At 60.6% G+C, this 51,855-nt stretch carries 54 protein-coding genes (1 of these 54 only partly in view); 21 read left to right on the top strand and 33 right to left on the bottom strand.

From position 1 onward, the window contains the following. Positions 1 to 122 precede the first annotated feature (122 nt). Positions 123 to 1,052 (bottom strand): zinc ABC transporter substrate-binding protein, encoded by a 930-nt coding sequence (locus tag Q7C20_RS05060; RefSeq protein WP_375065956.1) that lies wholly within the window; start codon positions 1,050 to 1,052, stop codon positions 123 to 125. 58 nt (positions 1,053 to 1,110) lie between these two features. Here Q7C20_RS05060 and zur point away from each other — a divergent pair, with 58 nt between their 5' ends. From zur to Q7C20_RS05040, 4 genes are read left to right on the top strand one after another with little or no spacing between them, the layout of a single operon-like run. Continuing rightward, on the top strand, positions 1,111 to 1,593 hold the full coding sequence (zur, locus tag Q7C20_RS05055) for a zinc uptake transcriptional repressor Zur (protein WP_375065954.1): 483 nt from the start codon (positions 1,111 to 1,113) through the stop codon (positions 1,591 to 1,593). After that, positions 1,593 to 2,378, top strand: coding sequence for a zinc ABC transporter ATP-binding protein ZnuC (znuC, locus tag Q7C20_RS05050; RefSeq protein WP_375065952.1), 786 nt, complete (start codon positions 1,593 to 1,595; stop codon positions 2,376 to 2,378). The genes zur and znuC overlap by 1 nt, the downstream gene beginning before the upstream one ends. Continuing rightward, positions 2,371 to 3,159, top strand: a complete 789-nt coding sequence (gene znuB / locus Q7C20_RS05045; RefSeq protein WP_375065950.1) for a zinc ABC transporter permease subunit ZnuB — start codon at positions 2,371 to 2,373, stop codon at positions 3,157 to 3,159. Before znuC ends, znuB begins: the two co-directional genes overlap by 8 nt. A 37-nt stretch (positions 3,160 to 3,196) precedes the next feature. Next, entirely contained in the window at positions 3,197 to 3,916 is a 720-nt protein-coding gene (locus tag Q7C20_RS05040; RefSeq protein WP_348054686.1) for a PA5502 family lipoprotein, read from the top strand. Between the two features lie 103 nt (positions 3,917 to 4,019). Here the strand turns inward: Q7C20_RS05040 and katE are convergent, their stop codons facing one another. Continuing rightward, on the bottom strand, positions 4,020 to 6,161 hold the full coding sequence (gene katE / locus Q7C20_RS05035) for a catalase HPII (protein WP_375065948.1): 2,142 nt from the start codon (positions 6,159 to 6,161) through the stop codon (positions 4,020 to 4,022). 266 nt (positions 6,162 to 6,427) lie between these two features. Between katE and Q7C20_RS05030 the strand changes: the two genes are divergently transcribed. The 3 genes from Q7C20_RS05030 to Q7C20_RS05020 are packed head-to-tail and all read left to right on the top strand — an operon-like array spanning position 6,428 to position 8,929. Beyond that, complete coding sequence (locus tag Q7C20_RS05030) at positions 6,428 to 7,435, top strand: methionine ABC transporter ATP-binding protein (protein WP_375065946.1); 1,008 nt, start codon at positions 6,428 to 6,430, stop codon at positions 7,433 to 7,435. Further along, on the top strand, positions 7,435 to 8,109 hold the full coding sequence (locus tag Q7C20_RS05025; RefSeq protein ID WP_375065944.1) for a methionine ABC transporter permease: 675 nt from the start codon (positions 7,435 to 7,437) through the stop codon (positions 8,107 to 8,109). Before Q7C20_RS05030 ends, Q7C20_RS05025 begins: the two co-directional genes overlap by 1 nt. Positions 8,110 to 8,158: 49 nt before the next feature. Then, positions 8,159 to 8,929 carry a MetQ/NlpA family ABC transporter substrate-binding protein gene (locus tag Q7C20_RS05020; RefSeq protein ID WP_375065942.1) on the top strand — a complete coding sequence of 257 codons (771 nt, stop codon included), beginning with the start codon at positions 8,159 to 8,161 and terminating at the stop codon, positions 8,927 to 8,929. Positions 8,930 to 9,077: 148 nt separating this feature from the next. Here Q7C20_RS05020 and Q7C20_RS05015 read toward each other — a convergent pair whose 3' ends face one another. The 6 genes from Q7C20_RS05015 to Q7C20_RS04990 form a co-directional block, all read right to left on the bottom strand. Continuing rightward, positions 9,078 to 9,434: a Bro-N domain-containing protein gene (locus Q7C20_RS05015; protein ID WP_375065940.1), complete on the bottom strand. Its 357-nt coding sequence runs from the start codon at positions 9,432 to 9,434 to the stop codon at positions 9,078 to 9,080. A gap of 441 nt (positions 9,435 to 9,875) precedes the next feature. Then, complete coding sequence (locus Q7C20_RS05010; RefSeq protein WP_375065938.1) at positions 9,876 to 10,511, bottom strand: SCO family protein; 636 nt, start codon at positions 10,509 to 10,511, stop codon at positions 9,876 to 9,878. Further along, a complete protein-coding gene (cyoE, locus tag Q7C20_RS05005; RefSeq protein ID WP_375065936.1) occupies positions 10,508 to 11,407 on the bottom strand; it encodes a heme o synthase in 900 nt (299 codons plus the stop codon). The genes Q7C20_RS05010 and cyoE overlap by 4 nt, the downstream gene beginning before the upstream one ends. Next, positions 11,395 to 12,474 carry a heme A synthase gene (locus tag Q7C20_RS05000; protein WP_375065934.1) on the bottom strand — a complete coding sequence of 360 codons (1,080 nt, stop codon included), beginning with the start codon at positions 12,472 to 12,474 and terminating at the stop codon, positions 11,395 to 11,397. Before Q7C20_RS05000 ends, cyoE begins: the two co-directional genes overlap by 13 nt. A gap of 10 nt (positions 12,475 to 12,484) precedes the next feature. After that, the gene (locus Q7C20_RS04995) at positions 12,485 to 13,069 is read right to left on the bottom strand and encodes a hypothetical protein (protein ID WP_375065932.1); all 585 of its coding nucleotides are present in this window, start codon (positions 13,067 to 13,069) and stop codon (positions 12,485 to 12,487) included. Further along, on the bottom strand, positions 13,035 to 13,799 hold the full coding sequence (locus Q7C20_RS04990) for an SURF1 family protein (RefSeq protein WP_375065930.1): 765 nt from the start codon (positions 13,797 to 13,799) through the stop codon (positions 13,035 to 13,037). Before Q7C20_RS04990 ends, Q7C20_RS04995 begins: the two co-directional genes overlap by 35 nt. 44 nt (positions 13,800 to 13,843) lie before the next feature. Between Q7C20_RS04990 and Q7C20_RS04985 the strand changes: the two genes are divergently transcribed. Next, on the top strand, positions 13,844 to 14,044 hold the full coding sequence (locus tag Q7C20_RS04985; protein WP_375065928.1) for a twin transmembrane helix small protein: 201 nt from the start codon (positions 13,844 to 13,846) through the stop codon (positions 14,042 to 14,044). 9 nt (positions 14,045 to 14,053) lie between these two features. Here Q7C20_RS04985 and Q7C20_RS04980 read toward each other — a convergent pair whose 3' ends face one another. The 4 genes from Q7C20_RS04980 to coxB all read right to left on the bottom strand — a co-directional run bounded on the left by Q7C20_RS04980 (position 14,054) and on the right by coxB (position 18,445). Then, positions 14,054 to 14,941: a cytochrome c oxidase subunit 3 gene (locus Q7C20_RS04980; protein ID WP_375065926.1), complete on the bottom strand. Its 888-nt coding sequence runs from the start codon at positions 14,939 to 14,941 to the stop codon at positions 14,054 to 14,056. A gap of 35 nt (positions 14,942 to 14,976) precedes the next feature. Next, positions 14,977 to 15,528: a cytochrome c oxidase assembly protein gene (locus Q7C20_RS04975; protein WP_375065924.1), complete on the bottom strand. Its 552-nt coding sequence runs from the start codon at positions 15,526 to 15,528 to the stop codon at positions 14,977 to 14,979. Between the two features lie 144 nt (positions 15,529 to 15,672). Beyond that, positions 15,673 to 17,259: a cytochrome c oxidase subunit I gene (gene ctaD, locus Q7C20_RS04970; protein ID WP_348054698.1), complete on the bottom strand. Its 1,587-nt coding sequence runs from the start codon at positions 17,257 to 17,259 to the stop codon at positions 15,673 to 15,675. A 58-nt stretch (positions 17,260 to 17,317) separates the two neighbouring features. Further along, the gene (gene coxB, locus Q7C20_RS04965; protein WP_375065921.1) at positions 17,318 to 18,445 is read right to left on the bottom strand and encodes a cytochrome c oxidase subunit II; all 1,128 of its coding nucleotides are present in this window, start codon (positions 18,443 to 18,445) and stop codon (positions 17,318 to 17,320) included. A 369-nt stretch (positions 18,446 to 18,814) separates the two neighbouring features. Here coxB and Q7C20_RS04960 point away from each other — a divergent pair, with 369 nt between their 5' ends. Further along, the gene (locus tag Q7C20_RS04960) at positions 18,815 to 19,462 is read left to right on the top strand and encodes a hypothetical protein (protein ID WP_348054700.1); all 648 of its coding nucleotides are present in this window, start codon (positions 18,815 to 18,817) and stop codon (positions 19,460 to 19,462) included. Between the two features lie 130 nt (positions 19,463 to 19,592). Here the strand turns inward: Q7C20_RS04960 and Q7C20_RS04955 are convergent, their stop codons facing one another. The 6 genes from Q7C20_RS04955 to Q7C20_RS04930 all read right to left on the bottom strand — a co-directional run bounded on the left by Q7C20_RS04955 (position 19,593) and on the right by Q7C20_RS04930 (position 27,178). Next, positions 19,593 to 21,140 carry a SulP family inorganic anion transporter gene (locus Q7C20_RS04955; protein ID WP_375065918.1) on the bottom strand — a complete coding sequence of 516 codons (1,548 nt, stop codon included), beginning with the start codon at positions 21,138 to 21,140 and terminating at the stop codon, positions 19,593 to 19,595. A gap of 85 nt (positions 21,141 to 21,225) precedes the next feature. Then, entirely contained in the window at positions 21,226 to 21,957 is a 732-nt protein-coding gene (locus Q7C20_RS04950; RefSeq protein WP_348054702.1) for a carbonic anhydrase, read from the bottom strand. Between the two features lie 230 nt (positions 21,958 to 22,187). Continuing rightward, the gene (locus Q7C20_RS04945) at positions 22,188 to 23,246 is read right to left on the bottom strand and encodes a PA0069 family radical SAM protein (protein ID WP_375065916.1); all 1,059 of its coding nucleotides are present in this window, start codon (positions 23,244 to 23,246) and stop codon (positions 22,188 to 22,190) included. A gap of 81 nt (positions 23,247 to 23,327) precedes the next feature. Further along, positions 23,328 to 24,626 carry a c-type cytochrome gene (locus tag Q7C20_RS04940; protein WP_375065914.1) on the bottom strand — a complete coding sequence of 433 codons (1,299 nt, stop codon included), beginning with the start codon at positions 24,624 to 24,626 and terminating at the stop codon, positions 23,328 to 23,330. Positions 24,627 to 24,638: 12 nt separating this feature from the next. Next, positions 24,639 to 26,423 (bottom strand): GMC family oxidoreductase, encoded by a 1,785-nt coding sequence (locus tag Q7C20_RS04935; protein WP_348054705.1) that lies wholly within the window; start codon positions 26,421 to 26,423, stop codon positions 24,639 to 24,641. A 2-nt stretch (positions 26,424 to 26,425) separates the two neighbouring features. Then, on the bottom strand, positions 26,426 to 27,178 hold the full coding sequence (locus tag Q7C20_RS04930) for a gluconate 2-dehydrogenase subunit 3 family protein (protein ID WP_375065911.1): 753 nt from the start codon (positions 27,176 to 27,178) through the stop codon (positions 26,426 to 26,428). 271 nt (positions 27,179 to 27,449) lie between these two features. Here Q7C20_RS04930 and Q7C20_RS04925 point away from each other — a divergent pair, with 271 nt between their 5' ends. Beyond that, complete coding sequence (locus tag Q7C20_RS04925) at positions 27,450 to 28,118, top strand: dual specificity protein phosphatase family protein (protein WP_375065909.1); 669 nt, start codon at positions 27,450 to 27,452, stop codon at positions 28,116 to 28,118. Here the strand turns inward: Q7C20_RS04925 and Q7C20_RS04920 are convergent. From Q7C20_RS04920 to prlC, 3 genes are all read right to left on the bottom strand, one after another. Next, positions 28,105 to 30,102: a M3 family metallopeptidase gene (locus tag Q7C20_RS04920; protein WP_375065907.1), complete on the bottom strand. Its 1,998-nt coding sequence runs from the start codon at positions 30,100 to 30,102 to the stop codon at positions 28,105 to 28,107. The two genes, Q7C20_RS04925 and Q7C20_RS04920, sit on opposite strands and share 14 nt — an antisense overlap. 125 nt (positions 30,103 to 30,227) lie before the next feature. Next, positions 30,228 to 30,500 (bottom strand): YheV family putative zinc ribbon protein, encoded by a 273-nt coding sequence (locus Q7C20_RS04915; RefSeq protein WP_192298175.1) that lies wholly within the window; start codon positions 30,498 to 30,500, stop codon positions 30,228 to 30,230. Next, complete coding sequence (gene prlC, locus Q7C20_RS04910) at positions 30,497 to 32,596, bottom strand: oligopeptidase A (protein WP_375065904.1); 2,100 nt, start codon at positions 32,594 to 32,596, stop codon at positions 30,497 to 30,499. Before prlC ends, Q7C20_RS04915 begins: the two co-directional genes overlap by 4 nt. A 54-nt stretch (positions 32,597 to 32,650) precedes the next feature. On the opposite strand from prlC, the gene Q7C20_RS04905 reads away from it, so the two are divergent. Together Q7C20_RS04905 and Q7C20_RS04900 are read left to right on the top strand one after the other, a co-directional pair. Further along, positions 32,651 to 33,193: a gamma carbonic anhydrase family protein gene (locus Q7C20_RS04905; RefSeq protein ID WP_375065902.1), complete on the top strand. Its 543-nt coding sequence runs from the start codon at positions 32,651 to 32,653 to the stop codon at positions 33,191 to 33,193. Continuing rightward, on the top strand, positions 33,190 to 33,849 hold the full coding sequence (locus tag Q7C20_RS04900) for an HAD family hydrolase (RefSeq protein WP_375065899.1): 660 nt from the start codon (positions 33,190 to 33,192) through the stop codon (positions 33,847 to 33,849). The genes Q7C20_RS04905 and Q7C20_RS04900 overlap by 4 nt, the downstream gene beginning before the upstream one ends. A gap of 95 nt (positions 33,850 to 33,944) precedes the next feature. Here Q7C20_RS04900 and Q7C20_RS04895 read toward each other — a convergent pair whose 3' ends face one another. After that, the gene (locus Q7C20_RS04895; protein WP_375065897.1) at positions 33,945 to 34,988 is read right to left on the bottom strand and encodes an aminopeptidase; all 1,044 of its coding nucleotides are present in this window, start codon (positions 34,986 to 34,988) and stop codon (positions 33,945 to 33,947) included. A gap of 142 nt (positions 34,989 to 35,130) precedes the next feature. Between Q7C20_RS04895 and Q7C20_RS04890 the strand changes: the two genes are divergently transcribed. After that, a complete protein-coding gene (locus Q7C20_RS04890; RefSeq protein ID WP_348054714.1) occupies positions 35,131 to 35,553 on the top strand; it encodes a hypothetical protein in 423 nt (140 codons plus the stop codon). Here Q7C20_RS04890 and Q7C20_RS04885 read toward each other — a convergent pair whose 3' ends face one another. After that, entirely contained in the window at positions 35,554 to 35,793 is a 240-nt protein-coding gene (locus Q7C20_RS04885; protein ID WP_348054715.1) for a DUF1161 domain-containing protein, read from the bottom strand. Positions 35,794 to 35,956: 163 nt separating this feature from the next. Further along, positions 35,957 to 36,388 (bottom strand): OsmC family protein, encoded by a 432-nt coding sequence (locus Q7C20_RS04880; protein WP_348054716.1) that lies wholly within the window; start codon positions 36,386 to 36,388, stop codon positions 35,957 to 35,959. Between the two features lie 217 nt (positions 36,389 to 36,605). Here Q7C20_RS04880 and Q7C20_RS04875 point away from each other — a divergent pair, with 217 nt between their 5' ends. Continuing rightward, positions 36,606 to 37,607, top strand: coding sequence for an LLM class flavin-dependent oxidoreductase (locus Q7C20_RS04875; RefSeq protein ID WP_348054717.1), 1,002 nt, complete (start codon positions 36,606 to 36,608; stop codon positions 37,605 to 37,607). 152 nt (positions 37,608 to 37,759) lie between these two features. On the opposite strand, the gene Q7C20_RS04870 is transcribed toward Q7C20_RS04875, so the two are convergent. Both Q7C20_RS04870 and Q7C20_RS04865 read right to left on the bottom strand, forming a co-directional pair. Then, complete coding sequence (locus tag Q7C20_RS04870) at positions 37,760 to 37,984, bottom strand: DUF1161 domain-containing protein (protein WP_348054718.1); 225 nt, start codon at positions 37,982 to 37,984, stop codon at positions 37,760 to 37,762. 113 nt (positions 37,985 to 38,097) lie between these two features. After that, positions 38,098 to 38,310: a dodecin gene (locus Q7C20_RS04865; protein WP_348054719.1), complete on the bottom strand. Its 213-nt coding sequence runs from the start codon at positions 38,308 to 38,310 to the stop codon at positions 38,098 to 38,100. A 154-nt stretch (positions 38,311 to 38,464) separates the two neighbouring features. Here Q7C20_RS04865 and Q7C20_RS04860 point away from each other — a divergent pair, with 154 nt between their 5' ends. Continuing rightward, positions 38,465 to 38,791: a DUF883 family protein gene (locus tag Q7C20_RS04860; protein ID WP_348054720.1), complete on the top strand. Its 327-nt coding sequence runs from the start codon at positions 38,465 to 38,467 to the stop codon at positions 38,789 to 38,791. Here the strand turns inward: Q7C20_RS04860 and Q7C20_RS04855 are convergent. Next, entirely contained in the window at positions 38,788 to 39,684 is an 897-nt protein-coding gene (locus Q7C20_RS04855) for a LysR family transcriptional regulator (RefSeq protein ID WP_375065893.1), read from the bottom strand. The two genes, Q7C20_RS04860 and Q7C20_RS04855, sit on opposite strands and share 4 nt — an antisense overlap. Positions 39,685 to 39,794: 110 nt before the next feature. Between Q7C20_RS04855 and trpB the strand changes: the two genes are divergently transcribed. The 3 genes from trpB (at position 39,795) to Q7C20_RS04840 (ending at position 42,430) form a co-directional block, all read left to right on the top strand. Then, positions 39,795 to 41,036, top strand: a complete 1,242-nt coding sequence (trpB, locus tag Q7C20_RS04850; RefSeq protein ID WP_375065891.1) for a tryptophan synthase subunit beta — start codon at positions 39,795 to 39,797, stop codon at positions 41,034 to 41,036. Next, positions 41,036 to 41,845: a tryptophan synthase subunit alpha gene (gene trpA, locus Q7C20_RS04845; protein WP_375065889.1), complete on the top strand. Its 810-nt coding sequence runs from the start codon at positions 41,036 to 41,038 to the stop codon at positions 41,843 to 41,845. Before trpB ends, trpA begins: the two co-directional genes overlap by 1 nt. Positions 41,846 to 41,983: 138 nt before the next feature. Then, positions 41,984 to 42,430, top strand: coding sequence for an anti-virulence regulator CigR family protein (locus tag Q7C20_RS04840; protein WP_348054724.1), 447 nt, complete (start codon positions 41,984 to 41,986; stop codon positions 42,428 to 42,430). Between the two features lie 337 nt (positions 42,431 to 42,767). Here the strand turns inward: Q7C20_RS04840 and Q7C20_RS04835 are convergent, their stop codons facing one another. The 6 genes from Q7C20_RS04835 to Q7C20_RS04810 form a co-directional block, all read right to left on the bottom strand. Next, positions 42,768 to 44,072, bottom strand: a complete 1,305-nt coding sequence (locus Q7C20_RS04835; RefSeq protein WP_375065887.1) for an MFS transporter — start codon at positions 44,070 to 44,072, stop codon at positions 42,768 to 42,770. A gap of 179 nt (positions 44,073 to 44,251) precedes the next feature. Further along, complete coding sequence (dgoD, locus tag Q7C20_RS04830; protein ID WP_348054726.1) at positions 44,252 to 45,400, bottom strand: galactonate dehydratase; 1,149 nt, start codon at positions 45,398 to 45,400, stop codon at positions 44,252 to 44,254. 48 nt (positions 45,401 to 45,448) lie between these two features. After that, the gene (locus Q7C20_RS04825) at positions 45,449 to 46,069 is read right to left on the bottom strand and encodes a 2-dehydro-3-deoxy-6-phosphogalactonate aldolase (protein WP_348054727.1); all 621 of its coding nucleotides are present in this window, start codon (positions 46,067 to 46,069) and stop codon (positions 45,449 to 45,451) included. A gap of 1 nt (position 46,070) precedes the next feature. After that, positions 46,071 to 47,030, bottom strand: a complete 960-nt coding sequence (locus Q7C20_RS04820) for a 2-dehydro-3-deoxygalactonokinase (RefSeq protein ID WP_375065884.1) — start codon at positions 47,028 to 47,030, stop codon at positions 46,071 to 46,073. A 215-nt stretch (positions 47,031 to 47,245) separates the two neighbouring features. Continuing rightward, positions 47,246 to 47,590 (bottom strand): DOPA 4,5-dioxygenase family protein, encoded by a 345-nt coding sequence (locus Q7C20_RS04815; protein ID WP_375065882.1) that lies wholly within the window; start codon positions 47,588 to 47,590, stop codon positions 47,246 to 47,248. Between the two features lie 31 nt (positions 47,591 to 47,621). Continuing rightward, positions 47,622 to 48,572 carry a choline sulfate utilization transcriptional regulator gene (locus tag Q7C20_RS04810; protein WP_375065880.1) on the bottom strand — a complete coding sequence of 317 codons (951 nt, stop codon included), beginning with the start codon at positions 48,570 to 48,572 and terminating at the stop codon, positions 47,622 to 47,624. A 103-nt stretch (positions 48,573 to 48,675) separates the two neighbouring features. On the opposite strand from Q7C20_RS04810, the gene betC reads away from it, so the two are divergent. The 3 genes from betC to Q7C20_RS04795 all read left to right on the top strand — a co-directional run. Continuing rightward, positions 48,676 to 50,187 carry a choline-sulfatase gene (gene betC, locus Q7C20_RS04805; RefSeq protein WP_375065878.1) on the top strand — a complete coding sequence of 504 codons (1,512 nt, stop codon included), beginning with the start codon at positions 48,676 to 48,678 and terminating at the stop codon, positions 50,185 to 50,187. 19 nt (positions 50,188 to 50,206) lie between these two features. Next, entirely contained in the window at positions 50,207 to 51,121 is a 915-nt protein-coding gene (choX, locus tag Q7C20_RS04800; RefSeq protein ID WP_348054732.1) for a choline ABC transporter substrate-binding protein, read from the top strand. A gap of 159 nt (positions 51,122 to 51,280) precedes the next feature. Further along, on the top strand, positions 51,281 to 51,855 hold the 5' portion of the coding sequence (locus Q7C20_RS04795; RefSeq protein ID WP_375065876.1) for a SulP family inorganic anion transporter. The gene runs 994 nt beyond the window's last position; 575 of the gene's 1,569 nt are visible here — the first part of the coding sequence; its start codon is at positions 51,281 to 51,283; its stop codon lies off the right edge, out of view.

Here is a 51,855-nt window from a genome sequence, read left to right as displayed (position 1 = left end):
GTTTCAGTGGCGGTTGGCCCTCTAACCCACACCCCTCCGCGTTCATTGTGGGCGGTGGCTTGCCGGCTATTGCGTGGTCCCCGCACACCCCGCTACCGCCGCCAAGCCAGCTCCCACAGGGATTACAATGATTCCAGGCAACCGGCCAAGTCATTCCCCAACTTCTCCAGCACCTGCTCATAACCCTGCGCCGTGGCCGGGGTGTAACCGCCCAGCGCATCCAGCTCCGCCAGTTTCACCGGCAGGCCAGCCACCAGGGTCTCGGCCAAGCGTGGACGCAACGGCGGCTCGCTGAACACACAAGTCTTGCCGACTTCCTGCAGTCGGGTGCGCATCGCCGCCACGTGCTGGGCGCCGGGCTGCACTTCGGCGGCAACACTGAACACGCCGGTATGTTTCAGCCCGTAAGCGTCTTCGAAATAATCAAAGGCTTCGTGGAACACGAAGTAAGGCTTGTCGCCCACCACCGCCAGACGCGCCTTCAAACGCGCATCTAACGCGTCCAGCCGCTCATCGAACGCCTTGACGTTGCTCTGATAACGCGCAGCGTTGGTGGGGTCTGCCGCACTCAGGTCAGCCGCCATACGCGCTGCGATCACCCGCGCGTTCACGGTCGACAGCCACAAATGCGCATCCAGGCTGCCTGGGCGGTGATCGTGGTCATGTTCGTCGGCCTCATCGGCATGCGAGTGGCTGTCTTCAGCGAAACGGCGCAATTTCATCCCCGGCAGGTCCTGCACGGCTACCGTCGGCAGGCTGCGGCCCTTCAGTACACGCGGCAGAAAGGTTTCCATGTCCGGGCCGATCCAATACAGCAGGTCTACCGACTGCACGCGCCGTACGTCGGATGGCCGCAAGGCATAGTTATGCGGCGACGCGCCCGGTGGCAACAGCACCTCCGGAACCGCCACGCCGTCCTGCACAGCGGCGGCGATGAGCTGCAATGGCTTGATGCTGGTCAGCACTTTAACCTCGGCCTGAGCGGCGCCCGCGATGAACAAACTGGTGACAAATATGACAAAAACGGGAAAAAGTCGGGACACGATGACCACTCAATGGCGTAGGAACGGGTAACATAATAACGTCTCTATCAAATATCTGTCGCCGCTCATGCCTAAAACACCGCTTGCCAGCCGTCCCCATGACCACTCTCACTGCGTGCACACCGCGCTGTCGGAGGCCGATGCGCTGTGCTTGCGCCAAGGCCTGCGGCTGACCGCTTTGCGTCGGCGCGTGCTGGAATTGGTGTGGCAGAGCCACAAGCCACTGGGTGCCTACGACATTCTCGGCGTACTCAGTGAGCAAGACGGCCGCCGCGCCGCGCCGCCGACCGTGTACCGCGCGCTGGATTTCCTGCTGGAAAACGGCTTTGTACATCGCATCGCATCGCTCAACGCCTTCGTCGGCTGCAACCACCCGGAGCACGCGCACCAGGGCCAGTTCCTGATATGCCGCGAATGCCACGCCGCCATCGAGCTTGAACAAAAAAGCATCAGCGACGCCATCATCAAAAGCTCGACCGAAGTCGGCTTCAAGGTCGAAGGGCAAACGGTCGAAGTGGTCGGCCTGTGCTCGGGTTGCCAGGGGGCTTGATGAGAGATGCGTTAATCCGCCTGGAACAGGTTGGGGTCACGTTCGCGGGGCAAAACGTGCTGGACAACATCGCGCTAAGCGTGGAGCCGGGGCAAATTGTCACGCTGATCGGCCCGAACGGCGCTGGCAAAACGACGCTGGTGCGTGCCGTACTCGGCTTGCTCAAACCGGACACCGGCAGCGTGTGGCGCAAACCCAGGCTGCGTGTCGGTTACATGCCGCAAAAACTGCACGTGGACCCGACGCTGCCGCTGTCAGTTTTGCGCTTTTTGCGCCTGGTGCCCGGCGTAGACCGCGCCCGCGCCCAGTCGGCGCTCAAGGAAGTCGGCGCCGAACAGGTGATCGACAGCCCGGTGCAAAGCATCTCCGGCGGCGAAATGCAGCGCGTGCTGCTGGCCCGCGCCCTGTTGCGCGAGCCGGAACTGCTGGTGCTCGATGAACCCGTGCAAGGCGTCGACGTCGCCGGCCAGGCCGAGCTGTACAGCCTGATCACGCGCCTGCGCGACCGCCATGGCTGCGGCGTGCTGATGGTCTCCCACGACCTGCACCTGGTAATGAGCACCACCGACCAGGTGGTGTGCCTGAACCGTCACGTGTGCTGCTCCGGCCACCCGGAACAGGTCAGTGGCGACCCGGCGTTCGTCGAGCTGTTCGGCAAGAACGCCCAAAGCCTGGCGATTTACCACCACCATCACGACCACGCCCATGACCTGCATGGCGCCGTCGTTGACGATCCCGCAGCACCCCATTCCCACGTCCATGGAGACACCTGCAAGCATGGCTGATTTTCTGCTCTACGCCCTGCTGGCAGGCTTGGCTTTGGCATTGGTGGCGGGCCCGTTGGGCTCGTTTGTGGTGTGGCGACGCATGGCTTACTTCGGCGACACGTTGTCGCACGCTGCGCTATTGGGCGTGGCCATGGGCTTTTTGCTCGACGTGAGCCCAACCATCGCCGTGACCGTGGGCTGCCTGTTGCTGGCGGTGCTGCTGGTAACCCTGCAACAGCGCCAGCCGCTGGCCTCCGACACCTTGCTGGGCATTCTCGCGCCCAGCACCTTATCGTTGGGCCTGGTGGTGCTGAGCTTCATGCACGAAGTGCGCATCGACCTGATGGCCTATCTGTTTGGCGATCTGCTGGCGATCAGCCCGACGGACCTTGCGTGGATCCTCGGTGGCAGCGCCGCCGTGCTGGTGCTGCTCGTGGCCCTGTGGCGCCCGCTGCTGGCGATCACCGTGCATGAAGAGCTGGCCACCGTGGAAGGCATGCCCGTGCCGGCGCTGCGCATGACCCTGATGCTGTTGATCGCCGTGGTGATTGCTGTCGCGATGAAGATTGTCGGCGTATTGTTGATCACGTCGCTGCTGATCATTCCCGCCGCCGCCGCCCAGCGCCACGCCCGTTCACCGGAGCAAATGGCCATCGGCGCCAGCCTCTTGGGGATGCTCGCAGTATGCGGGGGCCTGGCGTTGTCCTGGTTCAAGGACACGCCAGCGGGGCCATCGATTGTGGTTACGGCGGCCGCCCTGTTTCTGCTGAGTTTTGTTCTGCCCCGTCGAGGGGTGTAGACTTGCTCGCTTTTTGCGCAAATAGAGAGTCGCAGGAATGAAGCTGTTCACCTCCCGTTATCTGCTCCTTGCCGCATTTTCCCTGCTGCTTGGCGCCTGTCAAAGCACACCGCCCGCCGCCCCAGTGGTGCAGGACGCTCGTGCTGCGGCCATCGCGCAGCTGGAGCAAAACCTGGCCAGCAGTGAGCTGGCCACCGCCGAAGACGAATTGGCCACCCTGCAAGCGCAGACGCCAAACGACCCGGCGCTGGAGACTTACCAGCGCCAATTGGCCGAAGCCTACCTGCAGCGCAGCCAGATCGTGCTGCAAAAAGGTGACGTCAACGCCGCCGCCACCGCCTTGAGCCGCGCCCGCGCACTCATGCCCAAAGCGCCTGCGCTGACCGGCGGCGTAAACAGCGCCATCAGCCACGCCCGTAAAGCCGAGCTGGACCAAGCGGAAGCGGCCTTGAAGGCTGCCGAAGCCAGGCCTGCGGCCAAGGTCATCGACCCGGCGGCTGAAAGCACCACTGTCGCGCTAAACCTCACCGATATTGAAGAACTTCGCCATCAACTGGATGCGATCGCCACCGATGTGGTGAATTACAAATGCGATGTGAGTATCCAGGCGCCGCGCACCGAGGATTACCCGTGGTTGGCCACGTTGCTGACCAAACGGGTGAAAAGAATTGATTCGGGATATGACTTGAAAATTCACCGGCAAATTTTGAAACACATCCCGGCGCAAGTCGTGCTGATACCGCGCAAAACCGAGTAACGGCATTCGCGAGCAAGCCCGCTCCCACATTTTGAATGTATTCACAAATCAAAATGTGGGAGCGGGCTTGCTCGCGAAGACGGCTTAAAAGACAACCACTGACTTAAGCCGGAATCGCCTTGGCCTTAGCCTCGCGATCCCAAACCCGATGCTGGCCAATCGCAGCAAAGAATGCCTTGAACGCCTTGGCATCCGCCCCCACGATCAACCCCGCATCCGCCTCAAGCTTCAGCAGGTCCAGCAATGGCTCCACATCCGGGGCAACCGCAATCGCCTTCAGGTGCTTGTAAGCCTCCAGCACGTAATGCAACGCCACGCCATCACCGCTCAAGGCCTGCACCGACTTGGCACCGCCCGGGATAAACACCGCGTCGAACGCAATGGACGGCATACCTTCCATCGACGCATCCACGGGCAGGGTCTTGCCATCGGCAGTCGTCACTGGCGCCGACGTTGGCCCCAGCAGCTTGGCATGGGCACCTTCGGCCTGAAGCGCCTTCTTCAACGCATCAATTGCCGCGCCATCCACGCCATTGGCCGCCAGGATCGCAACCTTGCGAGTCTTGATGTCACCCGGCAGCAAATTGGCCTGGCTCAGCGCAGGCGAACGCTCAGGTTGAGTCTTGAGTTCTGGCACTGTGCCTTTGGTTGGCGCTGGCAGCCCGAGGTTCTGCGCAACGCGCTTGGCCAGCTCCAGGTCGATGTTGGCCAGAATCTCGTTGACCTGACGCGCGCGAATATACTCACGCTCAACCTTGCCCAGCTCAAAGCTGTACGCGGCAATGATGTGCTCTTGCTCGTGCTTGCTCATGCTGCGGAAGAACAAACGCGCCTGGGAGAAGTGGTCGCCGAACGACTCACTGCGCTCACGCACCTTTTGGGCGTCGATACGCTCGTGATACGACTCAAAACCACCGTCCTGCGCAGCAGGCGGGGTTTCTTTCGGCCAGCCACCATCAATCGAGTTCGGCTCGTAAGCTGCGCGGCCTTTATCGATGCTGGTGCGGTGCATGGCATCGCGCTGGTTGTTATGGAACGGCACAACCGGCTGGTTGATCGGCAACTGGTGAAAGTTCGGGCCGCCCAGTCGGCTGATCTGCGTATCGGTGTAGGAAAACAGCCGACCTTGCAGCAGCGGATCATTGGAGAAGTCGATACCCGGCACGATGTGGCCAGGGCAGAACGCCACCTGTTCCACTTCAGCAAAGAAGTTGTCCGGGTTGCGGTTAAGCACCATCTTGCCCAGCGGCGTGATCGGCACCAGTTCTTCTGGGATCAGCTTGGTAGGGTCAAGGATGTCGAAGTCGAATGCGTGCTCCTTGTCCTCAGGAATGACCTGCACACCCAGTTCCCACTCTGGGTAGTCGCCCATCTCGATGGCTTCCCACAGATCACGACGGTGGTAGTCGGTATCTTTACCGGCAAGCTTTTGCGCTTCGTCCCACACCAGCGAGCAAGTACCGGCAGTAGGGCGCCAGTGGAATTTGACGAAGTTGGACTGACCTTCGGCATTGATCAGGCGGAAGGTGTGCACACCAAAGCCTTGCATGCTGCGCAAGCTTTTTGGAATCGCGCGGTCAGACATGGCCCAAATGACCATATGCGCCGATTCCGGCTGCAGCGAGACGAAATCCCAGAACGTGTCGTGAGCCGAACCGCCCGTAGGAATTTCGTTGTGCGGCTCAGGTTTTACCGCGTGCACGAAGTCAGGAAACTTGATCGCGTCCTGAATGAAAAATACCGGCATGTTGTTGCCGACCAGGTCGAAGTTGCCTTCTTCGGTGAAGAACTTCACGGCAAAGCCGCGCACGTCACGCACCGTATCGCCGGAGCCACGTGGGCCCTGCACGGTGGAAAAACGCGTAAACACCGGGGTTTTGTGGCCCGGGTCGCGCAGGAAGCCGGCTTTAGTCAGCGCGGAATGGTTTTCATAGGTCTGGAAATAGCCATGAGCACCGGTGCCACGTGCATGCACGATGCGTTCTGGAATGCGCTCATGGTCAAAGTGCGTGATTTTTTCACGCATGATGAAATCTTCGAGTAGCGACGGGCCACGGGCGCCGACCTTCAAGGTGTTCTGATTGTCAGAAATTTTCACACCCTGGTTGGTGCGCAGCGCCTGGCCGGTCGCGTCTGAACGAAACTCCTCCAGGGCCTGCAGCTTGGCGTTGGTATTGCCACGGTCCAGGGTGTCGGTGCCCGCAAGTTCACTTTTCGGCGGGGTAGCTGGCTTCTTGGTACTCATCAGACAAAACTCCTTTTTTCAAATTGGCCAGAGCAGTGCCTGGCTCGTTTGAGCAAACACCCAGGCACGGCACCCGGGAAATTGAGTTGCTTATGTAGTGACTGATGAGGTTTTGGGCCGTTCCTTTTTTATGACCTTTGATCGCGTTATTGCCAAATCGAAGGTGGAACGCGAAATAAATGCTAAATAACGCTATACGGACAGGCTAAAATGCGCACCCGGCTAACCGCTGATCCCTTTTCCATGCGCCCCACAAGGTTCGCTACGTGATCGAGTTTCATAACGTCCATAAAACCTACCGCGTCGCCGGTAAGGATATTCCCGCCCTGCACCCTACAAGCCTGCGCGTAGAAAACGGCCAGGTGTTTGGCCTGATCGGCCACTCGGGTGCGGGTAAAAGCACCCTGCTGCGCCTGATCAACCGCCTCGAAGAACCGAGTGGCGGCCAGATCACTGTCGACGGCGAGGAAGTCACCGCGCTCGACGCCAATGGCCTGCGCCGATTCCGCCAGCAAGTCGGGATGATCTTCCAGCACTTCAACCTGCTGGCCTCCAAGACCGTTGCCGACAACGTGGCGCTGCCGCTGACCCTCGCTGGCGAATTGTCGCGCAAGGAAATCGACCAACGCGTGGCTGAATTGCTCGCCCGCGTCGGCCTGTCAGACCACGCCAAAAAGTACCCGGCGCAGTTGTCCGGCGGCCAGAAGCAGCGCGTCGGCATCGCCCGCGCCCTGGCAACCAAGCCCAAGATTCTGCTGTGTGACGAGGCCACCAGCGCCCTCGACCCGCAGACCACAGCCTCGGTGCTCAAATTGCTGGCCGAGATCAACCGCGAGTTGAAGCTGACCATCGTGCTGATCACCCATGAAATGGACGTCATCCGCCGCGTCTGCGACCAAGTGGCGGTGATGGATGCTGGCGTGATCGTCGAGCAAGGCTCGGTGGCCGACGTGTTCCTGCACCCGCAGCACCCGACGACCAAACGCTTTGTGCAAGAAGCCGAGCAGGTCGATGAAGGTGAACAGCATGATGTGTTCGCCCATGTGCCGGGCCGTATCGTGCGCCTGACGTTCCAGGGCGAAGCGACCTACGCGCCACTGTTGGGTACCGTCGCCCGTGAAACGGGGGTGGACTACAGCATCCTGGCCGGTCGCATCGACCACATCAAAGACACCCCTTATGGGCAACTGACCCTCGCCGTGACCGGCGGGGACATGGATGCCGCTTTCGCCCGCTTTACCGCGGCAGACGTCCACATGGAGGTACTGCGCTAATGGACGTTTTCTTGAGTTTCTTCGCCAATATCGACTGGTCGGAAATCTGGCTCGCCACCGGCGACACCATGACCATGCTGTTCGGCTCGTTGCTGTTCACTGTGCTGCTCGGCCTGCCGCTGGGCGTGTTGTTGTTCCTGTGCAGCCCCCGCCAACTGTTCGAACAAAAAGGCCTGTACGCCTTACTGTCGCTGATCGTGAACATCCTGCGCTCGCTGCCGTTCATCATTTTGTTGATCGTGATGATCCCGTTCACCGTACTGATCACCGGCACTTCGCTGGGTGTGGCGGGCGCGATTCCGCCGCTGGTCGTGGGCGCCACACCGTTCTTTGCGCGACTGGTGGAAACCGCCTTGCGCGAAGTGGACCGCGGCATCATCGAAGCCACCCAGTCGATGGGCGCCACGACGCGCCAGATCATCACCAACGCCTTGCTGCCGGAAGCCCGCCCCGGCATCTTCGCAGCAATTACGGTGACGGCGATTACACTGGTTTCCTACACGGCCATGGCCGGTGTCGTCGGCGCCGGTGGCTTGGGTGACCTGGCGATTCGCTTTGGTTACCAGCGCTTCCAGACCGATGTGATGGTAGTCACGGTGGTGATGCTGTTGATCCTGGTGCAAATTCTGCAAACCGTCGGCGACAAGCTGGTGGTGCACTTTTCTCGAAAATAACGGCCAAGGCCGGCCCCCGCCGGCCCTGCCCGAACAAGGAGCTTGTTGGATGAAAAAACTACTGGTTGCTTTCGCCGCCGTTGCCGCGTTCTCCGCCCACGCCGAGACCATCACCGTCGCTGCGTCGCCTGTGCCCCACGCAGAAATCCTCGAATTCGTGAAACCTGCGCTGGCCAAAGAAGGCGTGGACCTGCAAATCAAAGTCTTCACCGACTACGTGCAACCCAACGTACAGGTGGCTGAAAAACGTCTGGACGCCAACTTCTTCCAGCACCAGCCGTACCTGGATGAGTTCAACAAGGCCAAGGGCACTCACCTGGTGAGCGTCGGCGCCGTGCACCTGGAACCCCTGGGCGCTTACTCCAGCAAGTACAAAACCCTGGCCGAGCTACCAAGCGGTGCCAACGTCGTAATCCCGAACGACGCCACCAACGGCGGCCGCGCGCTGTTGCTGCTGGCCAAGAACGGCCTGATCACCCTGAAGGACCCGACTAACATTCTGTCGACCATCAAGGACATCACCGGCAACCCGAAAAACCTGAAGTTCCGCGAACTGGAAGCCGCCACGCTGCCACGCGTGCTGACCCAGGTCGACCTGGCGCTGATCAACACCAACTACGCGCTGGAAGCCAAACTGGACCCGTCCAAAGACGCCCTGGTGATCGAAGGCAGCGACTCGCCTTACGTGAACATCCTGGTCACCCGCGAAGACAACAAGGATTCGGACGCCGTGAAGAAGCTGGTAGCCGCCCTGCACACGCCTGAAGTGAAGACATTCATCGAAGAGAAGTACAAAGGCGCGATCAAGCCGGCGTTCTGATGTAACTCGACCTCCCAAACACCGGAGATCAAAAATGTGGGAGGGGGCTTGCTCCCGATAGCAGAGTGTCAGTCGATGCATAAGTTGACTGATCTACCGCTATCGGGAGCAAGCCCCCTCCCACATTTGTTTTGTGGTGCTGGTGGAATCAGGCCAGCACACTTGCCTGCTGTTCAGCGCGCAAAGCCGGCACTACCTCGTGGGTGAGCCACTGCCGCAAGCAGCGGTTTTCCGGGTAGTAGTGATAGATAAGTAGCGCATAAACGCCGGACTCGCTGACCATCAAGGTCGGCGCCGCATGGCCGTGGGTGATCAGGGGCAGGATTTGCTGTTGGTCGGGATCGAGCTTGCGCAGTAACGCGGGGTTGAGGTGCAAGCCCATCAGGCGGCCGATGTCACTGGCGCTGAACCAGGGCTGGGCGTCGATCAGCACGGCGTGCAGTTGGTGGTGGTGGCGGGTGAAGACTTTGGGATTTACCGGTGGATCTGGGGTAAGTGCTTGCATGGTCTGGCTCCTAACGTATCAAGGGACCGCCAAGCACTACTTCCACGTAATGGGTGGCGGCTGTACGCAGGTGTGGAAGACCGGGACGTTAGGCACCCGGCGCACTCGAAAGCGCCCCGCGCACAGCCACCAAAAAACTCAGACAAGAAAAAGCGCCTGACACTAGGTGGCGCTTTGTGCGCCTAACGATATAAGGGCTTCCACACCCTGTCACTGAATTTGCAGCGACAGGGCAAAGACTAGCCACCCAAGACCGCCCAACAAGTTCACGCACGGCGCCACAACGTGCAGGAAATGTCCGACGACTCGATATTCAAACCTTGCACAAAACCACTGTGGGAGCTGGCTTGCCTGCGATGGCGGTGGGTCAGTCAGCCTATTAGCCACTGATGCACCGCCATCGCAGGCAAGCCAGCTCCCACATTTGTTTTGTGTTGGTCTTTATTTACGCTGCAGCAGCACCGGCAACTGCACCACCAGCTTTTGGTTATTCAGCGGCGCACGAATAAACCCGCGCTGCGTGCCGTCCGGGCCGATGAGCGCCAGGTTGCCGCTGTGGTCCACGGTGTAGTTCGGTTTGCTGGTGTCGGCGGGAATGAACGGGATGCTCACCGCATTCGAAACCTTCTGCACATCGGCCACATTCGCGCCGGTCAGGCCTTCGAACTGCGGGTCGAAGTAGCCCAGGTATTGCTTGAGCTGCGCCGGGGTGTCGCGGTTCGGGTCGACGCTGACCAGGATCACTTGCAGCTTGTCCACCACGTCTTTCGGCAGCTCGCTCTTGATCTGGCGCAGTTGGGCGAGGGTGGTGGGGCAGATGTCCGGGCAGAAGGTATAGCCGAAGAACAGCAGGCTCCATTTGCCCTTCAACTCGTTGACCACCACCGGCTGGCCGTCTTGATTGGTCATGGTCACCGGCGGCAGCTGGCGGCTTTGCGGCAGCAGGATAATGCCGGCGTCGATCAGCGCGGTGGGGTCGCCCTGGCCTTTGCCCGAGAGCACTTTGTTGACGGTCAGGCCCATGATCAACGCGACGATGGCCACCAGGATAAACACGGTTTTTTGAGTTCGGGTCATAGGTTCAACAGTAAGTAGTGGTCTACGAGCAGCGCGATAAACAGCAAAAGCAGGTACCAGATAGAGTACTTGAAGGTGTTGATCGCCGCGTGCGGCTGGGTGCCACGGTACAGCACGCAGGCCCATTGCAGAAAGCGTGCGCCCAACACCAGCGCGCACGCGAGGTAGAGCAGGCCGCTCATGTGGATGACGTAAGGCATCAGGCTCACCGCCAGCAGGGCGAAGGTGTAGAGCAGGATATGCACCTTGGTGTAGTGCTCGCCGTGGGTAACCGGCAGCATCGGGATGTCGGCCTTGGCGTATTCCTCTTTGCGGTGAATGGCCAGCGCCCAGAAGTGCGGCGGGGTCCAGGCGAAGATGATCAGCACCAGCAGCAGCGGCTCGGCGCTGACGTGGCCGGTGACGGCGACCCAGCCCAGCAACGGCGGTGCGGCACCGGCGAGGCCACCGATAACGATGTTTTGCGGCGTCGCGCGCTTGAGAAAGCCGGTGTAGATCACGGCGTACCCGAGCAGCGAGGCCAGCGTCAGCCAGGCCGCCAACGGGTTGGTAAACGCCAGCAACAGGGCCAAACCTGAAACAGCCAGAAACAAAGCAAAGGCCAGTGCAGCCAGCGGCGATACGCGCCCCTGCGCCATCGGCCGCTTTTGCGTGCGCGCCATTACCGCATCGATGCGCCGGTCCACCACATGGTTGACCACCGCCGCGCCGCCGGCACACAGCGCTATCCCCAAATTGCCGAAAATCAACACCGGCCACGGCACCCCGGCGCGGGTGGCGAGGAACATGCCCACCAACGAGGTGATGAGCATCAGCACCACCACTTTCGGCTTGGTCAACTCCACATAGTCACGCCAGATCGCCTGGCGGTGATGCGCGCCGATCAAGGTCGCCATGGCATCTCTCCTTTAAGGGTGATGAGGCCCGATACGTGTTTACGCGGGATAAAGCGCCAGCCGAAGCGCGACTGGTTGCGCACCCGAACCAGGCTGGTGCGCGCGTGGTAGTTGACCAGCACCAGGCTCAGCAGCAACGCGGCGCCGCCTGCGTTATGCGCCACGGCGACGGGCAGTGGCAGATGGAAATACACATTGCTCAGGCCCAGGCAGAGCTGCGCGGCGAGGGCGATCAGCAGCAGGCCTGCCAGGCGCGTCATGCCGACCAGCTTGAGCTGCCACGCCAGGCCCAACAGCACCAACGTGACAATCACCGCGCCAACGCGGTGGGTGAGGTGAATCGCCGTGCGCGCTTCGCTGTCGAGTTGCCCGCCGAGGTAATTCGGACCGATGTGCTGAGTGAGGTGAAACCCGTTGGCAAAATCCGCCGCCGGCCACCATTCCCCATGACAGGTTGGCAAGTCGATACAAGCCACCGCCGCATAGTTGGAACTGACCCAGCCGCCCAATGCAATCTGGCCGATCACCAACACCAGACCCGCCGTCGCCCAATATTGCAGGCGCTTGGGCACGATCAGCGCGGGCAGCACGCCAGACAACCTCAGGGTCAGCAGAAACAACAAACTCAAGGTCGCAAAGCCGCCCAGCAGATGGCCCGTCACCACCTGCGGCCACAGCTTCAGCGTCACCGTCCACATGCCGAACGCCGCCTGGGCAACCACCACTGCCAACACAAACAGCGGCAGCTTCACCGGCTGACCAGGGTCGCGCCGATGGCTCCAGGAACGCGCCGCCAATAGCAAAATCAGCAACCCCAAGGCGCCGGCGAAATAGCGATGCGTCATCTCGGCCCAGCCTTTGCCGGCCTCCACCGGCGTGTCCGGAAAATGCAGCTCGGCATGGGCCAACTGGGCTTCGCTTTGCGGCACGCTGATAAAGCCATAGCAGCCGGGCCAGTCCGGGCAGCCGAGGCCGGCGTGAGTGAGGCGCGTGTAGGCACCGAGCAACACGACGATCAGCGCCAGCAAGGTGGCAAACAACGCGAGGCGAAATCCAGGTTTGGCCATGACGATGCCCTTATCCGATGTTCGACAGTTTCAGCAGCATGCGCAGGTCGTTGAGCAAGTCCTTGCCCTTGACCCTGGCGTCGTAGCGCAGCACCAGGTTGCCGTGGGGGTCGACGATCCACAGTTGTGCATCGCCCGGCGCGGCGGCGCCTTTGGTGAAAGTCGACAGGTCCAGCGGGTAGCGTTGCAGTTGCGGGTATTCAGCCTTGAGCCTGGTCTCGTAAGCCGTGCTCACAGGCGTCGCGCTGGCCAAGGCGTGGCTGGCGCGGGAAGCATCGCGGCCCAGGCCGATTTGCAGCTGGCGGGCCAGATACACCAACTGCTGGCACTCGGCGGCGCAGGCGGCGGGCGCGGTGACCAGCAACTGCCAGCGCTGTTCATCGGCCTGCACGCCAATGTCGGCGCGGGTCTGGCCATTGCCGATCATCACGCCGTGGTAGCTGCGGCTGTCCGGCACCCAGAACTGCAGCTTGTACATGAAGGTGGCCAGCGCCATCGGGCCGATCACCATCATCAGGATCAGAATCAGTTGCCAGCGGCCCTTACGCCGATCAGGCGCGTCAGACATGTTGAGTGGATTTGTGGCCACGCCCATGGTGCGTCTCCTTGTTGTTATGCCGTCCGAGGTAGAGGTACAGCGCGAGCAGCGCCAGCGACATGGCGAACCACTGCACGGCGTACCCCATGTGCTTTTCCGGGCCCATGGCGACCACCGCCCAAGTGGTGTCGTACGTGCCGGGGCCGGCTTCGGCGCGTAGCTCGTAGGCGAACCCGCTGCGGCCTAATTCTGCCCACAGCGCGGCGGGGTGCAGAGCGGTGAGCAGACGCGGCCATTGCGCACTGGCAGGGTCGGCGTGCAACTGGAAGGTTTCGCCGGGCGCGACGTAGACCCACGCGTCGAGGTTCACCGGTTGATCCGGGGTGGTGAAGGCGGGTGGCGTGCGCCGGTCGGGCCACGGCAACCAGCCGCGATTGAGCAACAGCCACTGGCCGCTGGCCTGGTCGTGGAAGGGTTGCAACAGCTCTACACCGGCTTTGCCGTCACGCAGGCGGTTGTCGAGTAATACGCTGTGTTCGGCGTCGAATTGGCCGCGCAGGCGAACCCGGCGAAATGCCGGGTCGGTCATGTCGTTGAGCTGCGCACTGCTGATGGGGGCCGCCACGCGACGTTCGGCATAACTGTCCACCAGCCGTTGTTTTTCCTGGCCGCGCGACAGTTGCCAGAAGCCCATGCCGACCATCAACGGCAGCAGAATCATCACCACCACTGTCGGTGCAATGCCTGGACGAAAGCGTTTCATGGCGCTGGCTATACTTGTTTTCATTGCCCGCCCATCCCTCTCCATTCCTAAAGCCGGGAACCTGAACCATGCTCAAAGCAGCCATTGCCCTGATGCTGATCGCGACTGTCGTGAGCCTGTTCAGTGGCTTGTTCTTTTTGGTTAAGGACGAGGGCAACTCCAACCGCCTCGTCACTGCCTTGACCGTGCGTGTGGTGCTGGCCGTGATCACCGTGGCCTTGATTGCCTGGGGCTTTTTCAGCGGCCAGTTGGTATCTCATGCGCCCTGATAGAAAGCCTCACAGCACATAAACGAAAAAAAACAGCCCGATCCACACCACGTCCACAAAGTGCCAATACCAACTGGCTGCCTCGAAACCGAACTGGTGCTCGTTGTTGAAATGCCCTTTGAGGACGCGCATCAGCATCACAAACAAAATGATCGTGCCGATGGTCACGTGGGCGCCGTGGAAACCGGTGAGCATGAAAAACGTCGCGCCATACACGCCGGAGCCGAGGGTCAGGCCCAGCTCTTTGTAAGCGTGGATGTACTCTTCGGCCTGAAAGCCCAGGAATGCCCAGCCCAGCAGCACGGTAATCGCCAGCCAGATCTTCAACGCGCCGCGATGGCCCTTGCGCAACGCATGGTGAGCGAGGGTGATGGTCACGCTGGAGCTGACCAGCAGAATCGTGTTGATCAGCGGCAGCCCCCAGGGGCTGATCGTGCCTGCGGGTGCGGGGTACAGTTTTGGATCAGGGTTATTCAGCAGCGGCCAGGCAAACTCGAAGTTCGGCCACAACATGTGCGCGATGCCTTTGGAGCCTTCGCCCGCCAGCCACGGCGCCGACATGTGCCGCACGTAAAACAGTGCACCGAAAAACGCGATAAAGAACATCACTTCGGAAAAAATGAACCAGCTCATGCCCCAGCGGAAGGAGCGGTCCATTTGCGAACTGTACAAACCGGCGCGACTTTCCTTGATCACCGCGCCGAACCAGCCGAAAAGCATGTAGGCCAGCAGCAGCCCGCCGACGAAAAAGATCCACGGCCCGTGGGATTCCGGGCGTGCGGCCTTCAGGTCGTTGAACCACACGGCCAGCCCATACACGGTGACCAGCAGGCCAATCGTGGCAATTATCGGCCATTTGCTTTGCGCTGGTACGTAGTACGTATCATGAGACGACATGTATTCGCTCTCCTGATTGAGGGGGCAAACAGTAGCTAGCCCCCGGTGCGAACAGCCACCGGCGGTTGGCGCGCAGTGATATCAAACAGCGTGTACGCCAGGGTTAAATGCTTCACAGCCTCTGGCATGTCGCGGTCGACAATAAAACGCACCGGCATTTCGATGCGCTGACCTGGCTGCAGCACTTGCTGGGTGAAGCAGAAGCATTCGGTCTTGTGGAAATACATCGCCGCTTCGGCCGGGGAAATGCTCGGTACGGCCTGAGCCGTCATGACTTTGTCGGTCGGGTTGTAGGCCACGAACAGCATCTCGGTGACCGCGCCGGGGTTGACCAGCACTTCGTCGGCCTTGGCGTGAAACTCCCACACCATGTCGATGGCATTGGTCGACAGGAACTGCACCCGCACCTGGCGCGAAAGGTCGACGATCTGTGAGCCCTCATATTGCCCGGCGGTCTTGCCGTTGATGCCGAAGGCTTTGCACATCACGTCGTAGATCGGCACCAGGGCGAAGCCGAAGGCGAACATGGCGACCACCAGGATCAGCAGGCGAGTGACGAGGCGTTTGAGGGGCACTGACTCAGCCATAACGCCCACCTCGCTTGTGATTTTCTGTGGGAGCTGGCTTGCCTGCGATAGCGGTGTGCCAGGCACCGAATCCACCCACTGTCAGGCCCTCATCGCAGGCAAGCCAGCTCCCACAGGAGACCGAGTTGGCCTGCATCAGAGTGTTCACTTGACCTCCGGCGGCGTAGTAAACGTGTGATACGGCGCCGGCGAAGGCACGCTCCATTCCAAGCCTTCTGCGCCATCCCACGGCTTGGCTGGCGCAGGCGGGCCGCCTCGGATGCACTTGATCACGATGAACAGGAAGAAGATCTGCGTGGCGCCAAACATGAACGCGCCAATCGAGGAGACCATGTTGAAGTCGGCGAACTGCAGGTTGTAGTCCGGCACCCGGCGCGGCATGCCGGCCAGCCCCACGAAGTGCATCGGGAAGAACGCCATGTTCATGCCCACGAAAGACAGCCAGAAGTGCAGCTTGCCGAGGGTTTCGTCGTACATGTGGCCGGTCCATTTCGGCAGCCAGTAGTAGGCCGAGGCGAAGATGCCGAAGATCGCGCCGGGCACCAGTACGTAATGGAAATGCGCCACTACAAAGTAGGTGTCGTGGTACTGGAAGTCCGCCGGGGCAATCGCCAGCATCAGCCCGGAAAAGCCGCCGATGGTGAACAGAATCACAAAGGCCACGGCAAACAGCATCGGCGTCTCGAAGGTCAGCGAGCCTTGCCACATGGTGCTGACCCAGTTGAATACTTTCACCCCGGTCGGCACCGCGATCAGCAGCGTGGCGTACATGAAGAACAACTCGCCCACCAGCGGAATGCCGACCACGAACATGTGGTGCGCCCACACGATGAACGACAGAAACGCGATGCTCGCCGTGGCGTAGACCATGGAGGTGTAGCCGAACAGCGGTTTGCGCGAGAAGGTCGGGATAATCGCGCTGACGGCGCCGAAGGCCGGCAGGATCATGATGTACACCTCGGGGTGGCCGAAGAACCAGAACACATGCTGGAACAACACCGGGTCACCGCCGCCGGCTGCACTGAAAAAGCTGGTACCGAAGTGGATGTCCATCAGCATCATGGTCACGCAACCCGCCAGAACCGGCATTACCGCGATCAACAGGAAGGCGGTGATCAGCCAGGTCCAGACGAACAGCGGCATCTTCATCAAGGTCATGCCCGGCGCGCGCAGGTTGAGGATGGTGGCGACCACGTTGATCGCGCCCATGATCGAACTGATGCCCATCAGGTGGATGGCAAAAATGAAGAAGGTCACACTCTCCGGCGCGTAGGTAGTGGAGAGCGGCGCGTAGAAGGTCCAGCCGAAATTCGGCCCGCCGCCGGGGCTGAACAAGGTGGAAACCAATAGCAGGAACGCCGCCGGCAGCAGCCAGAAGCTGAAGTTGTTCATGCGCGGCAGGGCCATGTCCGGCGCGCCGATCATCAGCGGGATCATCCAGTTGGCCAGCCCGACAAACGCCGGCATCACCGCACCAAACACCATGATCAGGCCATGCATGGTGGTCATCTGGTTGAAGAACGCCGGCTCGACGATTTGCAGGCCGGGCTGGAACAGCTCGGCGCGGATCACCATGGCGAACGAGCCGCCGAGCAGGAACATGGTGAAGGCGAACCACAGGTACATCGTGCCGATGTCTTTGTGGTTGGTGGTCAACACCCAGCGCATCAGGCCCTTCGCGGGCCCGTGGGCATGGTCGGCGTGACCATGGTCATCGATCACAGTGCTCATGGCCGTTCTCCTGCACGCGAGTGGGCGGGGCGACTCAGGGCATACGCAATGAAGGTCATCATTTGCTCTCCGCCTGTTTCAGGGCCAGCACGTCTTTGGGCGTGACCATGTCGCCTTTGTTGTTGCCCCAGGCGTTGCGTTCGTAGGTCACCACGGCGGCAATATCCACTTCCGAGAGCTGTTTGCCGAACGCCGCCATGGCGGTGCCCGGCTTGCCGTGGAAGACGATGCTCAGGTGGCCTTCTTTGGGTCCGGTCGCGATTTTCGAACCCTTGAGCGCCGGAAACATCGGCGGCAGGCCCTGGCCCTCAGCCTGGTGACAGGCCACGCAGGCGGTGTGGTAAACCTTGTCGCCACGGGCGACCAGTTCTTCCAGCGTCCACTCTTTGGAGGTCAGTTCCTTGAGCTTGGCGGCGTCTGCCTTGCGCTCGCCAAGCCAGGCGTCGTAGTCGGCCCTGGATTTGACCTCGACCACAATCGGCATGAACCCGTGGTCCTTGCCGCACAGCTCGGCGCACTGGCCACGGTAGATGCCCGGCTTCTCGACGCGGGTCCAGGCCTCGTTGACGAACCCGGGAATGGCGTCACGCTTGACCGCAAAGGCCGGCACCCACCAGGAGTGGATCACGTCGGCGGCGGTCACCAGGAAGCGCACCTTGGCGCCCACCGGCAAAACCAGCGGCTCATCGACTTCCAGCAGGTAATGCTCGCCTTTAACGGCCTGGTTATGGATCTGCTCGGCGGGCGTGGCCAGGTTGCTGAAGAACTCCACGTCCTGGCCCAGGTATTTGTAATGCCACTTCCACTGATAGCCAGTGACCTGGATATCGATATCCGACTCACTGCTGTCGTAGATGTTGATCAGGGTTTTGGTCGCCGGAATCGCCATGGCCACCAGGATCAGCAGGGGAACCACAGTCCAGAGGATTTCCACGGTGGTGCTCTCGTGGAATTTGGCCGCGACCTGGCCCGTGGACCGGCGGTGCAGGATCATCGACCAGAACATCGCGCCAAACACGACAATGCCGATCACCACACAAATCCAGAAAATGGTCATGTGCAGGTCAAACACGGCGTGACTGACTTCAGTCGCCCCTGGCGCCATATTCGTTGTCCAGGCGGCGTGCGCCTGGCCGAATACCGACCACAACAGGAGGCCCATCCAAACGTGTGGATGTCGCGTCATTGCGAGTTCCCCTTTATGTTTCTTGTTATCCCGCCGGTTTGCACCTGCGGCGAAGGGAGCGGCTTCCATACTGCTTACAACCGCCAAGCTTTGCCTGCGTCATGCAGTTGGGCGTCATCAGCTAATTGCCTACAAACCCGAGTATAGACAGCGCCTGCAACCCCGCAATGTGTAGGGGCAAATGAGCTAAAACAGACCAGAGGGCCTAATAAAACCGGATGCGGAAACGTTTATCCGACGAACAATGGCAATTCGATATAACACCGTTGCATAACCATGAAATAATTATGACAAATGCGTCTTAAGGGCTCGTATAAACGAGCTACCTTATCCCCTCTCGTTTCCTACGCCTGTTTCACTGGAGCCCTCATGAACACCGCCGCATTGCGCGAGCAGATTTCCCGTGCCCATCAACACGAAGCCACCACTGGCCAGCTTGCCCAGCAACTGGAAAACCAATTGCCGCACCTGCATTCGGCCATCTCTTTGGCTGACGGTGATCGCACCCAAGTAATGACCCGCTTTGTCACGGCCTACATCGATCAAGTGCCGGACCTGCTGGACGCCGCCAATGACGTGGCCCGCGAAGCCGGGATCGAAAGCCAGATCAAGCCGGTTTTGAAAATCGCAGAACATTTCTTCCTGCAACCGCCCGCCATTCTGGCTGGCCATGAAGGGCTCAACGGGCTGCTGGACGAGGCCTACCTGGCCCATCGTCTGGTCGAAGAAGTGAATGACCTGTACATCAAGCATTTCGGCCAGCCGTTGATTCCGGCAGACACTACCGTGGCCAACCTGATCGCCCACCAATTGATCGGCGAGCAGTTTGCCAATCAGCTGGATGAAGCAGTGCATTTGGCGGTGGATGAGATGCTGAACGAAGAGAGCTTTGCGCTGGAGTCCGTTGAGGCGTACCGCGAGACGCTGAAAAGCGCGGGCACGCAAGCCGCGTGGAAGCGCTGGCCGTGCCTGTCGCGGCAGTTGGGGGTTGAGCTGGCGCTGGACCAGCCTGCCTGATTTTCCGAGCCGCAAACGATCAACTGTGGGAGCGGGCTTGCTCGCGAAAGCGGTGGCTCAGTCAACATTTTCGGTGACTGACACTGCGCCTTCGCGAGCAAGCCCGCTCCCACATTTTGATTCGTTTCCGTCAGCTCGTTATAGCCGCCGACCCCAGACCCGTCGTCGTGCGCTCGCGGCCTTCCAGCCGGCGCTTCAACCCGCGCGCTTCGATCACCAGCTTCGAGCCTTTCGCCGCATTCGCCCGGCCCCATTCCTCCAGCAACTCCAGGCAGGAATGGTCGATGTAGCTCAGGTTATTCAATGGCACATGCACGGTAGTTCCCGCAGGCACCGTCGACAGCACCTGAGTCAGTGCCGGCACTTTCAAAAACGTCCCGGCGCCGACCAATCGCAGCTCCATCTCACCGTCCTGAGGCAGGTCGACCAGGCTGACTTTCAATCGCGAAGCCTTCAGGGCCAGGGTGACCAGCGTCAGACCGAAGCCAATCAGTACACCCGTCAGCAAGTCGGTAAAGACAATCGCCAGCGCCGTCGCCGAGTAGGTAAACATCGGCATCCGCCCATAGCGCCCCAACTTTTTAAACGCCTTGATATCCACCAGCTTGATCCCGGTGTACACCAGCACGCCCGCCAGGCTCGCCACTGGAATGCTTTGCAGCACGCTCGACAGCAACAGCACAAACGCCAGCAACCAGACACCATGGAAAATCGCCGACAAGCGCGTGGTGGCGCCGGCCTGCACGTTGGCCGAACTGCGCACGATCACGCCGGTCATCGGCAGGGCACCGACCAGGCCGCAGAGCATGTTGCCTACGCCTTGAGCGGACAATTCCTTATCGAAGTCGGAACGCTGGCCGTTGTGCATACGGTCTACCGCCGCGGCGGACAGCAGGGTTTCGGCACTGGCGATAAACGCCACGGCGAACGCGGCGATCAGCAACTGGGGGTCCGCCAGGTTCAGCAAGTCGCTGGGGCGCAGCCAGTCGATAGCGTCGGCCAGGTTTTCAGGGACTTCCACACGCTTGACCTGCAACGCCAGCACCAGGCTGGTCACCGTCGCCAAACCCACGCCGAGCAAGGCACCCGGAACGAAGCGCAGTTTTTGCGGGCGGAATTTATCCCACAGGTACATCACCAGCATTGTCGACACACCGAGCAAACCCGCCTGCCAGCCGAGGCCGCTACCCAGGCTCGGAATGGCCTCGACCAGCGCCGCCGGGAAGCCCGCCAGGTTATCCAGCCCCGAGGGTTTCGGTGCGCCGTCGAGCATTACATGCACCTGCGACAGCACAATCAACACACCAATCCCCGCCAACATGCCGTACACCACGGCGGGCGCGGTGACGCGGAACCAGCAGCCCAGGCGCAAACGGCCGGCCACCAATTGCAGGAAACCGGCCAGCAACAGGATCGGCCCGAGCATCACCATGCCGTGCTGGCGCACCAGCTCGAACACCAGCACCGCCAAACCTGCAGCGGGGCCGCTGACTTGCAGCGGCGAGCCCGCCAGCCAACCCACCACCAGACCGCCGATGATGCCGGTGATCAGCCCTTTGGCCGGTGGCATGCCGGACGCAATCGCAATGCCCATGCACAAGGGCAGAGCGACCAGAAACACAACCACGGAGGCGAGCAGCTCCCGTGGCAGTACAGCTTTTAATTGAGCAGCACGCATGATGACTCTCCCGAGGCATTCGCCGGGCGCGGCAAAGCCTGGCTGCATCCATGGCAGCCACCGCTTTACCCGGCAGGGAAGTTTTTTAGAAGCGCGCTTTAGGCGTCGCCGATGGGATCGGCCCGTCGCCGTTCAGCGATCGGAATGCCGACTGGTCCGCATCGTAGGCCCGAATTTCACTGGTCTCGATGTTGTAGATCCAACCGTGGATAAACAATTGACCATTGGCCATGCGCGACGCCACGGAAGGGTGGGTGCGCAAATGTTGCAACTGGGCGATGACGTTTTCTTCGGTCAGCACCTTCATGCTTTCGCCTTCATTGGCGCAGTCGCAGTTGTCTTCAACCATCGACTTGGCCACTTCAGCGTGGCGCAGCCAGGCTCGTACTGTCGGCATCTTTTCCAGGCTGTCGGGGTTGAGTACCGCGCGCATGGCGCCGCAATCGGAGTGCCCGCACACAATGATGTGCTGTACGCCCAGGGCGAGGACTGCGTACTCGATGGCGGTGGAAACACCCCCGTTCATCTGCCCGTAAGGCGGCACCACGTTGCCGACGTTGCGCGTCACGAACAAATCACCCGGCGAGCTTTGGGTGATCAGCTCGGGCACGATGCGTGAATCGGCGCAGGTAATAAACATCGCCCGTGGGCTTTGAGCCGTGGCGAGTTTCTTGAACAATTCTTCCTGCTGCGGAAAAACGTCGTGATGGAAATGCAAAAAGCCGTCAACGATATGCTTTAGCGCTGCATCGGCGGTTTCCGCCTCGGGAGAGGCTGAAGCCGACGCAGCCAACGGCTGTTTATCCTTATCACTCATGATTCATCCTCTTGGTTAGATGCAGGGAACGGTCTCAGGTCAGTTCGACGCCAGGCCAGTGAAATAGTTGTAAACCCTCACCGTTACAGCGCGGCGACTCACCCGTCACTCGCCGATCAAGTTAACCGGCGAAACTTAATTCAAACTGAATGAAACGCTCTAGAACGCGGGTTTCAGTGATGTCAAAGAGCGACTATTCCTACACGAGCAGCGCACTCGTCCTCTTCAGTTTACAACAAAGCCAACTGCCTGCCCGGTGGGCAAAATGCCGTGCAATCCAGGTCATATCCCTCACGCCGGTCCAGCCCCAGGCGCTTGATCGCTTTGCGAAAGCGCTGCGCCAGCAAATCGGCAAACGGCCCCTCACCGCGCATGCGTACACCAAACCGGCTGTCGTATACCTCACCGCCACGCACCTGGCGCACCAGGCTCATCACATGGGCGGCACGTTGCGGATAATGCGCCGCCAGCCACTCCTCGAACAGCGGGGCCACCTCCAACGGCAGGCGCAGCATCATGTACGCCGCACTTTGTGCACCCGCCGCATGCGCTTCGGTCAGCAAACTTTCCAGCTCGCTGTCGTTGATCATCGGGATCATCGGCGAGCACAGCACGCCCACCGGAATGCCCGCCTCACGCATCACCCGAATCGCCCGCAACCGCGCCTTGGGCGCTGCCGCACGCGGTTCCAGGATGCGTTTGAGTTCATCGTCCAGGCTGGTCAGGCTGATCATCACCGCCACCAGCCGCTGCCGGGCCAGCGCGGTCAGCAGGTCAAGGTCGCGCAGAATCAGCGAGCCCTTGGTAATGATGGTCACCGGGTGCCGGTAACGCAGCAGCACTTCGAGGGTCTGCCGGGTGATCCGGTACTCGCGCTCAATGGGCTGGTAAGGGTCGGTATTGGAGCCCAAATTGATCGGCGCGCACACATAGCCCGGCTTCGACAGTTGCTGTTCCAGCACATCGGCGGCATTGGTCTTGGCGATCAGTCTGGTTTCGAAATCCAGCCCCGGTGACATATCCCAATAAGCATGGCTGGGCCGTGCGTAGCAGTAGATGCAGCCATGCTCACAGCCCCGATACGGGTTGATCGAGCGATCAAACGGCAAGTCCGGCGAGTTATTACGGGTGATGATGGTCTTGGCCGTTTCGATACGCACTTCGGTGCCCTGGGTCGGCGGCACTTCCTGAAACCAGCCGTCGTCCTCGGCCACGCTGACGGTCGGCGCAAAGCGGTTGTGCAGGTTGGTGGCCGTGCCCCGGCCACGGGGCGGCAACGCAGTAGACATGAAAACGCCTCGATACTGTTTTTATATACAGTATCGAGGCGCAAGGTGTCTGACCAGTGCCGTTTGGCGGTCAGCAGAGGATCAGTGCTTTTGCGTCATCTGGCCAAGGTCATCGCCCGAGGTGGTGCGCATGTCACTCTTGCGCAGGTCCGCCACGTCGCTGGCAGTCACTGGCGCCCCTTTATTGCCCCAGCTGCCGCGCACGAAACTGACCACATCCGCGACTTCCTGGTCTGACAGACGCCATGCATACGCTGGCATGGTGAAGGTCGACGGCGCCGTGTGAGTGGCCGGCAACGTGCCACCGTTCAACACGATGTTGATCAGCGACGCAGGATCCGCCGTCTGCAACACCGGGTTGCCCGCCAGCGCCGGGAACACCCGCGTGTAGCCATGGCCGTCGGTACGGTGGCACGCCGCGCAGTTGTCGATGTACACCGACGCGCCCGGCTTGCTGTCATCGCCCTTCCACAGCGCGTCAGCCACCTGCTTGTCGTACTGGTGCGGTTGGTCCTTGGGATCCACCGCCGGCAAGCTCTTGAGGTAACGCGCGATGGCGGTCAGGTCGTCCTGCGACATGTATTGCATGCTGTGGACGATCACATCGCTCATGCCGCCAAACACTGCGCTGCGATCACTGCGGCCGGTCTTGAGGAATTGCACCAGTTGCTCTTCGCTCCAGCTGCCAAGGCCGTCCTTGTGGTCGCCGCGCAGGTTCTTCGCGATCCAGCCTTCCAGCGGTGCGCTGCCCGACAGAAAGGCGTCGCCGTCGGTGGCACTCAGGGCTTTTTCCTGCATGGTCAGGGCACGCGGCGTATGACACGCGCCGCAGTGGCCGAGGCCTTCCACCAGGTAAGCGCCACGGTTGATTACCGGGTCGGCAGCGGCTTGAGCCTGATGCGCCTCGACAGCCGGCGCAAACATCCAACGCCACGCCGCCAACGGCCAGCGCATGCTCAAGGGCCAGGGAATATCGCTGTCTTTATTCTCTTGGGCGACCGGTTCAACACCCTTCATGAAGTACGCATACAACGCCTGCATGTCGTTGTCGCTGACGCGCGCGTATGACGGGTAGGGCATCGCCGGGTAAAGCGTACTACCGTTTTTGGCGACGCCATGGCGTACGGCTTTGTCGAAGTCTTCGAAGCTGTAGTCGCCCACGCCGGTTTTGTCCGGGGTGATATTGGTGGAGTAGATCACGCCGATCGGGGTTTCCATCGGCAGGCCGCCGGCAAAGGGTTTGCCACCCTTGGCAGTGTGGCAGGCCACGCAGTCCCCGGCGCGGGCCAGGTATTCGCCCTGCTTGATCAGGTCGGTTTCAGCGGCGCTGACAGAGCAACTGCTGAGCAGCGCAAAACTTGCGATAACAAGTGCTTTCATGGTCATCGCTCCTTATGCCTGAACCAGTGGGCCGGGGTTTTTCAGGTACTGCTCGCGAATCGCCCGGGCCGACCAATAGGTCAACGCCGCCACCAGGCCGGTAGGGTTGTAGCCCAAGCCTTGTGGGAAAGCCGACGCGCCGGGGACGAACACATTGTGCACATCCCAGCTTTGCAGGTAACGGTTCAACGCACTGGTTTTCGGGTCGGTGCCCATGATCGCGCCACCGTTGAGGTGGGTAGTCTGGTACGACGCGGTGTTGAAATGCTCACCCACCTGTTTGCCGAGCAGGGCAATCGCCTTGGGGTTCATCGCCTCGGCGACCTTGCTCATTTTGTCGACCATGAAGCGGTTCATCTTGATGTCGTTTTCCTGCCAGTCGAACGTCATCCGCAGCAATGGCAGGCCGTAGGCATCGCGGTACACCGGGTCCAGATCCAGGTAGTTGGCCCGGTAGGATTGATGGGCGCCGTGGGAGTCCATCGACACCTGGTGCGTGTAGTAATCGGCGGTGGCGCGCTTCCAGGCACTGCCCCAGGCCGGGGTGCCCGGCGGGTTGGACGTACCGGCAATCGGCCGGCTGCCCGCCTGGTTGACCCACATCGGCGAACCGCCCACAAAGCCGTGGGGGCCGTGGTCGAAGTTGTCGGCGTTGAAGTCATCCATGGCCACGCCATTGCCGCCCGCACCAATAAAGTTGTTGGTGTGGGTGTCCTTGTCGAAGAACGCCTTGATGGTCGCCATGTTCTGGTAGGCGAAGTTGCGGCCGATCACGCCCTCGTTGGTAATCGGGTCGTAAGGTTTGCCGATACCCGACAGCAACATCAGCCGCACATTGTTGAACTGGAACGAGCCGATGATCACCAGGTCTGCCGGCTGCTCGCACTCGCGACCCTGGCCGTCGATGTAGGTCACGCCGGTGGCCTTGCTCTTGGTGCTGTCGAGGTTGACCTTGAGCACGTGGGAGTTGGGCCGCAGCTCAAAGTTCGGCACCTGACGCAGCGCCGGCAGAATGTTTACGTTCGGCGAAGCCTTGGAATACATGTAGCAAACGTAGCCACTGCAAAAGCCGCAGAAATTGCACGGGCCCATCTGCGCGCCGTAGGGGTTGGTGTACGGCCCCGACGTATTGGCCGACGGCAGGTTGTAGGGTTTGTAACCTACATCCGCAGCCGCTTTCTGAAACAGCTGTGCGGAGACGGTGTTTTTCTGTGCTTGCAACGGGAACGGGTTGGAGCGATCCGGCGCGTAGGGGTTGCCGCCACGGCCTTCGCCCACCAATTGGCCTTTAACGGTCCAGGCCTGGCCTGAGGTGCCGAAGACTTTTTCCGCGTAGTCAAAAAACGGTTCCAGCTCTTCATAGCTGACGCCGAAGTCCTGGATGGTCATGTCTTTGGGAATGAAGTTCTTGCCGTAGCGCTCTTCGTAATGGCTGCGCATGCGCAGCTCAATCGGGTCGACCCGAAAATGCACGCCCGACCAGTGCAGGCCAGCGCCGCCCACGCCATTGCCCGGCAAAAATGCACCCAACTGGCGGTTAGGCAGGGCGACGTCATTCACGCTGTGGCGAATGGTCACCGTCTCCTTGGAAATGTCCTGGAAGAGTTTTTTACGCACGCTGTAGGTCAATTCGTCGATGACCTGGGGATAGTTGCCGTCGGGGTAGGTGTCCTGCATCGGGCCGCGCTCCAGCGCTACCACGTTGAGGCCCGCTTCCGTCAGCTCCTTGGCCATGATCGCGCCGGTCCAGCCGAAGCCTACGATAACCGCATCGACTTTCTTCATGATGGTCGCCACGTTTATGCCCTCTCGCCGCGAATGGAAACAGCCGGAAAGGGGTATTGCTCGTTGCGTTCAACCCAGTCCATGAAATCGGCGCGGGCGCCGGGGAAACCGATCATGGTCCAGCCGACCATGCGTTTGTTGCCGCCGTGAATCGGGTCGCAGAAGAACCCTTCCTTGGTGTTTTGCAGCAGCAAATTGAAAAACATCTTCGGTGGCACCGCCGCGAAATGCGCGCTCACTTCACTGCCGCCCGCTTCCAGGCGTCGCAACATATCGTCTCGGGTAGCGCTGTCTTGAGCGGCAAAAGCTTTACCGTTGAACGCCTTCGACCATGCATCCGTCGCAGCAATACCCAGGCGGTAGATCTCTTTTGGTACCAACTTGCTCTGCCAGCCCATCTCCGGCGCGGCATCAGCGTTGAACGGGCCTTGCATGAACCAAAGCGCGCCGCTGGCATAAGGCGTGTTCATCTGGCGGTCGATGTATTCCGGCGCACCGGCTTCCAGCGCGCCCGGGCCTTGGGCATCGGCGGGAATCAATTGCGCAACCGCGGCGTTGATAAACGCCCATTCTTCAGCGGTGAAATAGCTCGGCTCATAGGCCTTGTCGCTCACCGGCGGCGTGGCAGGCGCGGCGTGGGCCGGCTCCGGGGCGGCCATCAATATCGAGCCGCCGAGGCCGGTGCTGGCAACCGTGACCACCGGGATCAAGGTCAAGGATTTGCGCAAAAAGTCACGCCGGGGGTTGTCTTGATCTTGATCAGACATGGGTGCACCTCATCATGTGGTCACGGGTTTATCCGCCGCTTCTGGGAGCAGCGTGAAGGCTTGCCAGGAAATGGGATCCAAAGGGATAGAACACTGTGGCAACCAATAGTTACAAATGATAGCAGGCTAAGCATTTGAAGAATTGATTCAGTGGTAAAAACGCCGATCACCTGCGTCGATTCACAATTCTTTGACGGCCCTCTCACACCTCATTCACCCCGTAACGACCATTCTGGCTGCTATTACTGTTTCCCATCTGGTCACATCGCGTATGTTCACACCTCAATTGATGCCTGCCTTGAGCCTGATGCTGCTGGCACTCTTCGCAACCGTCAGCGCCCAGGCCGATGACGCCACGCCCCTGCGCTCGCCGGAGTGGGCGCAGCCCGTGGGAGACCAATTCAACCTGCATCAAATGACGCCGACCCTGTACCGCAGCGCGTTGCCGGACAGCAGTGCACTGCCCGTCTTGCAACAATTGAAGATCGGCACGGTGATCAACTTTTTGCCGGAATCCGATGCGCCATGGCTGGATGCATCCGATATCAAACAGGTACAGCTGACCTATCGCACCAACCATGTCGACGATTCCGACGTGCTTGCAGCGCTCAGGGCGATTCAGCAAGCCGAGGCGAATGGCCCGGTGCTGATGCATTGCAAACACGGCTCCGACCGCACCGGCCTGATGGCCGCGATGTACCGCGTGGTGGTTCAGGGCTGGAGCAAGGAAGATGCGCTGAACGAGATGACCCTCGGCGGCTTCGGCAGCAGCAACGGCTTCAAGGACGGCGTTCGCTACATGATGAAGGCGGATGTCGGCAAATTACGCACCGCCTTGCTCAACGGAGAATGCAGCACCAGCGCCTTTGCCCTGTGTTCGATGAAAAGCTGGGTGAACACGGCAAACACGGGTAGCGAACTCAACGTTAGCGGCCCGTAGGAGCGCCTGAAAACAGCTGCACCGATTCAAGCAGCGACCGCGAGTAACCGGGCGCAAGCACGCACTCGCGAAACGCACGCCCGGTCGCAGCATTGAAAACCCCCTCGCGCTCAAACCGTTTAAACGCTTCCCGCGCCAGCACCTCAGACCACTGGTAGGCGTAAAAGCCGCCTTCATACCCCAACACCATATGGCTGAAGCCATTGGCGTAGCGCACCGCATCCAACGCCGGCAGGTGCCCGACTTCAAGGTTGGCGCTCGCAAATACCTGCTCAATGCTGCGTCCGTCGTCCGCGGTGCGATGCACTTCGATATCAAATAACGCCAGGGTCAGTGACTCTGCGCGTTCCCACGACATTTGGGTGTTGGCATACACCCTGTGTTGCCGGGCCAGGGCCTCAGGCAACTGCGCGCCCGTTTCGATATGGCTGGACAACCACACAAGACACTCAGGGGAATCGCACCAGCGCTCGAAGAATTGGCCGCAGAACTCCGCACTGTCCATGCCCAGGTCATCGATGCCCATTTTGGTGCGATAGCCCAGGCCCATCAGCATTTGCTGCAAGCAATGGCCAAACTCATGAAACAAAATCTTGAGCTGTCGATGCCCGAGCAAACAGGGCTCATTGGGGGCGACTTCAAATTGGCTGCAGAGCACGACCACCGGCTGTACTCGGCGGCCTTCAGCGGTGGTCCAGCGGTTCCTCAACGAAAACGCGTTGGCAAAATCACCGCTTTTTTGCAGATACGGCACGAAATAAATGTGCCCCAGCACCTCGCCATCGGCCTGTACCTGCAAGAGTCGAACCCCGGGCGCCCAGGCATCGAAGCCTTCCACCTCGCTGATTTCGACTTCGAAGAGGCGCTTTACCAGGGCAAACAGTCGAGACAAGGTGGACTCCAGCGGGAAGTAGGCGCGCAACGCTTCTTCAGAGACGCCACTGGCCTGTTGCCGGATCATCTGCGCCAAATAGGCGTAATCCCACGGCTGCACCTGCGCCAAACCACGCTCACGGGCCAGCGTGATGAGTTGGCGCTTGTCGTGCTCAAAGGCCGTTCGTTCCGACCTGATTTGCTCACGAATAAACGCCAGCACCTGCTCCTCGGTGTCCAGCGACTGAAGCTCAAGGGCCAATTGAACAAAGCTTGTGTAGCCCAGCAGCGTGGCTTTTTGGCTGCGACTGACCCTGAGCATCTGCAGCAGCGGGCCATTGTCGAACTGCCCGGCATGCGGGCCGATATCGGACGCACGCGTGTTGTAGGCGGTAAACGCCTGCTCGCGCAACGTCCGGTCCTGCGCGTAGGCCATGAGGTCTCGGTAAGTCTCTTCGTTCAGCGTAATCAGCCAGCCTTGCAGGTTGGCGTCGTGGGCCTTTTGCGCCAGGCGCGCTTTGAATGTCGGCGCAAGCCCCAACAGTTCTGATTCGTCGGTGATGTGTTTGCGCCACGCGTTATTAGCCTGTTCCAGCTGGGTCAGGAACAACTGCTGGAGCCCGGCAATTTCCTGGTTAAGCGTGACCAGCCTCTGCTGCTCAGCAGGCGCCAGTTCGATACCGGCCAGCGTGAATTTCTTCAACGTACGCCTTAGCAGACGTTGACGGGAGGCGTCGAACAGCGCAGCCGGCGAGCTGGCGGCCAATGCTTTATAGCAATCGAATAGGGCGCGGTTACCGGTTAAATCGCGCACGAACTCGACGGCCCGAGAAGTGGCTTGCGCGCTGGCTTGCGTCCAGTTTTGATCGGTGCTTACGCTGTCGAGGATGTAGATCACCGTTAACACCTCGTCGATTCGCGAGGTGACGGCTTCGATTGCCAGCACCAAATCATCCCAGTTCGGGCCGTGTTGCTGGCTGCCGATGATGCGGGCAACCTCGGCGCGACTGCGCAGCACGATGGCCTCGACGGCAGGCACGAGGTGTTCGGCACGAATGGCCGAGAAAGCTGGCAGGTGGTCGTTCTGCAACAGTGGGTTGGGGTCGGGCATGGTCGCTTCCTTGAAGACAACAGGGGGGAAGTTGTCATCCTGGAAGACGTCGCGGGGGAGGTGGCTGTAGATGCTTAATGCCCCGCGCCCGGAAACCGTGTTCCAAAGCGCGGGGCATCAAACTGTCAGTCTTTTTTCAGCTTCGGATTAGGAAAAAACTGCACCGCCTGCACTTTCGGGTCCGGCGCTTTCAATGCCGACGTATTCACCCGCGTGCCCAATTCCTTGGGCACTGACAGGCCTTGGTCATTAAGCGTGTCGGTGTAGCCGCAGGCTACACACTCGCGGTGCGGCACGCTGTCTTCGGTCCACATTTTCAACTTGTCCGGCTCGCTGCACGCCGGGCAAACCGCCCCGGCGATAAATTGCTTCTTGGTCACCACAGGCCCTTCACTCATGCTGCCGCGTCCTCACTGAGGCCGCTGTGGCGCAAGAGTGCGTCAATCGACGGCGCGCGTCCGCGGAAGTCGACGAACAGCACCATCGGCGCCTGGGAACCGCCACGCGCCAGAATCGCCTCGCGGAACGCGCGGCCGGTCTCGGCATTCAGCACGCCGTCTTCTTCAAACTTGGAGAAGGCATCGGCCGACAACACTTCAGCCCATTTGTAGCTGTAGTAACCCGCCGCGTAACCGCCGGCAAAGATGTGCGCGAAGCTGTTGGGGAAGCGGTTATAGGCCGGTGGGCGCATGACCGACACTTCATTGCGCACGCCTTCGAGCACCTGCGCCACGCTGCGGCCATCGCCGTGGGTGGCGTGCAGTTCGAAGTCGAACAGCGAAAACTCCAGCTGGCGCACCATCATCAGGCCGGACTGGAAGTTCTTGGCTGCGAGCATTTTTTCCAGCAGGTCCTGAGGCAGCGGTTCGCCGCTTTCATAGTGACCGGAGATCAGCGCCAGGCCTTCCGGCTCCCAGCACCAGTTCTCCATGAACTGGCTCGGCAACTCCACCGCATCCCAGGCCACGCCGTTGATGCCGGACACGCCCGCGTGTTCAACGCGGGTGAGCAGGTGATGCAGGCCGTGGCCGAACTCGTGGAACAGGGTGGTCACTTCATCGTGGGTCAACAGGGCAGGCTTGCCGCTGTCGGCCGGGGTGAAGTTGCACACCAGGTTGGCCACCGGGCTTTGCAGCACGCCGTCCACCGTGCGGCGACGGTCGCGCGCGCCGTCCATCCAGGCACCGCCACGCTTGTTGGCGCGGGCGTACAGGTCGAAGAAGAAGCGGCCGACGTGCTGGCCGTTTTCCTTGATTTCGAACAGGCGAACATCCGGGTGCCAGGTGTCGAAGCCTTTTTGCTCGGCGATTTCGATGCCGTACAGGCGCTGCACAATGGCGAACAGGCCGCCCAGCACTTTGTCGATCGGGAAGTACGCGCGCAGGGCTTCCTGAGACACGCTGTAACGCTGCTCGCGCAGTTTTTCGCCGTAGAAACCGCTGTCCCAGCTTTGCAGGTCGGCGCAGCCTTGTTCGGCGGCGTAGGCCTTGAGCTGTTGCAGGTCCTGGGCGGCAAACGGTTTGCTGCGCTTGGCCAGGTCACGCAGGAAGCTCAGCACCTGGTCGCTGGACTCGGCCATTTTGGTGGCCAGGCTCAACTCGGAGAACGACGCGTAGCCCAACAATGTGGCGAGTTCCTGACGCAGGTCGAGGATCTGTTCCATCACCGGGCCGTTATCGTTCTGGCCAGCATTCGGGCCTTGGTCCGACGCACGGGTGCAGTAGGCGGCGTAGAGTTCTTCACGCAGCGCACGGTCCTGGGCGTAGGTCATCACCGCGTAGTAGCTCGGGAATTCCAGCGTGATCAGCCAGCCGTCGAGGCCTTTGGCCTGAGCGGCGGCAGCCATTTGCGCCTTGGCCGAGTCGGTCAGGCCGGCGAGGGTGGCTTCGTCGGTAACGTGTTTGGTCCAGGCCTGAGTGGCGTCGAGCAATTGGTTTGAGAATTTGCTGCCCAGCTCGGAGAGCTTGCTTTGCACTTCGGCGTAGCGTTTTTGCTGCTCTGGCGGCAAATCGATACCCGACAGGCGGAAGTCGCGCAGCGAGTGTTCCAGAATGGTTTTTTGCGCCACATCGAAACCGGCGGCTTCCGGGCTGTTGGCCAGAGCTTCAAAGGCCTGGAACAGTTCACGGTTCTGGCCCATCTCGGTGGAGTAGGCGCTCAACGCAGGCAAGCAACTTTCGTAGGCTTCGCGCAATTCGGCGCTGTTGCACACGGCGTTAAGGTGGCTGACCGGGCTCCAGGCGGCGCCCAGGCGGTCATTCAGTTCGTCCATGGCCAGGACCAGACCGGCCCACGTAGGGTTTTTACCCTGGCTTTGCAGGATGCCTTCGATGGCGACACGGTTGTCGGCGAGGATCTGTTCGATGGCCGGTTGCACGTGCTCGGCACGGATCGCCGAGAACGGCGGCAGGTCGTAGGACTGCAGAAGCGGGTTGTTCGCGCTCACGGTGGGCACCTTGGCTGAAGAAACATGTAAGAACAAAGATGGGGCCATCTTAATTACAATCAACTCCCACCGCAGCTATCAGCACAAGAGAGAGACGCTATCGTGACCCTTCGCACCTATCAGAACCACACGCCAACCCTGGGCGCCGGGGCTTTTGTCGACAGTTCGGCGGTGGTGATCGGCGATGTAGAAATAGGCACCGACAGCTCGGTATGGCCGCTGACCGTGATTCGTGGCGACATGCACCGCATCCGCATCGGCGCACGCACCAGCGTGCAAGACGGCTGCGTGCTGCACATTACCCACGCCGGGCCGTTCAACCCGGACGGCTTCCCGCTGCTGATCGGCGATGACGTGACCATCGCGCACAAAGTCATGCTGCACGGCTGCAAGGTGGGCAATCGCATCCTGATCGGCATGGGCAGCATCGTGATGGACGGCGCCGTGGTCGAAGACGACGTGATCATCGGCGCCGGCAGCCTGGTGCCGCCGGGCAAAAAACTCGAGAGCGGCTTTTTGTACGTGGGCAGCCCGGTTAAACAAGTCCGCGCACTGACTGACAAGGAGCGCGCGTTTTTCACCTACAGCGCCGCCAACTACGTGAAGCTCAAAGACCTGCACCTGGCCGAAGGATTCGATCAATGACCCTGAAATACCACACCGTACTGTTCGACCTGGACGGCACCCTGACGGATCCGCGTGAGGGCATCACCCGTTCGATCCAGTACGCCCTCGGCAAACTCGGTATTGATGAGCCGGACCTCACCAAGCTGGAACACTTTATCGGCCCGCCATTGCTGCAAGCCTTCATGCAGTTCTACGGCTTCGACGAGGCCAAAGCCTGGGAAGCGGTGAATTTTTATCGGGAGCGTTTCAAGGTCACCGGGCTGTATGAAAATCGCGTATTCGACGGCGTGATGCCGCTGCTCGAAGCGCTGAATGGCCAGGGCCGTGAGTTGTATGTGGCTACCTCCAAGCCTTGGGTATTCGCCCGCGAGATTGCCCGGCATTTCGATTTCGCCAGGCACTTCAAGGTGATTTACGGCAGTGAGCTGGACGGCACGCACACAAACAAGGTTGAGCTGATCGCGCACTTGATGAGCGAGGAGGGCCTGGACCCGGCGACGACCTTGATGATTGGTGATCGCAAGCATGACCTGATCGGGGCGCGCAGCAACGGGCTGGATTCGGCGGCGGTGGGGTATGGGTTTGGCAGTTTCGAGGAGTTGAGTGCTGAAGCGCCGACCTGGCATTTTGAGACGCTGGATGAGATGCATCAGATGTTTTTGCAGCGCGGCTGATGCCGCCTTCGCGAGCAAGCCCGCTCCCACATTCGACCGCATTTCAAAGTTGGAACTCGGTCAAATGTGGGAGCGGGCTTGCTCGCGAAGAGGCATTAACGGTCACTGATTTCCAACTGCTTCAACGCCGCCTTGCGCTGCTCCACCGGCAACCCACCCATCTTCTCCACCGCCGCAAAAAACCTCACCCAATCCCCATCCACCTGCCGAAACAACGCCGCAAACGCCGGCACCCACTGGTCATACAGCCCAAACGGCAATAACCGCGCGTTGTTCATCGGCTGATTAATCCATACGTCATAGCGCTTGTCCCCGCCCCATTGGCTATCACGCATCCGGCGATACTCACTGCGCAAGCGCTCAAATTCGGCTGCCTTGGCCTGTCGCATCGCCTGCGCCGCCAACGGCTGCGCGTACAACGCTTCCAAGCGTTTTCGAGTATCGAGAACCAACCGGATGAACTGGTCGCGCTGCTGCAACGCTGCATCGCTGATCGGCGGCAGACCACGGGCCGCACGCCATTGGCGCGTGCCTTCCTGCTCGACGAAATTGGCATACGATTCGTTGAACTCAGTGTCGTCCTTCACATAAAAACGCTGGTGCGCCAGCTCATGGAAAATCAGCGTGGCCAGGCGCTCATCGCCCCAGCTCATCATCGAACTCACGATCGGGTCGTTGAACCAACCCAGCGTGGAATAGGCCTCCACCCCGCCAATCGACACGTCCATGCCGCGTTGCTTCAACAGCGCCGCCTCGCCACGCGCCGCGCCCTGGTTGTAATAGCCGCGATAGGCGACGCAACCGGCAATCGGGAAGCAATGGGTTACAGGCGAGAGGGAAAATTCCTGCGTGGCGAAGACATTCCAGACTACATATGGCCGGCCAATATCGGCGTACAGCCGGTAACTCTGGTTATCCGGCAGGTGCAGGTGTTCGCTGGCAAAGGCCCGCGCCTTTTGCGATTGCACCAAGTGGTCACGCAACAACTGTGGCCGGGAAGGGTCGGCGATCACCTCGGAAACCGGTTCGCGAGCCCGCAGCAACTGCCACTGGCCGCTGGCCAACTGGCTGTAATAACTGACGCTGGAGCAGCCGCTGAGCAGCAGCACCCACACGACTGGAAGAAAACGCATGAGCATGCCGCGACCACCTCTGAATAATGTGCTCGGCAGACTATCCTGCCCTCACGGAATTTTTCCATGGTTTAGCGTGTTTATACTCATAGGGAGTCTGCTGCCATCGGCGCCGGGCTCATCCTTTCCTTCTGCCTGAGTGCCTGCCATGCGCCAGCTCTTGCTTCCCGTTGCTGCCCTGTTCCTCAGCGCCTGTGCATCGACGCCCATTCCCCCCGCCGACCCGCAGCAAGCCTGGGTCGACTTCACCACGCCCACACCGGGCGCCAAGCTGGTGATGGCGCAGCGCCTGGACGGGAAAAACCTTAACGACGGGCGTTTCTTCCAGGTGCCACCCGGCAGCCATGAGCTGATGGTGCGTTTCGACTTCGAGGTGAACACCGGATCGGGGATTGGCGGGCTGGACCAGACGCGTGACCGCACCTGTTTCATGAGCCTGCAGTACAACAACTTCCAGGCGGGCCAGCATTATGTGCTGGAAGGGCGCTCGCTGGCGTTTACGCCCAACATTCGGCTGTATAACTCGGCCCGGCAGTTACTGGCCGAAGAACACAGCGTGAATTGCATCTGATCAGTCGTTGTTTTTTTGATAAATGATGCGCTTGGTGCCGTTTTCGCAGGTACCTACGAGCATCGCACTGTCATGATTCTTGGCTTCTTCGGCAGTGATGATTTCCAGGGTGTAGGACGGGATCGCCTTGGCCTGGATATTCACTTCGATTTCCTTCCTGAGCTCTTCACAATCTTTCGGAGCGGCCACGGCCGAGGTGGCCAATACACCGCAGATGATCGCCAAGGCAAAACGTTTCATGTGTGTAGCTCCCTGAATGCATGCGCACGAGTGTGCGGCTAAGGCTGCATAGGGTATAGGACCACATCGGGGAAACACGAGTTCTGATTTAACGCATAACTAAATGCGGGAGCGGACACGTGTGGGAGCAGGCAAGCCAGCTCCCACATTGGGTCTTGCTGTATCAGCTGACCAGCGTGGCATCCAGGCTGATTTCAGCATTCAGAACCTTGGACACTGGGCATCCTTCCTTGGCCTTTTTGCTCAGTTCATCGAACTGCGCCTGGCTTGCGCCCGGAATCTTGGCCTTGAGGACCAGGTGCACGGCGGTAATCGCAAAACCCCCTTCAACCTGGTCCAGAGTCACTTCAGCCGTGGTGTCGATGCTGTCAGCCTTGAGGCCCGCATCGCCCAGGATCATCGAAAAAGCCATGGAGAAGCAGCCAGCGTGGGCCGCGCCGATCAGTTCTTCAGGGTTGGTGCCCTTGCCGCCTTCGAAACGCGCTTTGAAGCCGTAGGGCGCTTCGCGCAGCACGCCGGTTTCCGTGGAAATGGAACCCAGGCCTGTCTTCAGATCACCTTCCCAATGCGCGGATGCTTTTTTAACGATACTCATAGCGGTCTCCTCGAACGGTGGTTTTGCTTCAGTAAGGTTCTGAGGATAGAAGGGTTGGCAAAGTTCATCTTGTCGGAGAAACCCAGCAAATTAGTAGGAAATTTCCTGGTCTGCTATTGAATCTCGGGTATATGCCCACATCTCATAAGGCATGCACATGAAGCGGCAGGTTTTGGTTCATCTAATAAGCCTGCGCACCTAATGGAGAAGCAGGCTTATGAAATCGCTGTCCGACGTAAAATTTTCAACCCTCGACCTTGTGCCCGTGCGCGCCAACGGAACCATCGCGCAGTCGCTGCGCAACTCCCTGGACCTGGCCCAACACGTGGAAAAGTTCGGCTACAACCGCTTCTGGGTGGCTGAGCACCACAACATGGACGGCATCGCCAGTTCGGCCACCTCGGTGTTGCTGGGCTACCTGGCGGGAGGCACTTCGACCATTCGCGTCGGCTCGGGCGGCATCATGCTGCCCAACCACGCACCGCTGGTGATCGCCGAGCAGTTCGGCACCCTGGAAAGCCTCTACCCCGGTCGTATCGACCTGGGCCTGGGCCGTGCGCCGGGTTCCGATCAAATGACTGCCCGCGCCCTGCGCCGTGAACGCTCCGGCAGTGCTGACGAGTTTCCGGAAGATGTGGCCGAGCTGGTGGCCTACCTTGGCCCACGTACGCCTGATCAACGGATCATCGCCGTACCGGGCACCGGCACCAACGTGCCGGTCTGGTTGCTCGGTTCCAGCCTGTTCAGCGCACAGCTGGCCGGTGAACGCGGTTTGCCTTACGCCTTTGCCTCACATTTCGCACCGCGTTTGATGCATGAGGCGATCCGCGTGTACCGCAATCACTTCAAGCCTTCGGCCGTGCTGGATAAACCTTACGTGATGCTCGGCATTCCGTTAGTAGCGGCTGACACTGATGAACAGGCCGACTACCTGGCCACCTCGGTGTACCAGCGCATTCTTGCGCTGATGCGCGGGCAAAGCCTGGTCCAGCGCCCGCCGGTGAAAACCATGGACGGCCTGTGGCTGCCCCATGAAAAAGAGGCTGTCGGCAGTTTCCTGGGCCTGGCCATGGTCGGCGGCCCGGCGAAAATCCGCGCCAAGCTGGAAGTGTTGGTCGAGCAAACCGGTGCTGATGAGCTGATTTTCACCAGCGATCTGTACGAACACGCCGACCGCATTCATTCCTACGAACTGCTGGCGCAGGTGATGAAGGGCTAAACCCCAGGCAAAAAAAAACGACGCACGTGTGGCGAGGGGGCTTGCTCCCGCTGGGCTGCGTAGCGGCCCCAAAATATTGGGAGCGCTGCGCACTCCAGCGGGAGCAAGCTCCCTCACCACATGTGCGTCGTACTTATGTCTGCAACACGGGTTTAACCGCGTTTGTAGACGATTTCCTTGGTGTCGCCTTCGCAGCTGCCAATCACCTTGGCATCGGCTGCAGCGCCTTTCTCCACAACATCCAGCGAATAATGCTGAACGCCTTTTGCATCAAGCTTTGTCGCGAGTTCGCTTTTCAGCTCTTCGCAAGGCTTGCCCGCCGCCAGGGCTGTACCCGCAATGCTCAACAAACCGACTGCTAACAGGAACTTCTTCATCCGTTACTTCCTTACGCTGATCGAATAGAACGTGCCGACGCTGTCGCATCGGCACCCCAACGTTGTAGCGCAGGTTATGGCAATCGGCCAGTCCGCAAGTTCAACTCACAGGATCAACTGGTGGCAATTCGGAACCCTACCTTGAGCGTGACCTGATAGTGCGCGACTTTGCCGTCCTCGATATGACCGCGGGTTTCAGTCACTTCAAACCACTCCAGGTGCTTGAGGCTCTTACTGGCCTCGGCCAGTGCATTCTGAATGGCATCTTCGATGCTGGTGGTGGACGAACCTACCAGTTCGACTTTCTTATAGGTGTGATTAGACATAGCGTTTCTCCTGAGGTCTCTAGTGAGCGTAGCAGTCAATGTTCCTAATGCTTCTGGCGACAATTCCTACTCGAAAGTTCAGATTTACTGCACTTTTTGAATCGGCCGCAGTCGGTATCTACACACGCCACTCAATCACTTCAGGAGAGCCCACATGGCCAACACTTCTTTACGCAAAGCGTCACTGGAAAGCATGGAAGCCGAGATTTCGAGCCTGCTCAAATCCCTTGAAAGCCTCAAGGACGATGCGTCTGACGAGTCGCGCAAAACGTTGAAGGCCCTGAAAAGCAATGCCGAGAATGCTCTCAAGCATTCCCGTCATCTGATCAGCGATGCCTACGAAGAAAGCAAAGTCAAAATCCGCGAAACCGGTGTTGCAACCCGTGACTACGCACAAGAGCACCCATGGACCACTGCCGGCGTCGCCGTTGGCGCGCTGGGTCTGCTGGCGGCTTATTTGATGTGCAAACGTGGTGACTAAACAGGTTGGCGCAACAGCTCAGTCTTGAGCCACTGCGCCAGCTGCCGAGCGCGCCCATCTGCGGCGCGCTTGGGTAGCCACAACGCCAGGTGCGCCGGGGTTTCACAAAAACCCCACGGCGCCACTAGGCGACCCGCTCGCAGGTCCTCTGCCACCAGCGGTTCGGGCGCAATCGCCACGCCCAATCCAGCGACCGCCGCTTCCAGCAAATAATACAAATGCTCAAACCCCTGGCCATGTCTCAAAGCGCCGGGCTCGATGCCGTAGTGCTGTGCCCAGCTGGGCCAGGCTTGCGGGCGTGAGGTGGTGTGCAACAGCGCTTCGCCACATAGCGCCGAGGCGGGGGCGTGGCGCAGGCGCTCGTAACCGGCAAAACGAGGGCTCATGACCGGGCCGATGCGTTCGCTGGCCAGCTCGTACACCTGCATATCCGCCGGCCACGGCGGTTCAGCGAAAACCAGCAGGGCGTCGAGGCCGGGCCGCCTGGGGTCAAGGTCGCCGTCGCCCGCCGACAGGTGCAAGCGCAGATCCGGCAGGTCGGCATTCAAACGGCCCAGACGCGGGATCAACCAGCGCGCCAGCAAACTGCCCGAGCAGCCGAGCACAAAGGGTGCGTCGGCACTGCTTTGGGTGAGTTCGGCGCACACATCCCTCAAACGCTCGAAGGCATCGCTGCTTGCATCGCGGAGCCGTACGCCCGCATCTGTGAGTTTAAGGCCACGCCCATCCTTGACGAACAGGCTGACACCCAAATGCTCTTCCAGCACTTTCAACTGACGACTGACCGCGCCATGAGTGACGTGCAACTGCTCGGCAGCCTGACTCACGCTGTTGAGGCGGGCAGTGGCTTCAAACGCGCGCAGGGCGTTAAGGGGAGGGAGGTCTCGGCTCATCTGTGAGTTTTCCTGACAGGTTACGGCGATCTTATCGGTTTTCAGCCAAGAGCGTGAGGGGTAGAGTGGCCCTCATTGTTTATCACAGCCCTTCTTTTCTGGAGCCACCCATGACTCAGTCCCAGACCGATCTACGCAACGGCCCAGACGCCAGCGGCCTGTTCGGCGCGTTCGGCGGCCGCTACGTCGCTGAAACCCTGATGCCGTTGATCCTCGACCTGGCCCGCGAATACGAAGCGGCCAAGATTGATCCGGCTTTCAACAAAGAATTGGCCTACTTCCAGCGCGACTACGTCGGACGCCCAAGCCCGCTGTATTTCGCTGAACGCCTGACCGAGTTCTGCGGCGGCGCCAAGATCTACCTCAAGCGCGAAGAGCTGAACCACACCGGCGCGCACAAGATCAACAACTGCATCGGCCAGATCCTGCTGGCGCGGCGAATGGGCAAAAAACGCATCATCGCCGAGACCGGCGCCGGCATGCACGGTGTGGCCACGGCCACCGTCGCCGCGCGCTTTGGCCTGCAATGCGTGATCTACATGGGCACCACCGACATCGAGCGCCAACAGGCCAACGTGTTTCGCATGAAGCTGTTGGGCGCAGAAGTGATCCCGGTGGTTGCGGGCACCGGCACCCTCAAAGACGCCATGAACGAAGCCTTGCGTGACTGGGTGACCAACGTTGAAGACACCTTCTACCTGATCGGCACCGTGGCCGGCCCGCACCCGTACCCTGCGATGGTGCGCGACTTCCAGGCCGTGATCGGCAAGGAAACCCGTGACCAGATGCAAGCCCAGGAAGGCCGCCTGCCGGACAGCCTGGTGGCCTGCATCGGCGGTGGCTCCAACGCCATGGGCCTGTTCCACCCGTTCCTGGATGACACAGGCGTGGAAATCATCGGCGTTGAAGCCGCCGGCTACGGCATCGAAACCGGCAAGCACGCGGCCAGCCTCAACGGCGGTGTACCCGGCGTACTGCACGGCAACCGTACCTTCCTGTTGCAGGACGACGACGGCCAGATCATCGACGCCCACTCGATTTCCGCCGGCCTGGACTACCCCGGCATCGGCCCTGAACACGCCTGGTTGCATGACATCGGCCGCGTGCAATACACCTCGGTGACTGACAACGAAGCCCTCGAAGCCTTCCACAAATGCTGCCGCCTGGAAGGGATCATTCCTGCCCTGGAAACCGCCCACGCCCTGGCCGAAGTATTCAAACGCGCGCCCAACTTGCCGAAAGATCACCTGATGGTGGTCAACCTTTCGGGCCGTGGTGACAAAGACATGCAAACCGTGATGTTCCACATGGAACAGTCTCAACAAGCGCAGTCCTCGCAGGAGAAACACTAATGAGCCGCCTGCAAGCGCGTTTTGCGCAACTTAAACAACAAAACCGCGCCGCCTTGGTGACCTTCGTCACTGCTGGCGACCCGGGCTATGACACCTCGCTGGCGATCCTCAAAGGCTTGCCTGCCGCCGGTGCCGACGTGATCGAGCTGGGCATGCCCTTCACCGACCCGATGGCCGACGGCCCGGCGATTCAGCTGGCCAACATCCGCGCGCTGACCGCCAAGCAGAACCTGGCGAAAACCCTGCAGATGGTCCGCGAGTTCCGCAAAGACAACAGCGACACCCCGCTGGTGTTGATGGGCTACTTCAACCCGATCCACAAATACGGCGTGCCACAGTTCATCACTGACGCCAAGGAAGCTGGTGTGGACGGCCTGATCGTGGTCGACATGCCGCCCGAGCATAACGGCGAACTGTGCGACCCGGCCCAAGCCGCCGGCATCGACTTTATCCGTCTGACCACACCGACCACCGATGACGTGCGCCTGCCCACCGTGCTCAACGGCAGCTCCGGCTTTGTGTACTACGTATCGGTGGCCGGTGTGACCGGCGCCGGCGCCGCCACCCTGGAACACGTCGAAGAGGCCGTGACTCGCCTGCGCCGCCATACCGACCTGCCCATCAGCGTCGGCTTTGGTATCCGCACGCCGGAACAAGCCGCCGCGATCGCGCGCCTGGCAGACGGTGTGGTGGTAGGTTCGGCGTTGATCGATCACATCGCCAATGCGAAAAATGATCAGCAAGCCATCGATGGGGTGTTGACCCTGTGCGCGGCGCTGTCGGAAGGTGTGCGCAACGCCCGTACGTAAGCGCCATGTAGCGGTAGGTAAAGTTCCTGATACAGAGGAATCAATCCGCTGCAACAGTACCTAAAGTGACAAGACCAAGGGATTTCGAACCGCGTTCGAGGTCCCTTTTTTGTTCGTGCAGGACTGAGGAAACACCCCATGAAAATGCCTAAACGCTTGATCGCTGGTCTCGGCGTGCTGATGCTCGGCGCGAGTGCCCTGGCGCAGGCCGCGCCGTACGATCAAGGCGGCCCAGACCGTGGCGGCCCGCAAGGCCCACAGGGTCAGCACGACCAGCGTGGTGACGACCATCGCGGCCCGCAGGACAACCGTCGCGGCCCGCCACAGGACTTCGGCCCGGTACGGCAGATCATCCACGACAACCACGGCCAGTTCTCCCGAGGCGCACCACCACCGCCAAACGTACGCCTGGTGCGTGGCCAGCCGCTGCCACGTGGCTATTACGGCGAACGCCTGGACAACCGAGCTCTGTCGCGCCTGCCGGTGTACCAAGGTTATGAATGGCGCCGTTCCGGCCCGGACGTGGTGTTGATCGCCGTGGGCACAGGCATCGTCTACGAAATCCTCGACGGCGTACTCAACTAAACCGCGCAGCTTGAAACGGCAGGCCCAGTCGCCGTGGTGAATGGGCCTGCTTTGGGGAACATTGGTAAGCGGGCTTGTTGTGGTGAGCGGGCCTGTTGTGGTGAGCCGGCTTGTTGTGGCGAGCGGGCCTGTTGTGGCGAGCGGGCTTGCCCCGCGTTGGGCTGCGCAGCGGCCCCAAGACCAGACACCGAGGAGCACCTGAATCACCGCGTTCTTCTCTCTGGGGCCGCTTCGCAGCCCAACGCGGGGCAAGCCCGCTCGCCACAACAAGCCGGCTCACCACAGCAAGCCGGCTCACCATCACAGGCCAGCTTGCCACAACAAGTCTACTCACCCGCTACAGCTCGATCCGTTCGACTTTGCCTACCAACAACACGTAGGAAAGCGCCCCCAGCAACGCCAGCACGGCGATGTAAGTGATCGCCGGTGCAAACGAATCCCCACTCGCCAAAAAGCCAATCACAATTGGCGTGGTGATCGCCGACAAGTTACCGATAAAGTTGAACACGCCGCCCGTCAAACCCAGCAACCGCGCGGGGGCCAATGTCGACACCAGCGACCAGGTAATCGACGCCAAGCCATTGCCGAAAAACGCCAGCGCCAGAAACGCGATGACCCACGCCGTCGAATCCACATAGTTGGCACCAATGATCGCCGTGGAAATCAGCAGCCCGCCAATGATCGGCAACTTGCGCGCAAAACCCACTGATGAACCCCGGCGAATCAGCCAGTCGGAAAATATCCCCGAACACAGCACACCCACGAACGCCGCGAGGAAGGGTAACGACGCCAACAGACCAGACTTGATGAAGTCCATGCCACGGTATTTCACCAGGTACGTCGGAAACCACGTCAGGAAAAACCACAGTGTGGAATTCAGGCAGAACTGCCCCAGGTAGATGCCCCAGAGCTTGCGCTGGCTCAGCACGATGCCCAGGTCCACCCAACTGAACGGCGCCTTGGCGGTTTTTTCCTGGATATCCACCAGGCCGCCACCCTCACGAATCAGCTCGATTTCAGCCGCATTCGCGCCTTTGAAATCCTTGGGCTCGCGGTACACCGCGTACCAGATCAGCGCCCACAGAATGCCCACGCCGCCGGTGGCGACAAAGACCATGTGCCAGCCGAATGCGTGCTGCAGCCACGCCAGAACCGGCGTGAGAAAAGCCAGCCCGACAAATTGCCCGGAGGTGTAGACGCCAATCGCGGTGGCGCGCTCACGCTCGGGAAACCAGGTCGTGACCACGCGGCTGTTGATCGGATAAGCAGGAGCTTCCAGCGCACCGACCGCCATGCGCAGCACGAACAACGCGATAAAGCTGGCAGCAAACCCCAGCATCACGGTGGCGATGGACCACAGCAGCAGGGCGACGGTGTAGAGAATGCGCGGCGGCACACGGTCGACCAGCCAGCCGCCGGGGATCTGCATGGCCGCGTAAGTCCAGCCGAATGCGGAGAAGATCAGCCCGACATGCACCGGGTCGATACCCAGCTCACTGGTCAGCGCGGGGGCCGCAATCGACAGGTTGCTGCGGTCGAGGTAGTTGATCACCACGGTGATGAACAGCAGCACCATGATGAAGAAACGCTTTCTGCTGGGCGTGACTAAAGAAGCCTGCCCGGTGAAGGATTCAGGGTGCATGGGGGGGTTGCCTCTTTTTATGTTTATTGAGGACTGATCGTTACTGGCTGAAACACAATCAATGTGGGAGCTGGCTTGCCTGCGATAGCGGTGGTTCAGCTTGCATCTCTGGAGCTGACACACCGCTATCGCAGGCAAGCCAGCTCCCACATTTTTGATCCCGTTCCGTCAGTCAGAAATCACCACTCGGCGAAGCTGCCGTCGGCATGGCGCCAGATCGGGTTGCGCCAGCGGTGGCCGATGGCGGCGCGTTCGATCACGTATTCCTCGTTGATCTCAATGCCCAGGCCTGGCCCGTTAGGGATCTTCACGAAGCCTTTGTCATAGTCGAACACGCCCGGGTCTTTCACGTAGTCGAGCAGGTCGTTGCTTTCGTTGTAGTGAATGCCCAGGCTTTGCTCCTGGATGAACGCGTTGTAGCAGACCGCATCCAGTTGCAGGCACGCCGCCAGGGCAATCGGCCCGAGCGGGCAGTGCAGCGCCAAAGCCACGTCGTAGGCTTCGGCCATGTTGGCGATCTTGCGGGTTTCGGTGATGCCGCCGGCGTGGGAAGCATCCGGCTGGATGATGTCGACATAGCCTTCGCTGAGCACGCGCTTGAAGTCCCAGCGCGAGAACAGGCGCTCGCCCAAGGCAATCGGCGTGCTGGTCAGCGGGGCCAGCTCTTTGAGCGCTTCGTAGTTCTCGCTGAGCACCGGCTCTTCGATAAACATCAGTTTGTACGGGTCGAGTTCCTTCATCAGCACCTTGGCCATGGGCTTGTGTACCCGGCCATGGAAGTCGACGCCGATGCCAACGTTGGGGCCGACCGCGTCACGCACGGCGGCGACGTTGGCCAGGGCCAGGTCGACTTTTTCGAAGCTGTCGACGAACTGCAATTCTTCGGTGCCGTTCATTTTCACGGCAGTAAAGCCACGCGCCACGGCATCTTTGGCGGCGCGAGCGGTGTCGGCAGGGCGGTCGCCGCCTATCCACGAATACACGCGGATCTTGTCGCGCACCTGGCCACCGAGCAGATCACTCACGGACACGCCAAGGGCCTTGCCCTTGATGTCCCACAGCGCCTGGTCGATACCGGCGAGGGCGCTCATGTGCACGGCGCCGCCACGGTAAAAGCCGCCGCGATAGAGCACAGTCCAGATGTCTTCGATATTGCGGGGGTCTTTGCCGATCAGGTAGTCGGACAATTCCTCGACCGCAGCGGCCACGGTGTGAGCGCGGCCTTCGACCACGGGCTCGCCCCAGCCGGTTACTCCCTGGTCGGTTTCGACCTTCAGAAAGCACCAGCGCGGTGGGACGATGAAGGTGGTCAGTTTGGTGATTTTCATCTTCTTATCTCTCTTGTCGATGCTGCGCTCGGGGCGCAAAGCTTGCATTCAGTTCAAGGCGTTCCAGGCGGCGACATAAGCCTTCGCGGTACTCGCCACGTGCTCCACAGACATGCCCGGTTTGAACAACCCGGAACCCAGCCCGAAACCCCTGGCGCCGGCGTCGAAGTACACCTGCATGTTCTCTGGCGTTACGCCGCCCACCGGCAGCAGCAACGTGCCCGCCGGCAATACCGCGAGCCACGCCTTGATCACCGCCGGGCCCATTTGCTCGGCCGGGAACAGCTTCAACACGTCAGCACCTTCAGCCAGGGCGGCGAAAGCTTCGGTCGGCGTGGCCACACCCGGCGACAGGAACAGGCCCGCCGCCTTGGCAGCGCGCAGCACCTTCGGATCGCTGTGGGGCATGACGATCACCTGGCCGCCCGCCGCTTTGACCTGCTCAACCTGTTCGGGCGTCAACACCGTGCCCGCGCCGATCAGGCAATCGGCGGGCAGGCTGTCGCGCAGGGTGCGGATGCTGGTGTAAGGGTCCGGTGAATTCAGTGGGACTTCGATCACGCGAAAGCCCGCCGTGTAGAGCACTTGGCCGATCGCCTCGGCTTCGTCCGGGCGCACGCCGCGCAGAATCGCGATCAAACCGTTGTGGGAGAGTGCATCTTTAAGCATGTCAGGCCTCCTTTGCAGGTTGAATGAGCCCGGCCGCCACAGCCAGTTGCCACAGGCCGCGCTCGGTGGCTTCCTGCGCCAGGCTGACGTGGGCAAAACCGCAGAGGGCGAGGGCACGTTGATAGAGGGCACAGAGCGGCGCGGTGCCGACCAGGGTGATCGGGATGTGTTTCGCGCTGTCCGGCAAACCTGCGAGTTCATGGCCGATCAACAGGCCGGACAAGTAATCGGGCTGTTGCTCGCGCGTGAGTTCGGCGGTCAGCCCGAGGGTACGGGCGCTGAACAAGGTGGACAGCACGCCGCGCTGGCCGTCTGCTGAGCGCGCGACATGCACGCCACGCTCAAACGCCTCGGCCTGGAAGTGTTCGGATGGCTGTTGGGTGCGACCCAGGATGCTGTGTTTGCTGAGCACCGCAAACAGTTCGCCGGTCATGAAGGTGTCGAAGTGGGTGATGCGGCCTTGAACAACTTCGACCCATTTGGAATGGCTGCCGGGCAGGCCGATCAGCGCGTCGGCACCGATATTTTGCAGCACGCCGAGCACCTGGGTTTCTTCGCCGCGCATCACGTTGGGCAAACCGACCTGTTCGATCACACCGGGCACAATGTGCACCGTCACCCCGCGCAGGCTGCGCACCCCATGCAATGCCTGGCCCAGGCTGGCGACATCTACCGGAGTTTTGCGATAAGCCGCCTCGCTCCAGCCCTGGGCGCTGCCGACCATGCCGCAGGCAATCACCGGCAAATCGGGCTGCGCATCAAGCCAGTCGCCACAGGCCGCGTCGAACGCCAACTCGAAGCCATCGCTGCAGCGTACGCCGGCAATGTCCCGTGGTTCGCTGGGCAGGTGCATGATCCCGAACGCCAGCGCGCGCTGTTCAAGCACCACGCCCGCCGGGCCGAGTTTGTAAGCACGAAGGGAGCTGGTGCCCCAGTCGAGCGCGATCAATTGCGCCTGCATCGCTTCACCTGAAATGAGTGGGTGCTGAAAAAAGCAGATGGGCGAATATAAACCTATGACCTGTCACATCTCAATATATAAATATCAGTCCCATATATCGGGACATACCAAGCTGTCGTGGCGAGCGGGCTTGCCCCGCGTTGGGGTGCGAAGCGCCCCCAAAAAAGACCAACCCGGTATCCCAGACACCCCCACTCACCAAAAACATCAGCTCCCTAAAGCATCTCTGAACCCCGAAACCCAGACAAATCCAATTCCCGCATCGCGCCCATCCAGATCGCGTAGTCAGTGTGATCCTTCAAGTCATCGCCAGTATCCGGATGCAGAAACACCACCAACCCCTCGCGATGCAGCGCCAGCCACGGCAGCACCACACCGATGTACTCCGGCTCGAACGCCAACTGGCAGCTCCAGTCCGGGTGCGGCCCGACCGGCCGTTGGTGTACGCGGCCCATGCGCAGGGGGAACAGCTTGGCAGCGTCTTCACACAACGTGCGCGCCTGGTCGAGGGTGCTGGCGTCGAAATAGATGTGGGCGTGATAGCCCTTGATACGTTGCATGGCGGAATCCGGATCCATTAAGCGCCAAATCCTAGACCGCAATCGACGGCAGGGCCAGCCCGGTCAGCGACTGCGCGCTGCTGGCTTGCTCGGCCACCAGCCAGTCGACAAAGCGTTCGACCAACTGCCCCCGGCGTTTGCGCTGGGGTTGCACCACGTAATAGCCAAAACGCGAGATCACCGTCTCGCGGATCGGTCGGCACAGCCAGTTCTGCTCCAGCAAGTTGTCCACCAGGTGACGCCAGCCGATGGCCACGCCCTGGCCGGCAATCGCCGCTTGAATCAGCAGGGTGTAGTTGTCAAAACGCAGCTGGCCGGGAGTGGGCGCAACGTTGATGCCCAGTTCACGAAACACGCCGCTCCAGTCGAACCACTGGCTGTTGTTTTCCTGGCGCAGGTGCAGCAGGGGAACATCGTGCAAATTTTGCACAGTCAACGCCGTGGCCTGCTCCTTGAGCCACAGCGGGCTGCACACCGGGAACACTTCCTCGTTGAACAGCCACAGGCTGTCGCCCTGCTTGAAACGGCCGTCGCCAAACAGCACCGCCACGTCGATATCGCTGCGCAAAGTGGCGTGGTTGCGTTCGCTGGTCACCAGGCTCACGTCCACCTGCGGGTTGGCCGCATGAAAGCGGTGCAGGCGCGGCATCAGCCAATAGGCGGCGAAGGCAAAGTCGGTGGCTACCTGCAGCACTTCATGCTGGTCTTGCTGGGTGATGGCGCTGAGGCCATGGTTGATGGTCTGCAAGCCGCCCTGTACGTGTTCAAACAGCAAGGCCCCCGCGTCGGTCAGCTCGATGCCTCGGTAAATGCGATCAAACAGACGAATCGCCAGTTGCTCCTCAAGGCGCTTGATCTGCTGGCTGATGGCGGGCTGAGTGGTGCCCAACTCCATGGCAGCAGCGGTGAAGCTGCGGTGACGCGCCGCCGCTTCAAACGCGCGCAGCAGGTCGAGGGATACATCACCGAGGGCTTCATACATAAGCTGTGCTTATCCTAGACATTGCTTTTCATGGGCTTTACCCCATTTTCCATGGGCTACATGCTCATTCGCATAAACACCGCCTATGGAATGCCGAGAACCCATGAAGCGCAAGAACATTCTTTTCATCATGGCCGATCAAATGGCCGCGCCGTTGCTTCCGTTCTACGGTTCTTCGCCTATCAAACTGCCTAACCTGAGCCGCCTCGCCGAGCAGGGCGTGGTGTTTGACGCCGCGTACTGCAACAGCCCGCTGTGCGCGCCGTCGCGGTTCACCCTGGTCAGCGGCCAATTGCCGAGCAAGATTGGCGCCTACGACAACGCCGCCGACTTCCCCGCCGACGTACCGACTTATGCCCACTACCTGCGCCGCCTCGGCTACCGCACGGCGCTGTCCGGCAAAATGCACTTCTGCGGCCCCGACCAACTGCACGGCTACGAAGAGCGCCTGACCAGCGACATCTACCCCGCCGACTATGGCTGGGCAGTGAACTGGGACGAGCCGAACGTGCGGCCCTCCTGGTATCACAACATGGCGTCGGTGCTGCAAGCCGGGCCGTGCGTGCGCACCAACCAGCTGGATTTTGACGAAGAGGTGGTGTTCAAGGCGCAGCAATACTTGTTCGACCATATTCGCGAAGACAGCGACAAGCCGTTCTGCCTGACCGTGTCGATGACTCATCCACACGACCCGTACACCATTCCCAAGCCGTTCTGGGACCTGTACGACGACGGCGACATCCCTTTGCCTACAACCCCGGCCCAAGGTGATCTCGACCCGCATTCCCAGCGCCTGCTCAAGGTCTATGACCTGTGGGACAAACCGCTGCCGCTGAACAAGATCCGCGATGCGCGCCGCGCCTATTTCGGCGCGTGCAGCTACATCGACAGCAATGTCGGCAAGCTGCTGCAAACCCTGGAAGACACCGGCCTGGCCGACGACACGATCATCATCTTCTCCGGCGACCACGGCGACATGCTCGGCGAGCGTGGCCTCTGGTACAAAATGCACTGGTTTGAAATGGCTGCCCGCGTGCCGCTGCTGGTCAGCGCGCCGGGGCAGTTTGCGGCGGGGCGTGTGAGCAAGGCGGTGTCCACCGCTGACCTGTTGCCGACCCTGGTGGAACTGGCCGGCGGCGAGCTGGACCCACGCTTGCCACTGGACGGTCGCTCGCTGGTCCCGCACTTGCAAGGGCAGGGCGGGCATGACGAAGTGTTTGGCGAATACATGGCCGAAGGCACCATCAGCCCACTGATGATGATTCGCCGTGGCGCCTGGAAATTCATCTACAGCGAAGACGACCCTTGTCTACTGTTTGATGTGCACAACGACCCGCACGAGCGGGAAAACCTCGCCGAGTCACCGGAACACCGGCCACTGTTCGAGGCGTTTTTGAGTGAGGCGCGGGCCAAATGGGACATCCCGGCGATCCACCAGCAGGTGCTCGCCAGCCAACGCCGCCGTCGTCTGGTGTTTGAGGCATTGACCACGGGAGAGCTGAAGAGCTGGGATCACCAGCCACTGGTGGACGCCAGTCAGCAATACATGCGCAACCATATCGACCTCGACGACCTGGAGCGCAAGGCACGTTATCCACAACCCTGCCAAAACTAAAAAATACAGAGGGAAGGCCATGCAAAAGTTGACTGCGGTGCTGGGAATGTTGGCGCTTGTTAGCGCCAATGTGTACGCGGACGCCAGTTGTGACACGGTGAAAATGGCCGATCCAGGCTGGAGCGATATCGCTGCCACCAACGCCATCACCGGGTTTCTGTTGAACGGCATGGGCTACAAGGCCAAGGTCGACACCCTCGCGGTGCCGATTACGTTTGGCGGGCTCAAGGACGGCCAGGTGGATGTGTTTCTGGGTAACTGGATGCCGGCGCAGCAGGGCTTCTACGACAAGTTCGTGGCCAATGGCGATGTGGTGCAACTGGCGAAGAACCTGGACGGCACCGAGTTCACCCTCGCCGTGCCGGACTATGTGTGGGATGCCGGGGTGCATGACTTCGCCGACCTGAACAAGTTTGCCGACAAGTTCGACAAGAAAATCTACGGAATCGGCTCCGGCGCGCCGGCGAATATCTCGTTGCAGGAGATCATCAAGAAGAATGACTTCGAGCTCGGCCAGTGGAAGCTGGTGGAGTCCAGCGAGCAAGCGATGCTCGCCGAAGTGTCGCGGGCCGTTAAAAAGCAGAAATTCGTGACCTTCCTCGGCTGGACGCCGCACCCGATGAACGTGCAGTTGAAAATGCACTACCTCAAAGGCGGCGAGAAGTATTTTGGTGACACCGGCAGCGTGTATACCCTGACCCGCAAAGGGTATGCGCAGTCGTGCCCGAATGTCGGGAAACTGCTGACCAACCTGAGTTTCACCCAGGAGATGGAGAACAGCATCATGGCTGAGGTTGCCAACAACAAGGTCAGCAATGCCGACGCGGCGAAGGCGTGGATAAAAGCCAATCCCGCAGTGCTGGACAAGTGGCTGGACGGCGTGAAAACCGTGGATGGCAAAGATGCGTTGGCTGCGGTAAAAGCCAAACTCTAAGGCCTGATGCAATCCTGATGTGGGAGCGGGCTTGCTCGCGAATGCGGTGGTTCAGTTAAGCAATTGTTGACTGATACACCGCATTCGCGAGCAAGCCCGCTCCCACAGGGTCCCGTGTGTACTGATACCCTGAGCCATCCCTTATTACCCGAGTCTGCGATGCCCTGGCCCAACCGCCACACACTCTTCCCCTTTCTCGCCTGGCTCCCGCGCCAAACCCGCGCCAGTGTCGGCCGGGATGCGATTGTGGGCCTAAGTGGCGCCGTGCTCGCTTTGCCGCAGTCGATTGCCTACGCGCTGATTGCCGGTCTCCCACCCGAATACGGCTTGTATGCCGCCATCATCCCGGTGCTGATCGCCTGCCTCTGGGGTTCATCCTGGCATTTGATCTGCGGCCCCACGGCGGCGATTTCCATCGTGCTGTACGCCAGCATCAGCCCGCTGGCTGTGCCAGGGTCTCAGGACTACATCATGCTGATCCTGCTGCTGACATTCCTTGCCGGAGTGTTCCAGTGGTTGCTGGGCATGCTGCGCTTCGGCGCACTGGTGAATTTTGTCTCCCATTCGGTGGTGCTGGGTTTCACCCTGGGCGCTGCCGTGGTGATTGCCTTGGGGCAACTGCCGAACCTGCTGGGGCTGGATATGCCGAGCCAAGCCACGGCGATCAAAAGCTTGTTGGCACTGGTGGAACACGCAGGGGAATGGGACCACGCCTCGCTCGCCCTTGGCGTGGG

The organism is Pseudomonas sp. AMR01, assembly GCF_041946035.1.
Taxonomy (GTDB): domain Bacteria; phylum Pseudomonadota; class Gammaproteobacteria; order Pseudomonadales; family Pseudomonadaceae; genus Aquipseudomonas; species Aquipseudomonas antarctica_B.
The sequence above is the reverse complement of the archived record's forward strand: the minus strand, read 5'-3'. Positions and strand labels throughout refer to the sequence as shown.

Bases quoted from the DNA above. Each gene is read 5' to 3' on its own strand.
- zur (WP_375065954.1), top strand. From the start codon at position 1,111: ATGCCTAAAACACCGCTTGCCAGCCGTCCCCATGACCACTCTCACTGC.
- znuC (WP_375065952.1), top strand. From the start codon at position 1,593: ATGAGAGATGCGTTAATCCGCCTGGAACAGGTTGGGGTCACGTTCGCG.
- znuB (WP_375065950.1), top strand. From the start codon at position 2,371: ATGGCTGATTTTCTGCTCTACGCCCTGCTGGCAGGCTTGGCTTTGGCA.
- Q7C20_RS05040 (WP_348054686.1), top strand. From the start codon at position 3,197: ATGAAGCTGTTCACCTCCCGTTATCTGCTCCTTGCCGCATTTTCCCTG.
- katE (WP_375065948.1), bottom strand. From the start codon at position 6,161: ATGAGTACCAAGAAGCCAGCTACCCCGCCGAAAAGTGAACTTGCGGGC.
- Q7C20_RS05025 (WP_375065944.1), top strand. From the start codon at position 7,435: ATGGACGTTTTCTTGAGTTTCTTCGCCAATATCGACTGGTCGGAAATC.
- Q7C20_RS05020 (WP_375065942.1), top strand. From the start codon at position 8,159: ATGAAAAAACTACTGGTTGCTTTCGCCGCCGTTGCCGCGTTCTCCGCC.
- Q7C20_RS05015 (WP_375065940.1), bottom strand. From the start codon at position 9,434: ATGCAAGCACTTACCCCAGATCCACCGGTAAATCCCAAAGTCTTCACC.
- Q7C20_RS05010 (WP_375065938.1), bottom strand. From the start codon at position 10,511: ATGACCCGAACTCAAAAAACCGTGTTTATCCTGGTGGCCATCGTCGCG.
- cyoE (WP_375065936.1), bottom strand. From the start codon at position 11,407: ATGGCGACCTTGATCGGCGCGCATCACCGCCAGGCGATCTGGCGTGAC.
- Q7C20_RS05000 (WP_375065934.1), bottom strand. From the start codon at position 12,474: ATGGCCAAACCTGGATTTCGCCTCGCGTTGTTTGCCACCTTGCTGGCG.
- Q7C20_RS04995 (WP_375065932.1), bottom strand. From the start codon at position 13,069: ATGGGCGTGGCCACAAATCCACTCAACATGTCTGACGCGCCTGATCGG.
- Q7C20_RS04990 (WP_375065930.1), bottom strand. From the start codon at position 13,799: ATGAAAACAAGTATAGCCAGCGCCATGAAACGCTTTCGTCCAGGCATT.
- Q7C20_RS04985 (WP_375065928.1), top strand. From the start codon at position 13,844: ATGCTCAAAGCAGCCATTGCCCTGATGCTGATCGCGACTGTCGTGAGC.
- Q7C20_RS04980 (WP_375065926.1), bottom strand. From the start codon at position 14,941: ATGTCGTCTCATGATACGTACTACGTACCAGCGCAAAGCAAATGGCCG.
- Q7C20_RS04975 (WP_375065924.1), bottom strand. From the start codon at position 15,528: ATGGCTGAGTCAGTGCCCCTCAAACGCCTCGTCACTCGCCTGCTGATC.
- ctaD (WP_348054698.1), bottom strand. From the start codon at position 17,259: ATGAGCACTGTGATCGATGACCATGGTCACGCCGACCATGCCCACGGG.
- coxB (WP_375065921.1), bottom strand. From the start codon at position 18,445: ATGACGCGACATCCACACGTTTGGATGGGCCTCCTGTTGTGGTCGGTA.
- Q7C20_RS04960 (WP_348054700.1), top strand. From the start codon at position 18,815: ATGAACACCGCCGCATTGCGCGAGCAGATTTCCCGTGCCCATCAACAC.
- Q7C20_RS04955 (WP_375065918.1), bottom strand. From the start codon at position 21,140: ATGCGTGCTGCTCAATTAAAAGCTGTACTGCCACGGGAGCTGCTCGCC.
- Q7C20_RS04950 (WP_348054702.1), bottom strand. From the start codon at position 21,957: ATGAGTGATAAGGATAAACAGCCGTTGGCTGCGTCGGCTTCAGCCTCT.
- Q7C20_RS04945 (WP_375065916.1), bottom strand. From the start codon at position 23,246: ATGTCTACTGCGTTGCCGCCCCGTGGCCGGGGCACGGCCACCAACCTG.
- Q7C20_RS04940 (WP_375065914.1), bottom strand. From the start codon at position 24,626: ATGAAAGCACTTGTTATCGCAAGTTTTGCGCTGCTCAGCAGTTGCTCT.
- Q7C20_RS04930 (WP_375065911.1), bottom strand. From the start codon at position 27,178: ATGTCTGATCAAGATCAAGACAACCCCCGGCGTGACTTTTTGCGCAAA.
- Q7C20_RS04925 (WP_375065909.1), top strand. From the start codon at position 27,450: ATGTTCACACCTCAATTGATGCCTGCCTTGAGCCTGATGCTGCTGGCA.
- Q7C20_RS04920 (WP_375065907.1), bottom strand. From the start codon at position 30,102: ATGCCCGACCCCAACCCACTGTTGCAGAACGACCACCTGCCAGCTTTC.
- Q7C20_RS04915 (WP_192298175.1), bottom strand. From the start codon at position 30,500: ATGAGTGAAGGGCCTGTGGTGACCAAGAAGCAATTTATCGCCGGGGCG.
- prlC (WP_375065904.1), bottom strand. From the start codon at position 32,596: ATGGCCCCATCTTTGTTCTTACATGTTTCTTCAGCCAAGGTGCCCACC.
- Q7C20_RS04900 (WP_375065899.1), top strand. From the start codon at position 33,190: ATGACCCTGAAATACCACACCGTACTGTTCGACCTGGACGGCACCCTG.
- Q7C20_RS04895 (WP_375065897.1), bottom strand. From the start codon at position 34,988: ATGCTCATGCGTTTTCTTCCAGTCGTGTGGGTGCTGCTGCTCAGCGGC.
- Q7C20_RS04890 (WP_348054714.1), top strand. From the start codon at position 35,131: ATGCGCCAGCTCTTGCTTCCCGTTGCTGCCCTGTTCCTCAGCGCCTGT.
- Q7C20_RS04885 (WP_348054715.1), bottom strand. From the start codon at position 35,793: ATGAAACGTTTTGCCTTGGCGATCATCTGCGGTGTATTGGCCACCTCG.
- Q7C20_RS04880 (WP_348054716.1), bottom strand. From the start codon at position 36,388: ATGAGTATCGTTAAAAAAGCATCCGCGCATTGGGAAGGTGATCTGAAG.
- Q7C20_RS04875 (WP_348054717.1), top strand. From the start codon at position 36,606: ATGAAATCGCTGTCCGACGTAAAATTTTCAACCCTCGACCTTGTGCCC.
- Q7C20_RS04870 (WP_348054718.1), bottom strand. From the start codon at position 37,984: ATGAAGAAGTTCCTGTTAGCAGTCGGTTTGTTGAGCATTGCGGGTACA.
- Q7C20_RS04865 (WP_348054719.1), bottom strand. From the start codon at position 38,310: ATGTCTAATCACACCTATAAGAAAGTCGAACTGGTAGGTTCGTCCACC.
- Q7C20_RS04860 (WP_348054720.1), top strand. From the start codon at position 38,465: ATGGCCAACACTTCTTTACGCAAAGCGTCACTGGAAAGCATGGAAGCC.
- Q7C20_RS04855 (WP_375065893.1), bottom strand. From the start codon at position 39,684: ATGAGCCGAGACCTCCCTCCCCTTAACGCCCTGCGCGCGTTTGAAGCC.
- trpB (WP_375065891.1), top strand. From the start codon at position 39,795: ATGACTCAGTCCCAGACCGATCTACGCAACGGCCCAGACGCCAGCGGC.
- trpA (WP_375065889.1), top strand. From the start codon at position 41,036: ATGAGCCGCCTGCAAGCGCGTTTTGCGCAACTTAAACAACAAAACCGC.
- Q7C20_RS04840 (WP_348054724.1), top strand. From the start codon at position 41,984: ATGAAAATGCCTAAACGCTTGATCGCTGGTCTCGGCGTGCTGATGCTC.
- Q7C20_RS04835 (WP_375065887.1), bottom strand. From the start codon at position 44,072: ATGCACCCTGAATCCTTCACCGGGCAGGCTTCTTTAGTCACGCCCAGC.
- dgoD (WP_348054726.1), bottom strand. From the start codon at position 45,400: ATGAAAATCACCAAACTGACCACCTTCATCGTCCCACCGCGCTGGTGC.
- Q7C20_RS04825 (WP_348054727.1), bottom strand. From the start codon at position 46,069: ATGCTTAAAGATGCACTCTCCCACAACGGTTTGATCGCGATTCTGCGC.
- Q7C20_RS04820 (WP_375065884.1), bottom strand. From the start codon at position 47,030: ATGCAGGCGCAATTGATCGCGCTCGACTGGGGCACCAGCTCCCTTCGT.
- Q7C20_RS04815 (WP_375065882.1), bottom strand. From the start codon at position 47,590: ATGCAACGTATCAAGGGCTATCACGCCCACATCTATTTCGACGCCAGC.
- Q7C20_RS04810 (WP_375065880.1), bottom strand. From the start codon at position 48,572: ATGTATGAAGCCCTCGGTGATGTATCCCTCGACCTGCTGCGCGCGTTT.
- betC (WP_375065878.1), top strand. From the start codon at position 48,676: ATGAAGCGCAAGAACATTCTTTTCATCATGGCCGATCAAATGGCCGCG.
- choX (WP_348054732.1), top strand. From the start codon at position 50,207: ATGCAAAAGTTGACTGCGGTGCTGGGAATGTTGGCGCTTGTTAGCGCC.